Source organism: Mucilaginibacter sp., from assembly GCF_025362475.1.
Lineage (GTDB): Bacteria > Bacteroidota > Bacteroidia > Sphingobacteriales > Sphingobacteriaceae > Mucilaginibacter.
Window position 1 is genome coordinate 57,672 of sequence record NZ_JANYGH010000058.1, and the last position, 57,671, is coordinate 115,342.

Below are 57,671 nucleotides of genomic sequence, written 5' to 3' on the forward strand. Positions count from 1 at the left end.
CACAGCCCCCAATTTTGAAAAAATGCTAAGCCAGGTTTTATCAGAAGTTGATGCAGTGATCATATCTGATTACGCGAAGGGCGTTATCACCCAGTCTTTAATGGATTCGGTATTAAAAATTGCAAAAACACTTCCTGATTTACTGGTAGCTGTTGATCCAAAACCAGCCAGGCGTCTTTCATTCCGGGGAGTTGGGTTATTAACTCCAAACCGATCAGAAGCGCTGGAACTTGCCGAACTGCCAGAACCTTCGCCCGGTGAAAAATATCCGCTCGAAAAAATATGCAAACGCATACATGATATTTACAACCCCGAAATTTTGATAGTAACACTGGGAGCCGATGGCATGGCTATAAGCCATCGCGGCGAAGTAGTAGAACATTTACCTACAGTTGCCCGCCAGGTTTTTGATGTATCCGGAGCTGGTGATACCGTTATAGCAACATTAACAGCTGCATTGGCAAGCGGCGCAAATGCTGCGGAAGCCGCCCGTTTGGCAAACGCAGCCGCGGGTTGCGTGGTTGCTCATGTTGGTACCGCCCCCGTAATGTATAATGAGCTTGAAGATTGGCTTGAAAAAGCCGACATGGATTATCAGAGCATTTAGTCGGCTAAGTATCAGCCCCAGTTTTTAAAGCTTAAAGCATTAATAATAAAAACATTGTATGGGTATTTCAAAAAACAACAGGATACTTATTTACCGCCTTGGCAGCCTTGGTGATACCATCATGGCTTTACCCAGCTTCCATAAAATAAAGAATTCATTCCCCCTTGCCGATATTACTTTGCTGACCAATAAGCCGGTAATGACTAAAGCAGCAGCCATAGAAACTATTTTAGGAACTGAGTACTTTTTTAACCGTACTATAAATTACCCGGTTGGCACAAGAAGTATCATGGTACTGTTTAATCTTATCAGGCAAATACGGGCACTTAAAATTGATACTGTAGTAAGCATTACCCCTACCCGTTCAAAAAAAGCGCTATTTAGAGACAGCTTGTTTTTTAGGGCTGCCGGCATTACTAACCTTATTGGGTTTGATGGCTTAAAGGAAGACTTTGAGATCTGCATTGATCCCCAAACGGGAATAGACGAATGGGAAGCTAAAAGATTAGCCAGGAGAATAAAAGTATTAGGCGATGTTGATTTTAATGATCCTAATAATTGGGATCTCCATCTTAAAAAAACCGAAACTGATGCTGCAAACAAATATATTGATGTAATGGCCCAGGGAAAGCCGGTTTTTGCTATATCGTTAGGGACCAAAAACCAGGCAAATGACTGGGGTATTGATAACTGGCAAGCATTACTGGCGCAACTTTCAGGAGTAATATTAAATTGGACATTAATTATCCTGGGTGCCGAAGATGATGACCATGCGGCCGAAGAGTGCCTTAAAGCATGGGGTAGAGATGGAATTAACTTATGTGGCAAAATCACACCCCGAATATCTGCCGCATTACTAAAAAAAGCTGAATTATTTATCGGTCATGACAGCGGCCCGATACACCTGGCTGCCTGCGCCGGCATCCCTTGTGTTGGTATCTACTCCGCACGGAATATGCCCGGCCAGTGGTTTCCAAGAGGAAATAACAATAAAATACTTTACAAACTACCGGAATGTGCCGGTTGCGGATTGGAAATATGTACCGTTCAGCAAAAAAAATGCATCCTATCAATAACAGTAAACGAAGTTAAACAAGCGGTAATGGAAATTGTGGATATGAAAAAAACAAAAGTTAACACCGTTTTACCAATTAGTTTATAAATATGAAAGTACTTCATGTTATAAGCAGTATGGATCCTAAAACAGGAGGCGTTTGCGAAGCAGTAAGAATAATTGCCGGTGGTTTACAGGAATCGGGGATTGATAACGAAGTGGTTTGTTTGGACGAGGTTATTTTTAACAGTAATGGGCATTATATACAGCATGCATTAGGGCCAGCCAAAAACGCATGGTATTACAGCAAAAAATTACTCCCCTGGCTTATAGAAAACATTGCGCGTTTTGATGTAGTTATAGTTCACGGTCTTTGGCTCTATCACAGTTATGCGGTTACCAAAGCCTTTGGCAGGTTAAAAAAAACTGTGCCCGCGGTAAAACTACCAAGGTTGTTAACTATGCCACACGGGATGCTCGACCCCTATTTTCAACGTGCTAAAGGCCGTAAAATAAAAGCGTTACGAAATGTTATTTATTGGGGCTTAATTGAAAAAAACACTATCAATAAAGCCGATGAAATACTTTTTACCTGCGAAACTGAGCTTCATCTTGCACGTGAGCCTTTCTGGCCATATAAACCTAAAATGGAGACTGTTGTAGGGCTGGGGGTTGAAGCGCCCCCCGCTTACAACACCGCAATGACATTGGCTTATAACAGTAAATTTCCTAATATAAAAGACAGCCCTTATTTACTCTTCTTAGGTAGGATCAATGAAAAAAAGGGCGTTGATCTATTGATTAATTCCTATCAAAAAATGGTTGAGCATCAAATCGCTCTTACTGGCGAAGGCAAACCAAATACTATACCCAAACTTATCATTGCCGGCCCGGGACTGAATACTATATACGGAACACAATTACAGCAATTAGTATTGGCGTCGGCTTTACTAAATAAACTGGTGCATTTTCCAGGCATGTTAACAGGAGCGGCAAAATGGGGAGCATTTTATGGTTGTGAAGCCTTTATACTTCCAAGTCACCAGGAAAATTTTGGTATTGCCGTAGTTGAAGCGTTAACCTGTAATAAGCCTGTTTTAATATCCAACCAGGTAAACATCTGGCGCGAAATTGAAGAAACAGGTGGAGCTTTGGTTGCCGATAATACTCATGAGGGAACCTACAAATTGCTGCACGAGTGGAGTAAGCTATCTGCAACAGATAAGAAAAAAATGGGATATAACGCCCGCCGTTGTTATGAAAAGCATTTTGCGGTAAGCACGGTTATAAGCCGTTTTCAGGAGGTTTTTAAAACAAGCCTAAGCTACTAATCAAATAAAACAAAAATTTACTTATGCTTTCATACCACAGCACGGATAGTGAGGATGGATATCTACGTCCTGTATTTTCGTTCGGTAATAAATTAAAAAGGTTTGCCTGGAACATAACCTGGATTATATTATGCAGATGGACTCCCAACCCAATGCATAAATGGCGTGTTTTAGTAATAAGGGCATTCGGAGGTAAGCTGGGAGAAAAAAACTTTATCTATCCCTCCTGTAAAATATGGGCGCCCTGGCTGTTGGAAACCGAAGAAATAGTAACCATTGGCCCCGGTGTTGAGATCTATAATCCCGGAGGAGTTTATTTGGGTCATCACGCTATCCTATCGCAAAATTCATATTTATGCGGAGCAACTCATGATTATAATACGGCAGACTTTACCTATATCATGAAGAAAATAGTTATATCCCCCTATACATGGATCTGTTCAAAGGCAGTAGTGCTGCCTGGTGTATATTGTAAGGAGGGCAGTGTTTTAGGAGCCGCTTCCGTAACATCACGTGACCTGGAACCATGGACGGTTTATGGAGGTCACCCGGCAATACCACTTAAAAAGCGAACCAATTTTTTAGCCCCATTAAAAGAAGCATAGGTATGAACGCAAACAATCTTCTGCCAGATTATGATATCTGTATTTTAGGGAGCGGCCCCGCCGGTATAATTGTCGCGTTAGAGTACGCTCGCCTAAACCCACAAAAAAGTGTTCTATTAGTTGAATATGGCTCCCCACAACAATCTGGTGAAAACAATCTCGATAAATCAATACACGTTAAAAATCAGCAAAACCATCATATTCCATCCGAGTGCACAAACAAAGGCTTAGGAGGCACATCAGCCACCTGGGGCGGCAGGTGTGTTATGTATGATGACATTGATTTTATTGACCGGCCTATTTTAAACGGCAACTGCACCTGGGACGAAACCATATTTGAAGAAGTTAAGGTTCATGTACCTGTTGCCGCTAAATATTTTGAATGCGGCAAACCAGAGTTTACCTTTCCTGGCTCATCAAACCTAAATCATAAACCAATTGCCGATGGTTTTAAACAGGGTATAGTTACAGATGCTGTACTGGAACGTTACAGTATGCCAACCCGGTTTGGAAAACGTTATAGCGCCGATATTGAAGCGCAAAAAAACTTAACGGTTTTACAAGGCTTTGAAGCAAGGGACTTTGCCGAACCTGATGAAAACAATAACATCTCTTTTTTAATAATTAGGGAAGTTGAAACACAAAAACTAAAAAAGATAATTGCAGGCAGATTTATACTTGCAGCCGGAGCACAGGAAAGCACTCGTATACTATTACGTAACAGTCAATTATTTAAACAATTAGGAGCCCCGCCTTTTGCTTTGGGTAAATATTACCAGGGGCATATATCCGGAAAAATCGCTTCTGTACGCTTTTCGGGCGATCCTAAAAAAACCGATTATTCATTTTCAAGAGATACTGATGGTTCATATACCAGGCGTCGCTTTCAATTTGATACAGCGTTTCTAAAAGAAAACAATTTATTAAATACAGCTATCTGGCTTGATAACCCTTTATATTTTGACCCTAAACATAAAAGCGGGGCAATGTCATTCATGTACATGGCAATGATAACGCCGGTACTGGGCAAAAAATTAGCGCCTCCGGCTATCGCGCATTCCATCACCAAAGGCAAAGTAAACAAGGTACCTGCACATTTAGGTAATATAGTACGAGGATTGCCAAACTCACTTTTAAAACCGGCATCCATATTTTATAAAAGATATTGCCTTAAGCGAAAACTACCGGGGATATTTCTGTATAGTCCGCAAAACACATATGCACTTCATTTTCACGCAGAGCAGATCCCTTTTGCAGGCAACTATATGAAACTTGGATCAGATGGTGAAAGCTTAATTATAAACTACTCGCCTACAGATGCCGATGTTGACTCGGTAATAAAACTACACGAGGCACTTGATAAATGGTTAAAGGATTGCAATTGCGGCGAACTAAGTTATTGGTTTAGTAAAGAGGATTTACCTGGGGCCATTAAAAAAATGTCAAAAGATGGTCTTCACCAGTCCGGAACTACAAGAATTGCCGATTCGCCGGATATGGGTGTTGTTGACAAAAATTTAAAAGTATGGGGTACTAATAACATATATGTATGTAGCAGTTCTGTTTTTCCAACATCAGGCCAGGCTAATCCCACTTTTATTTTAGGGGCTTTTGCTGCACGACTGGCTCAGCACTTAACCAGTCTTCCTACAAATCTTAATATTCCTAAAAAAGAAAATTTTAAAATATCCTTTGATTCAATTTTATAAAAAATGGTATCAGTAATAATTCTAACAAAAAATGAGGAAACTGACCTTCCTATATGCTTAAAATCATTAACATGGACAGATGATATACATGTTCTTGATTCATTAAGCACAGACAAGACCTGTGAAATTGCAAAATCATACGGAGCAAAGTTGTCAGTTAACGCATTTGAGAGTTTTGGAAAACAGCGAAACTTTGCACTTGAAAATATTAAAATCAAATATGATTGGATACTTTTTTTAGATGCGGATGAAGTGGCCACCAGCGAATTTAAAAAAGCGGTCCTTACCGCTATCAACAACGCTGGTGATGATATTGCGGGCTTCTATTGCTGCTGGAAAATGATGCTTGAAGGGAAATGGCTTAAAAACTCAGATAACTTTCCTAAATGGCAATTAAGACTTATAAGAAAAGGCAGGGTAAACTATACCGATTTTGGTCATGGCCAAAAAGAAGATGAGGTAATTGGCAAAGTTGAATATTTAAAAGAGCCATATCTTCATTTTGGTTTTTCAAAAGGATGGTCGCATTGGATAGAACGTCACAATCGCTATTCAACACTGGAAGCTATTGCCCGTTTGGATAATCAGCCGCCATTTAAAAACATTTTCAGCAAGCATGGCAGTTCGCGTAACCCGGCACTTAAATCATGGCTCAGTAAAGTGCCCGGTTGGCCATTGCTAAGATTTATACAGGCTTATGTCTTCAACTTAGGTTTTATTGAAGGCTTACCCGGATTAATATATTGCGTAAACCTCTCTTTTTATGAACACATGATTACAATAAAAATGAGAGAGGTTTTATTGAAACGACAAGATAAGATAAAAGCTATCCCTCCAATTCAAAAAGAAGAAATTTCAATAAAGCTGGAACTTAAATAAGCCTCCTTTAAAGTAAAGCATAACCTATTTTTTTGCTGTTATCTATCCAAGTATTACACGTCATCCAGTTTTTTTAAAGCCATTTACACATCTAAGACTCGCCCCGGGATTTGTAAATAATCTACACCATTATACGCAACAGCTATAGAAAGAGTTACAAAAAATAAATTCAGTTTATAAACCTAATCCAATTAAAATTATGAAAGCGTACCAGGTTTTACCAATTACTTCTTTTTTAAAAGCAGGTGCAAATTATACACACCATGATAAATACATTGAATTTACTATTGATAAAATATCAGAGGCAATAAAAGCCAATGCATATTATTTTAATGAGCCTGAGTGGGCCGAAGAATATTTAACCTACTGCCACCGGAGCGATTCATTTAAAAGAAGATGGTTGGCCGCCATAGGGAGTTGGGATGATAAAATTGTTGTAGATATTGGTTGTGGACCGGGGAATATTTATGCAACATTAAAAGGTAAACCAAAGCTTTTAATCGGTATTGATGTTGCGCCAAAATCACTTGAATTAGCCAATGACCTGGGATACACCAGCGTTCTGGCTGATGCCACTTCCCTACCCTTTATATCCGGATTTGCTGATGTGGTTACCTTAAACGCCGCGCTGCACCATTGCGAAAACATGGGTGCTGTTTTGGCAGAGGCAGCACGTTTAGTAAAACCCGGTGGAATATTAATTACAGACCATGACCCGCAATTAAGTGCATGGGATTACCAGGGTATAGCTAAACTATTATGGAATAGCAGAAAATTAATATACAGGATCACCGGTCGAGGCTTTCATAAAACGCAGAGCCAGCAATTTTGGGGATTGGCCTGCGAAATTCATCACAAACCAGGGCATGGCGTTTCCAACGCTCTGTTTTCTGATACACTTGAACCGCTTGGTTTTCATGTAAGCGTTTTCCCGCATAACCATGAACTTGGTGAGGAAGTATTAGCTGGAAAAAAAGGTTTGCCTGAACTTAAATACCAATTAGGCAACTTACTTTCCGGAAGAAATCCATATGCCAATGCAAGCGCGCTCTCTTTGATGTGCCTCGCAAAAAAATCAGCGTGATTTCACCTGTTTTCCCAAACAAAATAAACAATATCATAATACCCAATAACACTTTTAAAATTATTAGACATGTTGGCCCCAGAAGAAAAAAGTGTGCTTATAATAGGAATTAATTTTTCACCAGAACTTACCGGCATAGGGAAATACACAGGTGAAATGGTTGATTGGCTTATTGAAAACAATTTTTATTGTACTACAGTGACCGCTTTTCCATATTATCCATACTGGAAAATACAAAAGCCCTATAAAAACCGATTTTATAAAAGAGAGACGTTAAAGAACGGTAAATTACATATTTACCGATGCCCCATGTACGTTCCCGAACAGCCAAGTGGCTTAAAACGACTTATTCAGGAATTTAGTTTCTTTCTATCGTCGTTGATAATGATTATTTACCTGTTATTTAAGCCAAAAAAAGATTATATTTTTTGCATTGCTCCCCCCTTTCATTTAGGTTTTCTGGCGCTGATATATCGTTTTTTTAAAGGAGGTGAAATAATTTATCATATCCAGGACTTACAGATAGAAGCAGCCCGCGATCTGGAAATACTTAAATCAAAGGCGGCATTCAAAGCTCTTTTTGCACTTGAAAAACAAATTATGCAAAGAGTAAATTTTGTAAGCACCATATCTGCCGGGATGTTAAAAAAAGTATCAAACAAAATAGATAAGGAAATACTATTTTTCCCTAATTGGGTTGATACAGCCACTTATTGTCCCTTATATGATAACGCCGAACTGAAAATACTGTGGGGCTTTAATCCAAAAGATAAGATAGTATTATACTCGGGCAGTATTGGTGAAAAACAGGGATTGGATGGTATACTTCAAGTTGCCAAACAACTTGAATCATCGGGCTTTATAAAGTTTGTAATTTGCGGTACCGGGCCTTATAAGGAAAAACTTATAGAAAGTGCCCGGGAAATGAAACTCCATAATGTACATTTTGTGCCTTTACAAGAACCCGATATGTTCAATAATTTTTTAAACATGGCTGATATACACCTGGTTCTTCAAAAAAAGAGCGCAAGCGATTTGGTTATGCCATCAAAATTAACAACCATATTAGCAGTAGGCGGGCTGGCTTTAGTTACAGCCGAACCGGGAACAAATTTATTTGAAATTATAAATGATAACAGGATGGGTGTAGTTATACCATCAGAAAATTTAAGATCACTTGAAAATGCAATTCTATCATGTTGTACACTTGATAACTCCCTTGTGAAATCAAATGGACGAATATATGCCGAGAACCATTTAAATAAAAATAGCATACTTAAAAAGATCCTCGGCATTTTAGAGGACCGACCAATAAAGGTCAATGAAAAAGATCGCCAATCGCTTGAGTACCTGGAATTAAAGTGATTTTATAAATTTTAGCTACGTGTTTTGTAAGCATATATAGAAATCAAAAAAAGCATCAGAAAAAAAATTAAAATATGTAATAAAAAGTATAACCATTGGCTGGATGGTACGTATACAGAAAAAAACAAAAAGTGGAACGGTATCCGTATTTTTCATTTAATGGTTCTTCTGTAATGACTTCACCCATCGATGGCAAAATCTATGTGACAGACATAGAGCGTGACCTTACTTTTTATGGTTCAGTAGTATCATTTACGGAAAGCAAGAATGTTATAACAGTATCCTTAACTGATGTTAAGATTTATGAATACTCTTCTTCAAACTACTTGTTTAGTGAGTCTGAAATTTCTTTTTCCAGACCAAAAAACCTCCTGCATATCGAGAAAGTCAGGTAATTCCCGGTTTAAACTACTCCATTATCACCATTATGGGGTTGAAAACTATAACTTAATTACGCCTTAATTTTAATACCACATTCGGTTGGTTGCATCTATTGTATTGGTATAACTTTATAAGTTACACCCTTACTCCCCGCTTAAATTTTATATTATTTAAAATCCCGGTACTAAACCAAATTTCATTTTGATAGGCAACCCGCTTCGTCAAAAACCTATAATTCATTAAATCTAAATCAAATCACTGTGAAAAAAAATTGCCCTAATTACAGGTACTACCGGCCAGGTATGATCAAAAAATGCTGGTCCATGATATAGTGCCATCTGATATTACCTTGTTCCAGAAGGAAAGAGTGTTAAAGGAATTAGGTTACGTAATTAAAAACCAATACCAATAGTTCAATAATTAAACCTAACTAACCTAAATTATGTGAATTTAATAATCATAGATGATGAACCGATTCAGCATTTTATCGTGAATAGAATGCTGAAACTATATATCTCTCTGGATCTTGATAAGATAAAACATAGTGATAATGGCTTTACGATCCTTGATTTTTTAGACAAAAATAAGGATAATGCCGATGAACTACCCGATATTATATTTCTTGACTTGCATATGCCGATCATGAATGGTTGGGATTTTTTAGAACATTTTGAAAAAGCACATAAAAAATTCAGCAAATCAATACTGGTATATGTCATCTCTTCATCAATTGACCCAAACGAAATATCACAATCCAGGAAATATACTTTTGTTAAAGATTATATAATTAAACCGATGACTACCATGGCCCTAAAAAAAATATTTGAAGGTTACCAACCAACTTCTGGCAAAAACAATATTTAGAATATGAAAATTGGCATTGAAAAAACATTACTTGATAAAATAAGCCAAATTACCCCGCTCAAAAAACAAATAAAATATTGGCAGGGCGAAGGTAAAAAAGTTGTCTTCACCAACGGTGTGTTTGATCTTCTACACATTGGCCACATCACTTACCTGGCTAAGTCTGCAGAATTAGGTCATAAATTGGTTATAGGGCTTAATGCAGATATATCAGTAAAACTTATTAAAGGAAATGACAGGCCAATAAATGATCAAAATAACCGTGCGGCTTTATTAGCCGCCCTATTTTTTGTGGATGCGGTGGTAATATTTGATGAAAGCACGCCTCTTAATTTAATCAGCACATTAATGCCCGATATATTGGTTAAAGGCGCTGATTATTCAATTGAAAATATAGTAGGCGCCGAAGTAGTAATTGCAAATGGCGGAGAGGTTAAAACAATTGATTTGGTAGAAGGATATTCATCAACCTCAATAATTGAAAAAATAAAAGAACAGACTTTATAAAAGATTAATGATAGATGCGCCCTAATAAGAACAAACCTGCTTAGCCAGGGTATCAATCTTTTTTAACAACAAATCCCAGATTACCCCTTTTTTTATAATTTCTTCCTTAAGCTATAAATGACTGAAGATACTTATGAGGAATTGAATACAGTCCCTTTAACCCTGCCGCGATTAATATGGCGTCGCAAGCTTAGCATACATAAAAACCTCAAATGCTGGTACTAACCAACATAATCTGTGAATACTAACAGCAAAGTTCAATAACGATAATTAATAGAACCTATTTCGTTTCAATTGTAATTGGCAGTTGCCCCCTCTACTTTTTTTAATATTAAAACTTAAACTAATTAAATAAAATGAAAACTTTGGCAAAATCTTTTAAAGCAGTTATCCTCGGTAACGCCGATACGATACAACTTAGAAATGTATTCTTCGTTGTAATTATACCAATTATGATTTTGATATTCATGTTTATACCGCATGGAAAAAATTAATCAAACATCGAAAGATAGCATCGAAGAGTTGTTCCGGGCTTAAAATTTATTGTTTTATTATGCCCCTTTTATTCCCGAAGCAATGGTATTTATGCTTTGGGCTTTAGTTTTATATCATTAATAATTTAGTCCCGGTTATTTATAATGATCGGGATTTTTTTGTAGTAACAGAGATCAGGAGCAAGGAGTTAAACAGGTTGTAGGCGATATGAAGAGTAAGTTTGGAGAGAAATATGCATAGACTTGGGGAGCTGGGCATCTCCCGAGTAACCGCAATGTATGCGCATATCTGAAAATTATTGAAAGTAGCTTTTTGAATGGTGATATGTGAAAAATGCGTTGATATATTATATATATTAGGTGTTTAGAATGCTCGATTTTAAATAAATACCTTTGCCTATAATATATCTAATATGTCGAGAATAGTAATTTACACTTTTGGTTCATTAGGGGATCTTAACCCCTACCTGTCCATTGGATTAGAATTAAAAGAACTCGGATTCGACGTAATAATTGCTACAAGCGATATTTATAAAGACACGGTTGAAAAAAACGGGTTATCTTTTCATTTAGTGAGGCCATTGTTTTCTAACTATATTAATAATGAAGAAATCGCAAAAAAAGCGATGGATTTAAAACGAGGCGGTGAATTTATAATCAAAGAAGTAATTTACGGGCATATTGAAGAAAGCTATGAAGATTTATTTTCCATAGCATCAACCGCAGATTTATTAATCACACATTCTATTTGCTATGCCGGGCCAATCGTGGCGGAAAAGTTAAAAATGCCGTGAATATCCTGTGCGCTATCGCCCAATATTTATTTATCATCATATGATCCACCCGTATTTCCGATTTCGCCCATTTTTCAATATTTACCTCAATTGGGCAGAGGAGCAAATAAATTGTTTATCAATATAACAAAGCAAGTAGTTAAATCCTGGGGCAAACCTGTTGATACCTTTAGAAAACAATTGAAACTTCCTAAAGGCCGAGATCCGGTTTTCGAACAATTGCACTCGCCTTATTTAACACTCTCCCTGTTTTCATCTGTTATTGCCAAAAAACAACCGGATTGGCCACAAAATAATATCATTACCGGCTTTTGTTTTTATGATAATTCTTCAGTTAATCCTGGCCTTGAGTCATTCCTTAACGAAGGTGAGCAGCCCATATTATTTACATTGGGAACGGCAGCAGTACAAACAGCAGAAGACTTTTACGAAATCTGCTTTGAAGCCCTAAAAAGTATAAATACCCGTGCAGTTATCTTAAAAGGGAATAATAATGTAAATATCCCTTCAGGTCTTGATTCAAACGTTTATGTTGGCGACTATATTCCATTTAATCAAGCGTTTGGCAAATGTTCTGTAATAGTCAATCAGGGTGGTATTGGAACAGTAGCTCAAGTTATGCGGGCAGGAAAACCAATGTTAGGAATACCCTTTAGCCATGATCAACCAGATAATGTATTCCGGATTAAAAGATTGGGCATGGGAGAAGTTATTTATAGGGAAAATCTAACCGTTAAAAATCTGCAACAACAACTCCTTCTACTCTTGAAAAACCCCAATTATACACTTACGGCAAAACAAATTGCCGGGGAAATAAATGGTGAAAATGGAACAGTAAAAGCATGCCATGAGATTTGCAGCTTTTTCCAAAAACTATAAATATCAAAGCCTCGCGAAACATCCGATCTGAGTAGTTATCGGCAATCCTGAAGTATGACCAGATGCGATTAAAACCAGAAACAAACTAAAGCTCTGATGAGTTAAGCATCCGGGCGCGAATCCAATCTATTGAAACTATTCAGATTAGTTTTCCATTATCTTTTTAGATAACATATCGGCAATTTTTTTATTTCCCTTATCAGACGGATGCAGACCATCGTAGGTATAATTAATCGCCTCAGGGGGATAAGGATATTCATCTGTCGACGGATTAAAAGTGATCCCTTTATAATCAGGATATTTGTAATTTTTATAATTTCCTGTCAAGGGATCTTTCAGCCTTTTAAATTCCACCACGTTACTTATTCTAATACCGCTTTTATTATAGAGGTCTACAACTTTAAAGTGCTCATAGCTGCCTATTTCCTTCATCGCCGCGGCAAATTGCGAAAGTTCCTGACCATTTTTGGGGTTATATGATCCGGTGGCGTTATTATGACTGTCGGCTATGTAAATAAAATCGCCTCGCTGCAATGGCGTAATGAGTATAACTTTGGCATCAGGATTTAACGACCTTATTTTATTGATGATGATACGATAAGCGCCGCATACGGTATTAAGTCCTGTATTATTTTTATAATCATCAAGATTACCTAATGGCAAGCCAGCCCACCAATCATTTGTGCCCAGTAAAACCGAATAAACATCTGTTTTTTTGAGCCCCAGGTTGTCAATTTCTTTAGCTATTCCAATGGCTGTCCAACCATTATGCCCCTGATTAATGTATTTGATATTTGGCAGTTGCTCTACTACCCCGGTCAAATACCCTTTGGTCACCCTGTTTCCAGTTTCGTCCAGGTGGTCATTGAGGTAAGTAATCGAATCACCAATGGCAGTCCATGTAGTTTCAACCGGTTTAAACGACGTAAAGCACAATAAAATGGATGCAAGTATTAGTTTTATTTTCATATTGGGTACTGTTATTTGATAGGGTGGTTATCGATCTACTTTTATTTACTAACTGTATAAATTAGCTGTAAAACCATTGTTCATGGGTCTCTAATTCAAAGCTATAAAGTTACTTTATATTTCTATGTTGAATCGTCACCGGCTCTGTAAATTCCGGTAACCGGATCCCAGAGTTCCGCTGCCCCGTTTGTCCGAAAACTAAGTCCGCCGGTGAATACTTACTTCCTTTCAATCATCCCCAAGAAATGAAAATAGAAATCACAGTAAGGGTTTGACACAATCCTGACCATAATCCTCTCTTAAACAGGTAAATTAGATTATGAAAAATAACACAACTTTCTGGTTCTTCACCGTCATGATCGCACTGATTGCGACAGTCGTGGTGTGCAAAATATAAGGATCACCGGCTTACCATACAACAACAAAGGGCAGACATTCAACATGCCCGCCCCTTGTAATCATTTTCATAATATTCTCAGCTCACGTCCTCTAAATAGGAAGCGTAACCCAAAAAGTACTACCTTTCCCAAGTTCACTTTCAGCCCATATTTTACCGTTGTGCCTGTCGACTATTTGGCTAGTTAAATATAGTCCTATGCCCAATCCTGATATACCAGGGTCATTACCTTCAATCCTGAAAAACCTGGAGAATATTTGCGAAAGTTTATCTGCGGCAATACCCAATCCGTAATCCTTTACACCAATTGTTACCTGATCTTTTGTATTGCTCAGAAATACTTCCACCTTATTTGCTTTTGGTGAGTATTTGATGGCATTGGTCAGCAGATTAATGAGTACCTGCTCAATCCGATGAGGATCTCCATTTATTTTTAAACCATGAACTTTACTTTCCAATATGATCTGGTAATTGATATTGGATTGTTGTATCAGCTCAATGGCATTCTCCACAACAGTTTTTATCTCAAATTTTTCTGTGGCCAGCTGCATTTTTCCTGCTTCAATTTTAGATACATCCAGCAGGTCATTTACCAGGGTTATAAGTTTCTTTACCTGGTGCATTGTCTTATCCACAAACCTCTTGCTGTTTTCATTGGTTTCTAAACGATGGAGAATTTGCAAATATGCGCTTATGCTTGTTAACGGCGTTTTTAATTCGTGGCTGGCTAAACCAATAAACTCATCTTTTTTATCATTCAAAACCTTAGCTTCCTCGTATAATTTGGCATTATCTATACCAATGGCAGCCTGCGCTGCGATAGACGATACAAGATTTTCATGTTCTTTTGTAAATTTCCCGGCCTCCGGATGTCCAAAAAACAAACCGCCTATAACAGCCCCTCCCCTGGAAATAACCGGCACCGCCAAATAACTAACAACGGGCAAATGCCCTTCAGGCATACCATGATAAGGGGTATTCTTCCCGTAACGGGGATCTTTGGTAATATCATCTGATCTTACAACACCATGCCCAGAGAAAGTTGGATTGAAAACGGCTGTATTGCGGGGCATGCTAAATTTTTCAAAAGCTTCCTTAGGCGCACCCGAAAGTGTGTATAACATCATTGATTCGCCTTTCGCATCAACGGTATTATAAAAGAACGCACCAAATTTCGCACCGGTTAACTCCGTTGTTGCGTCGGTTACTTTTTGTATGATCTTATTTAGGTCCAGTTCTTCCGAAATGGTTTCTATTATCGTATTAATGACCTCCAAACGTTTGGTATAGGTCCGCGTGGCCTCATGACCAGCCTGCTGTTCGCTGATGTCACGGGCAATTTTAGAAGCACCAATGATTTTTCCGGTGCTGTCTGTTATTGGAGATATTGATAGTGAAATGGGGACCTCATGGCCATCCTTTGCAATCCGGATGGTTTGGAAGTGATCAACTCTGTTTCCCTTGATAATTTCCCCGATAATAAATTCCTCTTCGCCCATGCGGACTGGCGGTATTATTAGGGATATATGTTTACCTAACACCTCAGCTTCTGTATAACCAAACATTTTTTCGGCCGCCCGGTTCCAGCTGGTGATGATCCCTCCCAATGTTTTACTCAAAATAGTATCATCAGAAGTATCAATAATTGAAGCCAGAATAGACTGTTTTTCTTCAGCTTTTTTTCTTTCCGTTATATCACGTGCAATTTTTGAGGCGCCAATAACCTTGCCGCGACTCCCTATTATCGGCGAGACCGTTATGGAGATTGGAATTTCATGGCCGTCCTTCGCTACACGAATAGTTTCAAAATGATCTAATTTATTTCCTTTGGTTATTTGTCCGATAATAAATTCTTCCTCTTTGATACGGGAAGGAGGAATGATCAGTGAAATATGCTTACCAACGGCTTCATTTGCCGTAAAACCAAACATTCTTTCCGCCGCCGGGTTCCAGCTGGTAATGATACCATCCAATGTTTTACTGATAATGGTATCATCAGAAGAGTTGACGATAGCGGCAAGCATAGCCTGTTTTTCTTCTCCTTCGGTTAATCGTGTTACATCAATCAGGGTATTTATAGCACCCGTTAAAATGCCCGCTTCATTAAAAACAGGGGCCGGGCATGGTTTTACTTTAACTCTTGTACCATCAGGCCGTTCTACTATGATCTCTTCGCCTTCAATGGCAACGCCCTCTTTAAGCGTCCGGGCCATCGGACACAAATGAAGCGGCATAGGCTTCCCGTTTAAATAATATATTTTCCAGGAACCACACCAAAGATCTTTACCAATTTCAGGCTTTCTGCCCCAAAGTTTTTCTGCGGCTATATTGTATGAGGTAATATAGCCCAAACTGTCGCAAGTATAAACAGCGACAGGCAATTCATTATATAAAATATTTGCCAAATAATTATTGGTATACTCCCCCTTGTTTCCTACCAAAGGGATGGGCAAAAATATCGGATGAGATTCTGACATGATAAACGCAACAAGCAATATTCCAATTTGTTGTATTGAGTAACTAAAAATTCAAAAAAACGGCCAATACATTTCCCCGGTAATTTAAAACTAAAATCCGGTAGTTTTATTCCGCAACTGCTTGTTCATTGATAAAACTTTCCGCAACTGGCGTTAATGCGACAACGTGGGTTTTCATTTTACAAGACCATATCTAAAAATCGATCTACCATTTTAACAAACTGTTAATCAGAAAGTTTTATTTAATGATGTTATTTTATTAAGCAAGGTATTGGGTGGATACCCAAAGTGCCTTTTAAACGCGTATGAAAAATGGGAAAGATTTTCAAAGCCTGCTTCAACATAAACATCAATGGGTTTGCGTTGCTTTTCTGCTATGTGGTAATGCGCCAGTTCCAGCCGCTTTTCTGTCAGCCATTTTTGTGGTGTTGTATTAAAAGCCTTTTTAAAATCCCTCCGGAAAGTTGCCAGGCTGCGGCCGGTAAGGTACCCGAATCTATCTAATGTCATGTTGAACATGTAATGGCGCTCCATAAAATCGGTGAGGTTTATTTTACCTGGTTCTTCGAAATTAGCGAGCAAACCGTCCACACTTTTATCAATTGTTCTTAATATGCTGATAGCTTCTTCAATTTTAATCGCGGCTATATCTGAAGGGAGGTTTTCGCCCAGGTCGAAATAAGGGATCAGCGATGCAAGGCAACTTTCCAACAATGGATGCTTTGAAAACCTATATACTTTTTTAAGCGGCTGTACCTTGCCAATCGCCTTATGCCTGGCGTAAAAGTCCGTTAACCTCTCTTTGGTAAGATGCATGGCAACAGCCTTGTGCGGGTGCCCATCTTTTGGATAATTGATAACAGTAGCCAATTGGTTACGGGGAATAAGAAAAACATCACCTGCATTGAAAATAAAGGTTGCATCAGCCTGTATAATCTTTGTTTCGCCCGAAATGAACCAAACCAGCATATGATGCTCAAACATCACCTCTGTTTTGAAGGCCTTGCCATTAAACTCCGAAAGCTTAATATCGGCAGTAATATATTTTGTTTCAAACTCCATTGATTCAACAGTAAATTTACAAAATAAAACGAGCCGAATAATGTATTCGGCTCGTTAAACAAATCTGCATGATCAGTGCATATCAATTCGCGGGAAATAACATAGCAGTCAATTCTTCGGATAATGACCATAGTTTTTTCGCGTTTTCGGCATCAACCGAATATGGCTTTACCCCTCTCAAGGATAAAGGATCATCATAATTATGTTCAATATTCCCTTCATCCAGTTCAGCTATATCTACGTTCTCGCAGTATACACCGCCAATGTCATTTAACTGTGCACTGGTAGCACACCAAACAGACGTGGCTGCCCCCTGCGCAACATTTTTGAGTTTAACTGCTACTTCAGGAAAGATATTTCCGTTGGCATCATGAGTGCCCATTTGCTGAAATAAAGCCATAGGAGCAACACGCCCAAGATCGGTACCAATTATCGATCCGGGATGTAAGGAAAAAGCCCGTACGCCAAAAGCTTTGCCACGATAGTCCAGTTCAACCGTGAAAAGATTATTGGCTGTTTTGGATTGTCCATAACCTTGTAATGTTTCGTACTCCCGGTTGGTGAAATTGGGGTCATCAAAATTGAAGGGCGCCATTTGGTGCCCGTATGAGGATACATTAATCACCCGGGCACCATTTGCTTTTTTTAACGCCGGCCAAAGTTTTGCCGTTAGTTGAAAATGCCCCAAATGGTTGGTAGAAAGCTGCGACTCATAACCCCGGCTATCACGTTGCAATGGCACCCACATAATGCCAGCATTATTAACAAGGATATGAAGGGCATCATTTGTAGAAAGAAACTTTTCTGCAAAAGCATTTATAGATTCCGGATCCATAAGGTCCATCTCCTCAATCGTCACATTATTCACGCCCTTTAAGTTGCCGGCAGCTTTATGGATATCCCGGGCCGGTACAACTACTTGAGCACCCGCAGCTACAAAAGCTTTCACTGTTTCCAATCCTATACCAGCATATCCGCCGGTTACGATAGCTGTTTTACCATTAAGATCAATTCCTTTTATAACATCATGCACGGTGGATGTTGCGCCAAACCCGGAATTAATAGGTTGCTGTAAAGCCCCGTTGTAATTGTCTGTTAATTTCATCCTTTAATTTTTTATAAGACAAAATTAACCATACCACCATGAAGTCACTTTGTTTAAAACGTCAATCTACTTTGTTTAAAACGTCAATTTTTGAGTGGAGGATGAAGTTGAAAATCTAATGCTTGATCCTTTTCACTCCAAACCTTTTAAATATGGTATCCAATTTTGACGAAGGCATGGTTGCACTATGCTCCAGAGCTTCAAGGGCGGCATTCGATATCTGCCATCCTAAGGGAAGCACGGGCCAGAATGGTTTTCCATTAAATTTATAGGCCGAAGGCTGAAAACTTACATACGTATATCCATTGTTTTTTGTTGGCAACCGGCAGTTGATTAACTCTGCCCTAACACTATTTGCACTTCCAACGTTAAGTGCGCCCAATGGCGGCCCGAGTGGTTCATAAAAATTTTTATCGTATACAGGAGATTCTATACCGGCGATACTGTTAGGTAGCGCCAAGATATTGATGCTTATATTTTTGAGTATAGGGTGATTGTCGGCTATCAATTTTGCCCGTACGCTCTCAAACACTTTTATCACTTGCAGGGAGGTTTCACCGCCTGAATTTTCAATAGTACCTCCATCTGTAAAGTGCCTGTTATTGTTCAATTTGGCTGTGGGGCTTACATAAGGAAACCTGGCACTTAAAAATCCTGCGGTACTTACGCGCATATCCCCCCTCCCTGGAATTTCCTGTTCCAGAAATATAGCCGACGGAAAGTCTTTTGAATTTAACAACACCGGGGCTATAATTCCTTTATTCCCGGATGGGATATCATAAGTATTTGAAAACAGTAAGGGAAGCTCCGTTTTACTATCATACCACATAGACATAAATGGTAGTTTTAAATCGATGTTACGATGTAAAGCATTTTGTTCCCAGTCCATTTCCATTAGCCTTGCCCTATCGGGTATGCCCGATAATCCAAAACTGGAATAAACCATATCGCGGCCCAACAAGGCAATAATATCTGATGTTAAATTATCTGTACCATATAAGGACCATGAATTGTGTGGATAAAAAAACTGGTCATTAGCAAGGTCTTTTAGGTGTGCATGTCTTGACGCATCCAACAACATTAACCCAACAGTGCCACCCGAAGCGCCGGAATAGGAAAATGCGTAATGCTGAAAACCCAATTTATTGAATTTCCCGGTATCGGCCCGCATCTCTTTATCCAGTGTGCCTATTACCATGGTTGTCCAAACCGCTGCGCGGACTCCCCCGCCATGCGCGTTCACAAAATAAACAGGATAACTCTTTTTATACTGTTTATAATAATTGTCTATTTCCTGTTCTCTTCCACGCAGCCACTTTTCGGCATAAGTATTTAAGGAGTCGGCTGTTTTCACGCAGGATGTATCAACTCCATTTTTAGTTTTGCAATGAGTTGTATCTGTTAAAACTGCTATACCATGGTAATTTGTTACAGAGCTTGAAGCACCAATAAAAGTGATAACCAATAAAATGGTTATCCAGGTAACGCCCGTTTTTTTTCCGATAAACAGCAAATAGGTAAAGAATAACAAGTAGCCGGCTACCGCAAAAAACACAAAGGGCATGGTATAAAACCTTGAGCTGTAAATAAATCTGGCCAGGAATGACGGAAAATTACAGGCGATAAAGAACGCCAGGCAAGCCAGGCCGGTTAAGGTGATAAAAGGTGCAATTGGCCATTTTTTAATAATACCACTGCAGGTGCGCAAGGTGGTTGTGATTAAAAAAAGAATTGATAATATGATTAAGTCTAAAGCGAGGTGAACAATGGCATAAGGTTGTGTATTGTTTTTATCCATCCCCCAAATAACCATCGGAATGAACAATACTATTATGGTTATACCATATTTTATCCAGTTAATCTCGCCGTTAATATTCTTATAAAAACCATCTATCCAATGATGCTCTAAAATAATCCTGTACACAATTAACATCAACAGGAATATAGCCAAAGGAGGTATACCCGAAAACCAATAGTCCATGTGGTAATTGTCCATAACTTTGAAAATCCCTACCGCCGGAATAAGAAAACCGGCTGCACCAAGCAGGCGGCTCAAATCTACTTCGGCCTTTGGCCTTTTGTGGGTTTGCGGATCTACCTTAAAATCGACTGATTTAAAAAAGAATTGAGCATAATTCATTACTCCGTCATACTCAAGAATTTTAGGTAAATACCAGCATAACAAAGCGATAATGGATGTAGAAAACAAGAACAGGTATACGCCCAATTTTTCGGCATTTAAAGAAAGTAACAGATCCTGTCCCTGATCGCTGATATAAAGCAATGCAAACACAATCAGTAAGGTAAAGAGCATCACCCTCCAACGCCAAAATAGTTGCGTGCCTTTTTTAAGAAAACCGGTGATCATTCCGAGCCACAACAAAGCGAGATCGAGAATAATAGACTGCCAAACAATAACTGCCACTACTGCTATAAGTAATATCCATTTTAAGCGGGATGGATACCCAACTATACTTGCATCAGGTAATGGATTTTTGGGGTTTGCCATATACAGATGGACTATTTTGGACGTTCCAAAATTCTCTATATAGTCAAGAATGCCACCTAAAACAGTAAAAAGCGCTAAAGCGATAAATAGCCAATTAAACCTGGGGCTGTAACCTTCTACCCGAATTAAACGGGAAATTAACAACAGTAAAAAGCCAACATAAAATATAATAAAGGCATAGTCGGCTTGATTTTGGGCAATCACCGTTTTAAGCCCGGTTACCTTCACTACCCTTGGTGTATCGGTATTTTTATATACGAGTAAGTTTTTGTAGGTTATACCCCATTCCTTCAACATTTTATCCCTGTCCGAATTGTTTAAATTGGTTTCCCAGGACAAGATCGCCTTTGGCGCATGCGCTGTAATTACCAGGTACTTATCCTTTTGAGTAAGTGTGGCGGTTATAAAAAGCCCGGCAGTAAAAAGCAAAAACAGCAACCTGAAATTTGGCGTAATCCAGTGAAGGAGCTTTGTGAAGAATGATTTCATGACAAGAGGTTTGGTTTAATAAAGCTATTGATAATGAATAAGATAAGCAAGAAAATCAATAATTAATTTCAAAAATCCACATTTAAAAAAAGAACGTTGTGTGGCTGTTACTGTTGATCTCAAGGGGGCCCTCGCTCCTGCTACTAAGGCCTTGTCCATTTTATTATTGTTTTTGTTACTTAGCACTATTAACTTACTTTAGGGTATAGGTAAGGCTGCAAGGTTGAAATACGATAAAAAGGCAATGCCAATTAAATACTAAAATAATGGAAATAGGAATAGACAGTTTTGCTTCCGCAATGTATGGCACAAACGAAAGCAACAGGTTGAGCAGTGTTGACGCTATGGAGCAATTGCTGCAAAGGATAACATTTGCGGACGAGGTTGGCTTGGATGTTTTTGGCATCGGCGAACATCATAAAAAAGAGTTTCTGGACTCGGCAACCGCCGTTATCCTCGCAGCAGCGGCAGCAAAAACCAGCAGGATAAAATTAACCAGCGCGGTGTCGGTTTTAAGCGCTGCTGATCCGGTAAGAGTATATCAAAGTTTTGCAACGCTGGATCTCATTTCTAAAGGCAGGGCAGAGTTGGTTGTTGGCCGCGGTTCTTCTATCGAAGCCTATCCCCTCTTTGGTTTTGACCTTGATGATTATGACGCGCTTTTTAAAGAAAAGCTGGACCTGCTATTAAAGATCCGCGACAATGAGTTTGTGACCTGGACGGGTAAGTTTCGGCCGGCACTTGATAACCTGCCCGTTTATCCGCGGTCGCTACAACCGCAATTGCCCGTATGGCTTGGCGTTGGTGGCACACCTGCATCTTTTGCCAGGGCGGGAACCCTGGGTTTACCATTAATGGTGGCTATTATCGGTGGCGAAACCCATCGTTTCCGCCCGCTGATAGATCTGTACAGGGAAGCCGGCGCGCGGGCCGGGTTTAAACCCGAGCAATTGAAAGTGGGTTTACACTCGCCGGGCTATGTAGGAGCCAGCACGGATCAAGCAATTGCCGAATATTACCCAGGCTACGCGGAACTTTGGACCAAACTGGGCAGGCAACGTGGCTGGCCACCGGTAACGAGGCCGCAGTTTGACGGATTGATTAGCCCGAAAGGTGTTTTGGTTGTAGGTGGCCAGGAACAGGTTGCGGAAAAAATATTGCGGCACAGCGAAGCGCTGGGTGGGATTTCGAGGTTTACATTCCAGATGGATAATGCCGGGCTATCTCATGAAAAGTTAATGAGTGCCATTGAGTTGATAGGAACCAAGGTGATTCCCTTAGTTAAAAGTGGAATGAAGGAATGATGTACCCATTATATCGATCTAAATTTTCAAAAATAATTTAGATCGATATAAAAAGTATAGCAAACCTATTTGCGTACAAGTGATGGCCGATGCCGACCATACCGCACGCCATTTTTCAGGAGCCATTTTCACCAGGCCGCCTAATAAATAGTTCGCTGTATGCTGAAAATCAACCATCCCCTCTGATGCCAGATAAATGAGTATGGAGTTTAGGCCAATAATTACAAACGGAAACGCCCATTTACGATACCCTGCAACATCAATCACCAAATAAAATACCGAAAGAAGAATAAGGCTCCATCCCCCTACATATAAAACAAAGGAACTTGTCCAAAGCCGCTTGTTGATCGGGAAAACTGTTTGCCATAATAAACCCAAAGCTATACAGGCCAATCCCATAAAAAAAAGAGCCACTCCCTTTTTCCACATTGGCCAGTCAGGAGATTCTTGTTCTAAAAACTGCCCCGTGAATATCCCCATTAGCGCCGTTCCAATGGCGGGGATAGTTGATAAAATTCCTTCGGGATCATGAACTTTATCATGAAGCCTGCCGGGTAGTAGTAAACGATCGATATATGACTCCAGGCTGCCATTCATCGTTAATACCCCTGCTCCATAACCAGGAACAGGAATGAGGGTCATAGCCGCCCAATAACCCAGTAATAAAACACCGAACCAAATAATCTGCCCCCTCAAATTAAAATTCAAATAGATCAAGCCGGCAAAAAACCAGGCAAGACCTATCCTGCCCAGTACGCTTGCAAAGCGAATATTTTCATATCCGTTAAATTTTAAAAGACCATTGACCACCATACCCAAAAAAATCAGAATTATAGTGCGTCTAAACATGGATTTATAAATCCCCCATTTTACTTTGGAGGGTAAAAGCAGGATATCATTGACCCCATGTTGGTTGATTTTATTTTTCATAGAATAAGGCATAGAAATGCCCGCTATGAATAAAAACAGGGGAAAAATCATGTCATAAAAAGTTATGCCATTCCACACCGTATGGTGCAACTGGCCAGACATCCATATAAACAGCGGCCATCCGGTTGCTTTTGCCAGGGCATGAACAATTCCTTCGCCGCTCATGATCCAAAACATATCAAAACCCCGTAAGGCATCAAGCGACATTAAGCGGGCCGGCTTCAATTTATTAACTATTTTACCAGGTTCAACGTTCCTGTTCATGATATTCTTATTTTAAATCTTCGGCCATTGCTTTCCGATACTTTTTATACAGCAATTCCGCCGTAACTACGCTATTCCCAGCAGTCTGAACAGGATAGCTTTTACTTGTATTAACCCAGCTCCATTCCCATTCACTTATCGCTTTATCAAACGCTTTAAGATCAGGTTCTTTTTTAGTACTTATTGATTTATTAAGCACTTCAAAAAATTTCTGCCACCTCACTTTGTAAAAATCATTCAGTAAACCACTCCATTGCCGGCAGGAATACTCATGCAATGGGCTATTTTTATCCCCCCAAAGCGTGATCAGGTTGCGGGCGTTACGTTCATAAAGCTTTTTTTCTTCGGGGTTTGTACCCCAGCTTCTGGCATCTGCTATCCATGGCCCTAACAAAAAATCTTTTCGGGTTGCTAATAGTTTATCCATATCAGTAATCAACTCCAAATAATCAGCAGCCGCTTTATTAAATGCGCCGATGTCTTTATCCTGGTATGCTTTAAGCCATTTAACCTGCAAGGGCCTGGCGTAATTTGCCAATACCTGGCGTGTCAGGTCTACCAGATCGTAATTAAAACCACTGCTATTTTGGCAAACCGGCGCGGCTGAAATCAATTTATCCCAGGCGGGAAGCAGATCTGCACGGCGGTAATTTAATTTTGTGCGGGTCCAAACTGCAGCAGAATCAAGCGTAGACCGACCGGTAATGATTGATTCCGCACCATCCCGAATATCCTTTCCATTAAACACCGTTCCTCTCAATACCTTCCAGGCCTCCAGCGCATCAGCGCTCTGCACACCATAACGATTATAAATATACCCGGGCAACCACTCGTCAAGATTAACGGGTACATCCTGCCAGGTATTTTGCATCATTAACTCGTATAAAACCGGCGTTTGCTCAATTGCTTCCATTGTTAAACCTATCCCCACCATTTTACCGGATTGCGGATCATGCAAGGCTGTAGCAGGTTGTTTTGCTACGGCATCCATCCTGCCAAATAAGCTGATATTACCACCGTAATTATGAAGCATATTCCAGATCCATGGTTTGCCATAGAAAGCATTGGTACGCTTCCATATCGGTTCAAAATCAGTATTCAAATCCAGGATGATCATGTGCTCATTGGGCACAGCACTCAGCAAAGCTTTTATCTGTTCATCATGCCAAAACTCCTTGTCGCTAAAAAACAACCAGCCCTGCATAACCCAAACGGCCTTAGGATCGGCGCCTTTCATCCCATCATAAACCCTCGCGCTTAATTCTGACAAGAAAGCAGGATCACTGGAAGGCGGCTCGTTTTCGTTAAACGTATCTGCAGAGTAAAGGTGATCTGTTCCATATATCCTGGTTTGTTCTTCAATAAACCGCTTACCAATTTCTGCAAAAAGGGAATCTTTAGCATCCAGTATATAGGTGTCCTCAAATCCGTTTTTCCAGTTAGTTTTTTTAAGCTTTGCCTGCGGAAACCTTGTTTTAAATGAGGCAGGTACATGCCCTGTAAATGCGGGCAATACCGGTTTTATACCCAATTCTCTTTCTCTTTTCAATATCTTTAACTGCAGGTCTTTATGGCTATTTATCCAACTTTGCGGTAACGGGCCTCCCCATTTATCTATATTGCCCATATAAAACCAGCCAAAGTAAGCCGGTCCGCTAAAAAAGTTCTGCATATCGGCTCCGCTAAAGCCCAAGTCTGTGTAAACCTTGTTCCAAACATATTCCTGGCCGGTAATAGCAAGTGGCATGTTGATACCGTGCATTGCCATCCAGTCTATCTCTTTCTCCCATCTTTTCCAGTCCCACCAACTCATGCTGTAGCTGTAGGTGCAATAGTTTAAATAGTAGCGATAATCATAAGGGCTGTTTCTTCTTGTTTTATGATCAGGAATGGGGAGTTGTTGAGGTAAATTCAGATTGGTACCATTCCAGGTTACCTGGCAATGGCCGTATTCGTTTAAATAGTAATATAATGCCGATGCTATGGCAACGCCATTATTACCCCGTAAAATTATTTTTCCTTTTGCTCCTTCAACCTCAAAAGCATCTTTTGAATTATTGTTATCCAATGCCTCAACCACAAACATTTTAGCATGTGCAGGAACCACTCTGCTGATGAGCGCATAAGATGAATTAACATTTAGCTGTGCTTTTGTTTTTGCTGAAATACAGCAAATAAAGGCAACAAGTAAATATTTAAGCTTGTATATTTTTTTCATGGTGGTAGGCGATTATTGGGGGCCAATGCATCATTATATAACCTTAAGCCAGGTTATTTTATAAGTGTATTTTTAGCCTCGGTCATAAACCGGTCGTTTAGTGAAGGGTGTTTTACGTTGTTTAAAATAATCACAGGAACCTCCTTTGAGTTGATCACATTTATTTTACTAAGATTTAGCTTATCTACATCATCAAAAATAAATGGGCTCCTGAAATCTTCGCCGACATGATTTATCCGCATATTTTTAAATGTGATACCTTCGGCATGCCTTACATAAAAGGCAGAAGCAGGCAGTTCTCCAAACATCGAAAACTCAGGGTAATCGCCGCTTTTCTCCGGTACTTTGATCAGGGAATCTGCATTGAAATAAGCTATACTCTTTTTTGCAATGCCTTTATAGCTGATATCAATATTTTCAAGGGTTACATTGGTTACATTATAACCTGGCAAACCCATAATAGAGGATGGAAATATATTGTGAGGAAACAACTCGGCCGGCCCTTCCATATGATATCCTGCATCCGGTTTTCCAGCAGGCACTTCAACTTTAACATTTGCTATAAATACATTACTAATTTTACCCGGAGGGCTTTTCTTGTTGCGTTTACCCAGGCGGATGAATATGGCATTCCCCGTATTTTTTGCGGTTACATTACGTATATCAATATCCTCAATTACAGCCCCATCTACAGATTCAATGGCGATGGCAGACCGGAAAGTATCATACACATAGATGCCACGAACGGTTATTTTCTTAAAGCCGCCAAATGATGCTGTACCCATCTTAAGAGCGCTCGCGCTTGAGCGAATTTTACAGTTGGCTATATATATATTTTCGCAGGCCCCAAGAGGATCTGACGATTTAAGGCAAATCCCATCATCTGCAACATTGAAAAAACTATTGGTAAGCTTTACATTTTTACAATCAACAAGATCAATTCCATCGTTATTTAAAAACGTGTTACTAACAACGCGGATGCTATCAACAACCATGTTGGTACAGCTTCTGTAATCCTGTATCCAGCACAATCCATTTTTAATAGTAATGTTCTTAATAGTTACCTTATTACATTTTTCGAAAAAGATTAACTTGGGCCGGTTATCTTCCTGAGGGCGCATCTGGTGCCAATCATTATAAGTTTGCCACTCGGAATCTTTTAAAGTGCCATTTTTTAGCATTTTATAGATATCCTTTAATAATTCATCACCATTGCCATCTATAATCCCTTTGCCGGTAATTGATACGTTTTGCTGTCCTTCGGCACAAATTAATGGAGAAGCCTTGCCAGGGCCGTATACTATTCGTTTTGCCGATGCCATCAATACTGCTCCCGGGGCTAAGCGCAGCTCGACATTTGATTTTAAATGAATAACTCCTGTAATAAAAGTACCTGCTGGTATCAATACTGTACCCCCGCCGGCCTTACCGGCCATATCAATCGCTTTTTGGATATAAACCGCATTATCTGTTTTACCATCCGCTACAGCACCAACCTTCTTAATATTGATAATGCCGCTTTTTGCTTCTGCCGAATTAACCAGCAGTACCGAAAAAATAATAAATAATATTGATCTCATCTTTTGAATAGTGGAATTTTCAAAGCTAATAATAAGATTAATCCCCCAATCTTTACAAGACTGGGGGATTAAAATATTGGCTGTTAGTACCCAGGGTTTTGTGTCAGCTTGGGGTTTAACTGCATTTCGGGTCTTGGTATTGGAAAAATCCGCTTGGCGGGGTTAGCATCTGTTTTAATGCCCCAGGATTTTTCAAACTGTCCAAAGCGTATCATATCATTACGGCGCCACATTTCCATAGCCAGTTCCCTGCCGCGCTCATCTAAAATATCCTGTAAGGTTACAGCAGCCAATGGCGATGCTTTGGCACGCGCCCTTACCTGGTTGACCAATGATAACGGCGAATCGCCGTTGGTTGCAGTGGCTCCTCTTAAAATGGCTTCAGCTTTCTCCAGCAGCACATCGGCATACCTGAACATCGGCACATCATTGCCCTGATTACGATCTGTGTTTAAGCTGTCTGGATAAAATTTGTTGTTCCTGTAACCTTCTTCGTTGGCAAGCTCATCATTACCAATATCAAAAGTTGCGTTATTTTTCCAAACAATATCAGGCGTAAACTCCAGTTGGTGTACAACAGTTGCATTTGGGTTAGGGCCGCTATAACTTGCATCAAGGCCAATATTTGTAGTAGTAATATTTATTGGCGTACCATCATTATTGTATTGTTTACCAACAAGGTATTGTTTTTTGCGAATGTCATTTGCATCGTTAAACAAAGCATAATACTCTTTGTAGGTATAAACCGGACCATCCGGAGTATAAGGCATTTTATACTTATTTTTCAAATTAGGGTTAATTGTCCAGCGGGCATAGTATTGTCCCTGCGCCTGAACGCCATCATAAGGTACGGCAAATATAAAATCCTTAATCTGCGGACCGTTGTTAGGTTTAAACATGCCCAAATAATCGGCGTCTAAAGAATACTGGCCACCTTTTATAATATTATCGCACATGGTAACCGCGTCCTGATATCTTGGCGTGCCAATGTAGTATTGTGCATTAAGATACATTTTTGCAAGGATTGCATACGCTAAACCTTTGGTTGGCCTGCCATACGTTGTAACTCCTGCAGTAGCACTCAGATCAGGAATTTGTGCAAGTAGTTCGCTTTCGATAAAAGCAAACACGGTTGCCCTTGGCTGGGTGCCCAGGTTGGTGGTATCACCAAACTTTTTGCTGATAGGCACATTTCCGAAAAGGTCCATCAGGTAAAAATAAGACAATGCCCGCATGGTTTTAATTTCGGCAAGGGTTTGTTTTTTGGCATCGCTTGCAGGTGTAGCATCAAATAATGATAATACCTGGTTACATAAACTTATTGTTCCGTAACCCCACTGCCAGCAGGTTTCTGTCATACCGTTATCAGGTGTTACTGTATGCAGGTTCACGGTTGAATAGGTACCACCGTCAAGCCAGTTACCGCCACGCGCTACCAGCACATTTTCATCGGTACTTAAATTTTGTAATAACCAGTACTGCCTGCCCGGCGCCCCCCGAAACGAGGTATAAATAGGCCCTGTAGCAGCTACGTACTGCGCAGGAGTAGTTGGAAAAATAGAGGGAGTAAGCGCCGATTTAGGAGTTATATCTAATTTTGTACAACCCGAAAGGTAAATTGCCGCCATAACCAAGGCAACAAGGCCCGGTTTTATATATCTTTTTAAATTGTTCATCTCTTGTTAGGTTAATGGTTATTATAAATCAACTTGGATACCGGCAAGGAAACTCCTTGTTTTTGGGTAAAAATTATTACTATCAACTCCAATAAACTGGCCGCTGGCCTGGTTGTCGATGTTCAAATTCAATTCAGGATCAACCCCTTTGTATTTGGTAATAATAAATAAGTTGGTACCGGTAACATACAAGCGGATGCCATGTACATAATTACCCGGAACATTTATTTTGTATGCAAGTGTGGCGTTACTTAACCTAATAAACGCGCCACTTTCCAAATAACGGGTTGAATACAAGTTGGCGTTAACATCGGTGCCCGGCTCACTTAACGTAAGGGTAGGCACGCCGTGTGCCGAAGCCTGAGTTGGCTGATTAAAGCTGGCCAATGATGCGTTCATGATTTTATTACCGCCCTGGCCTCTGAAAAAGAAATTTAGGCTAAAGTTTTTATAAGTAAAATCGTTACCTAAACCAAAGGTATAGGTTGGCTGCGCGTTACCTGCGTAAGTTTGATCGGCACTTGTAGGTGTTGTAGTTGGCTGACCATTGGCGCCTAAAAATGTTGATACGCCATTGGGGCGGCCAAGATATTTTAGGGTATAAAATTCGCCAAGCGGGTAACCGGCTTCAATGATGGATACGTTTATTCCGCTTTGACCCGGTCCCTCAGGGTCGCCTCTATATATTTTAGATAGATTTGGGGCAAGGGCTGTAATCTTATTTTTGTTGAATGAAATATTACCGTAGCTGCTCCACGTAAAGTCTTTTGATTTAATAGGCGTACCGTTAAGTGCTATCTCCACACCTTTATTGCTCATGCTACCTACGTTCATAACCTTGTAATTTACAAAGTTATTGATAAGCGGTACCGGAACACTGGTGATCATATCGGTTGTTTTTTTATTGTAGATATCAACCGAACCGCCCAAGCGTCCTTTTAATATAGAGAAATCAATACCGCCATTTAGTGTGCCGGTACTTTCCCACTTCAAATCCGGATTCGGGTTTTGGGTTACACCAATAGCACCTATATAAGCACCGTTGTAATAAAAACTGCCCGTGGTGCCATAAAGCGTTATAGGCGTATATGGCGAGAAGCCTAATGAGTTACCAGTTTTACCGTATCCTACCCTCAGTTTCAGATCATCAAAAAATGATTGCGATTTCATGAAACCTTCGTCGATCACGCGCCATGCAGCAGATACAGCAGGGAAATACCCCCAACGTTTGTTGGTACCAAAAGCGTTTGATCCATCGCGACGTACCGACGCCTGCAAAAGGTATTTACCTTCATAACTGTAATTAAGACGCGAATAAAATGATATCAGGCGTAAGGTTTCCTCGTTAACACCACCATAATCAACACGGTAGTTGGAAGCCGGTGTACCCAGCGCCAGGTTGCTATAGCCGGTAGCATCAGAAATAAAATTTTGATTGGTTGACTGAAAACCGTTTCCTTTAGTTGTCTGGTCTATTGAATAACCAAACAACGCTTTAAAACTGTGCTTATCATTCCAGTTATGAGCATAGGTTAAATAATTTTCAAATAACTTTTTTGTATCCTGGTAAGTTGAGCGGATGGCTTTACCATTAAGGCTTGGAGCAAGCTCAGATGCCGAATTGTAATAAGTATTGCTATTGGTATTTGTTTCCTGGTAGGCTAAGTTGAAATTGTAAAGCAAACCGGCAGGTAATATCAGTTCGCCGCGTACATTACCTAACAACAGGTTAATTTTTTGTTTATAAGTATCATTGGTAATAAGGCCAACCGGGTTATAACCTAATTTCAAAGTAGGGTCATTATAAAATGTTCCGTCGGCGTTATAAATGGTACGCGTAGGTAAATACTGAACTATTGATTTAAATAATCCCGGACTTTGGCCATTTGCACTTGACAACGGAATATCATTAACCAGCAGGTTGGAGTTCGTAACCGCATTGCTTAGGGAAAAATCCAATTTCAATTTATCATTCAGCGCTTTTTGGGTGATATTAAGCCTGCCTGTAACACGTTTTAAATCACTGGTTTTAACAATACCCTGGTTGTCCAGGTAATTTAAGCTTCCGTTATAGGTAGTTTTATCGGTACCGCCGCCAAAAGAAAGGTTGTGATTTTGCGAAAAACCGGTGTTGCGTTCAACCGCCTTTTGCCAGTCAGTATTTCCACCGTTATCATTTGCCGGTGTAAAACTTTGCCCGTTAGCTTTTACATAAGCCCTAAGCTGATCGGCGCTGGCCACATCAAACTGGTTAGATACTTTTTCAAAGGCTCCGTAACCATTGTAAGTCATCCTCATCTGGCCCGCTTTAGCCTTTTTAGTAGTTACTATAATCACACCATTGGTAGCCCTGGTTCCGTAGATTGCAGCGGCAGAAGCATCTTTTAATACATCTATTGAAGCAATATCCGAAGGAGCAATCAAATTAAAATCGGCTCCGGGTACGCCATCTATTACATAAAATGGTACAGAAGCTTCGCCTGTCCTTATTGATGATGGCCCACGCAGCGTAACAGAGGCTTTACTATTTGGGTTACCATCGCTGGTAATATTTAAACCGGCCACTTTACCTTCCAGCAAATCGGCTGGGCTTGATACTACCCCGGCGTTAAATTGCTCGGCCTTAACGGTTGAAATGGCGCTGGTCAGCTCTTTTTTGGTGCTGCTGCCATAACCTATAACTACCACTTCATTCAGTCCTCTTTTTTCTTCGGTCAGTGTAATTGTTAATGACGTTTGGTCTTCAATCAACACCTCTTTTGTTTCAAATCCAATAAAGCGAAATTGTATAGTGTTTCCCTTTTCGGCCATTATAGCAAACGTACCGTCAGTTGCTGTAGTGGTAATAGTTGCAGAACCCTTTACCTGTACGGTAACACCGGGTATAGCAAGCCCATCTTTATCCGTAACCTTTCCGGTAATACGGCGGGGAACCGCTTTACTGTTGTTATCAGCCGTCCCCTCCGGGCTCAGTTCCTTAATAATGATGGTATTATCATCCAACTCATAAGTAAGGGGCTGCGATTTAAAAATCTGGTTCAGGGCTTCGCCAAGCTCAATATTTGAGGCATGGATAGTTACCGGTTTAGCTTTTTTGAAAACCTGGCTGTTGTACATAAACAAAAAGCCCGTTTGTTTCTTTAATTGCTTTAAAACCGACTTTAAACCAGCTTTATCATTGGAAAGGCTGACCTTTTGCGCCAATGTATTTGCACTGATGTGAAGCGTTAATACAAATAAAAGGATACCCGTTATTTTCATAATCCTAAGTACCTGTTTTAAATAATTGTCATATTGACTAATTGGTTTTCGGTCCTGGCAAAAAGGCACAGGAATTTTAGAATGCAGAAGTTGTTTCATACATTTGAATGTTTGGGTTAAGTTATAATTGGTGCTGTAAACTGGTTATTAACAGGTTAATCTGATCACATTTGCCTTCCCGGCCGCAATCCGGGGAGGTATTAATTCAGATACCTTAACATTAATTGGTTTCGTAATTTATCTCTCCATAATTTTCTGATTAGGCTTTTAAAATTTATTTTTTGTGAACAATTATTTTGTTTCCATCGATGGTGAATTTTACCCCGCCTGTTGATTCCAGTATTTTAATTACCCTCGACAGGTTATTGTCTCTTTTTACTGCACCTGTAAAATTCAAAACAGGTTTAGGACCATCGTATTCTACTTCAACATTATACCATCTGGATAGTTGTAGCATAACCTGTTCCAGCTCTGTATTGTCAAACTGGAATAAGCCATTTTTCCATGCAATAACATCCTCTACATCAACCTCGTTAACTGCAAAGACTTGACTATCTGTTTTATAGATAGCCTGTTGCCCCGGCACCAGTAATTGATTTTCTTTCCCTCTTGAAATTCTGACAGAACCTTCCAGAAGGGTGGTTTTATAAACTGGCTGATCTTTGTATGCACTTATATTGAAGTGGGTTCCCAACACCTCAACCTGCTGATCGCCGAAGCTTACATGGAATGGCATTTTTTTGTTTTTAGCCACCTCAAAATACGCTTCGCCTGTAAGGGAAACATTTCTTACTTTACCCTTAAAAGCTATGGGAAAAGTAATTGATGATTCGGAGTTAAGCATTACTGTGGTACCATCGGGCAATTGTAATTTATACTGCCCTCCCCGCGGGGTCGACATGGTATTATAAACAGGTGCCCCTTCAGTAGCTCCATTTTGATTGTATTTAAGCTCTCCATTGGCAAGCTTTACAACAGATGCACTACCCTGAACTGCCAGCTTACCGTTTTTGGCATCATTTAACATAATCCTGGTGCCATTGGATAGGGTTAAAACAGCATTGTTTCCTCCAGGTTTGATATCGTTCGAGATTTTCGCCTGGGACGTATCGAAGTTGGTTTGTTTAGATTTTAAAAAATACAACCCGACCGTTAAAAGCAAAATTGCTGCAGCTGCATACTTTACCCATGAAATTCTCGCTATGCTTTTTACTGTAGCACCCCCACTTTCAGGTTTGCCAGGTTGAACTGCGAAAACAGCATCCAGCATTTTTTCTTTTTGGCCCTGCGCAAATACATCATTTTCCGTATTGGCGGATGTGTTTGACATAAACACGTCTTCCATCAAACTTTTAATCACTTCCTCCTGCAAAGGATCGTTGATGATTTGCATTAGTTCATCACGCTCCTTTTCTGTAGCAGTCTTGTCGAAATAATTTTGGAATAAATAATTTAGTCTTTCAGGCTTCATTTGAGACATATACACCTAAAGACACTTAAAAAGAAAAAAAGGGGTAGTTGAACTACAAAAAATATTATTTTTATTTAAAAATCAACTGAGCGAGCAAGATCACGACCAAAACGCCGTCATTTTCCACATTAACATTGCTTTTCAGAAACTTAATAGCCGATTTCATATGTTTCTTGACCGTTTCTGGCGAAATATTCAATTTCCGCGCTATTTCTTCATATTTTAAGCGCTCATTCCTACTTAATAAATAAACTTTTTTTTGTTGAGGCGGAAGCTTTTCAATGGCCTTTTCCAACAATGCCCGGTAGAATTCCCCGGATTTATCATCATCATTCAGAATAGAATTTTCTTCAAAATCTTTTTCCCATTCCAATTGGCGTACTTTTTCGTTCGCTTTTTTGCGTAGAAAATTATAGGTCTGATTGCGGCTGATTATAAAGAGGTAATTACTGAAGCTTTCTATTCCGCTTAAGTTTTCTCTTTTTGTCCATATTTTAATAAATACGTCCTGAACAATTTCCTCGGTTATTTCCAAAGACTCCGTTAATCTGTAAACATAATCACCAAGTGATTTATAATAGCCATCAAAAAGTTTGGAAAAAGCCCGCTCACTTCCTGAAATCACTTGTTTTATAAGTTCACTTTCATTAGGAATGGGTTTGATAGCCATTGTTACTTAATTAAACCGTTAAATTTATGTAAAATAAATGTTATTGTAGATTTATAATTGGTGCTGCAAAATAGTTAATAATTAATTTAATCTCCTCAATAAATGCTGAAATTTTGATTTTAGTAAAAAGCTAAAAAAAATCTTAAAACGGTTGAAATAATTGGAATGATCGGATGATAAATTGGGGCAAGAGGTCTGGAGGATCTTCTCATTTTTTTAACATTTGAAAAACAATATAGCCCTAAAAGAAGTAAAACCAGCAGACCCTCCCAAAGCAGATGCAAAAGCCGCAAACGTTGTTTCTGACAACAAACCAAATCCGCAGGTAAAAAATTAACAAATGCAGTATTATTGGGATCTGTCGCTATTGCATCGAGCCCTCTACGCAAAACAAAGAAGCCTTAAGTCCACTTTGAACCTAAGGCTTCTTTGTTATTTACTTAGCTGCTAAATAGCCAGACAAGGCTGTTAGATCACAACCTAAAATTAAATGAAATATAAGGATACCATCCCTCATCAGAGTGCCCGGCCATCAACTGCACTACGGTTAATGAGGCTGGCGCAAAGTACAATCCGCCGCCTGTTCCAGAGTGCCATTTATCAGAATGCTCGCCATTAACCCAAACGCGGCCGGTATCATAAAAGCCGATCAGCCCTAATTGGCCGGGTATTATATAACTGGCAATGTCAGCTATCTTTACCCTGGCCTGCAGATTGTTAAAAACCATATGCTGCCCCGCGAAGCGGTTTTGCAGATAGCCCAACAGGTTACCCTGCCCGCCCAGGAACATGGATTGATAAAACCCTGGTTTACCAAAACTTACACCACCGCCAACACGATCTGACAGCACAATAGAACCTGTTGAATTTATTTTTTGATAATAGGTAAACTCCGGCCTTATTTGTACAAATGATTTCGAATAATTATTAAGGCCGGTATATCCCTGCAGGTTTACAAACAAGTAATAACCTTTTTTTGGTAAAATACCATTATCCCGGTGGTTGCTCTCCAAATTTATCTGTGCGCCCAAATGCGCTTTGTCTTTATTTATTGTTAAACTATCATAAGCATTAACCTTGGATGACTGGGTGATAAAACGCCCTGCATTGTCGGCCAGGTCAAGACGATAGAACTGGAAAGACGGACCTACGCTTATTGAAGTTCCACGGGCTAATCGCCAACGCAAGGCGGGATCAACCTGGTATATATCATACCGGGTACGGTAAAACCGGCGATAATTACCGGTTTTATCCAGTACAGTTTCGTTACCGCGGCCAAAAAAGTTTACAGTATTATCCGGTGCTTGTGCAAATGCCTGCAGGGTGAAATCAGCTTTTCCAAATGCCTGAATCCATTCCCCATTATATTTTATCCTGAATGCATCGGTAGCAAAAGAATGTGTGATCATCAGTTGCTGTACGGTGGAGTAAGGCAGCTTTCTAAAACCATCCACACCCGTATATTTAAACCCCAAACCTAACAGGAAGCCATCATCTTTATTTAACCCGGCTGTAGCCAAAGGCATCCAGATATTGTACGTGCTGGCTGGCACAAACCTGTTATTTGCGGTATCATTAGATAAATGCTTGCTCAATCGTCCAACATCACCGGTAAATTCTATGTTATCAGTTGGCCCGTAAACTTTTACTTTACGATTAGCCTGCTTTACATCAATCAATTTTGTACCGGCACTATCAATCACCCTCAGATTGATGAGCGTATTGCTGGTATTGATTACTATTTTATCATCACCACCAGATACATATAACCTCAATTCTTTAGTAACATCCGGATGGTAAGTCATATTCATTACCGTATCCTTAACCTGTCCGTTTTTATTTATTTTATTGATGGCAACCCTCATGCCGTTGTTCTCGCCATCTGTAATAGTCACCAGTTCATCCTTATCGGTTGTACGAACATCAACAATACGGTTAACAAACTTAAAGTATTCATCCATCGCGACAGGAATATTATCCCTGCGCTGCTTCAGTTTGCTAAACAATACATTGTGACGAATGCGGTAAGTTTCAACCGGCAAAAGCTTAAGTGCTTCCTCCAATACCGCGTCCGTTTCGGCTTTTACAAATTCATTGGCAATCCTCATCCACTCTGCATGACTGAACTGTGCATCAGGAAACGCTTTTATAAAACGGGTTTTAAACAGAGAATACTTTACATGGGGAATTTTGCCATCAAAATGATCAAGCAGCGGATCTATCCACGGCAATGCAGCAATAGAAGGAAATAAACCTTCGGATAGATGGAATACCTGGTCGCGGTCGCGGGGTACACCTACATAAAGTTTTTCTTTTCCGTTTTTGGTAGTAGCCCATCGCCACTGGTCTTCATGCCGGTCCCAGTCTCCTATCAGTAAATCCAGCATACGGGCACGCAAAAACTTCTCTCCATCAATGCGGTTATCATAACTTTTAACCACTTCACGTGTCATCTTAATCGTATTGTCTGATGGGCCAATGGGTTCCCGTTCTTCCAGCAAGCATACTACACCTGTAAATATCTTGCTGTATTCGCCCAGTGCATCATCGGCCACTACCAGGCCTATAATGGGATTAGCATGAGGCACCCCGGCCGCTTCAGCAAGCGGGGGCACTATTAATGCGGAAAAGGGGTGTTGCCCGCTCATGGCATCATCAACCCAATCAACTGCAAATGTGCCCTGCAAGTTATCTGGCAATAATTTCTCAGGTGTTTTCTCAACCGTACGCAACACCCATTCATGACCGTTTTTATCCTTTAGTCGCAGCGATTTGGATTGCATTCCTCCACCCTCGCGAATTGGAATAAGGCCCCCATGAATTTGAGATAATCTAATCACCGGTAGTTTTACCGGTTCCGCCCATTCTCTCCTATAATTTTCGCCAAACAGCCAACGATGAATGCCGGTAACCTTATTATAGGATGGATGCACTTTTACAATTGCACTATCTGCATTTTTTTTTACAGATGCATTTTCCTGTCCTTTTACAAAGGATGCATTAATTGCCAGGAAGGAAAAAAATATGAGTAATTTATTATTCATGCTAATAGGGAATTAATAGACAAGTTAAATAAAAGCTTGACAATTTCACCAAATACCAATACAAGTATTGCCATAGTAGCCCCTAAAGGCTTTTTGAAAGTACTTTTTCTTATTAAAAATATCTATCAGACGGTTTTATTGCATAAACTAACGTTAAATACAAATTACTGGGCGTTTTTTTTGAACTATCATCATTAAAATCAATTTTATGTGATTTAATAATGATAGATCATACTAATAAAGTCTCGGCCATGATCAATTTTCTTACCTGATCAATCATAAGTTATATCACTAAATTCAAATTCAATAATATGAAGTCAAAATTCGATATAAATCTATTATAAATCAAACCTATAAATTATTCCCTAAGCCTTCATTTCAATATCAATAAATTGTATAATCTTTTGCTTTTAAACAACTAACCCAGCAACATCATTAAGGTTGCAGCAGGTAAATGTGGTAATAATGTTATTAGTTGATTGCTTTAGGTAGTTAACAATTATAGCTTCCTCGCTATCCGTTTGGTATTGCTTGTTAAAGGAAATTTCCGTTTCCTGAATGTTTTCAAAATCCGGATGATTGTTTTTTTGCTTAACGAGGATATTTTTGAGCGCTACGGCTTGCCTGTTTTTTACACTTACAGTATTACTTACACCAAACAATACTTCGGGCTTTGTTTCCAGGCCCAGGTTAAATATATACTGCTCCATTTCTTCAAAATCAAGGTTCTGGCAATTGATGTACAGGCAACCATCCCGTATGCCCACAACTTTGCCACTATACCTGTGCCCTTCCGAAACCGATTTTACAACTACCTGCCCACTTTCGTTTTCTTTTAAAACAAAGGGCGTTTTAATTACATTTTTACTTCCATCGGTTTTTTGATAATACAAAAAATAATTACCCAAAAAATAGCTTTTAATAACCAATATGGATGATTTGCTTAAGCCCGCTCCTACTACCGGCGCCTTTGCCAGGTTATGGCGGTATGGGCTGGTACTTTTACCGGTTTCCTTTTGCCAGGCATCCCAATTATTAAAGGGCACCTGCAAAAATACAAGCAAGGCGTTTACCTTAATATATTTTGCTTCGCCACCGTTCCAATAGCTTTGCAGGGTTTTACCGCTTACCCAGTTATAAACCCGGTATTCGCCCATATTGCCCAGGTACTTTATAAAATCATAAATATTTTGGCAGCGCAATGCTTCCAGTTGATTGCTGATCTGTTGGCGGCCGATGATCAGCCCCATTTCAACAAGGTCGGGATTGGCCTGCACTTCTTTGCTTATTTGTTTATTTATTACACGCGCAACCAGGTTAAACTGGGTTCGTGTAAAGTTTTCCCAATCATTTTGCTTGCCTTTTATCTTTAATACTGCTAAAACTTGCGGATGTTCAACTATTGCCTTTTGTATTTTTCGGGATAGATGCATAAAACAGATACTTTTTAATAAAGTAAACCTACTATAAAGACACTTTTTTTAGTGTTTTTGATAAATCAATAATCAATATCGGCTACACTAAGTATTAAAATTAATTAATAACGATATGGAATTTTGCCTCAAATACCGGTTGTATTTATGACTTAAAATTAGACTTAATTTTGACCAAATACAAACTACTGTAAATCAATAATTAAAATTTATCTGAAAAAAATATTTTGACTTATATTTTTCCTCATTTGACTTGATGATATTTATAGAACGAACGGGCAATTGCCCATTTTTTTAATTATTTATTCAATAATCTCCTAAAACCACACTATGAAACAACCCATACGCTTATTATTTGCTGTTTTAACCTTGTGGCTTTGCTTAACGGCCCCACCTTTTGCATTGGCACAGGACCATACCGTTAAAGGTATTGTAAAAGATGGACTGGGACAAACCATTGTAGGCGCATCTGTTTTTATAAAGGGTACCAAACAGGGAACTGTTACCAATGCCGAAGGCATGTTTTCTATCCAGGTTGATGGCAGCAATAAACAATTAATAATATCCTATATAGGTTTTAAAACCTATACCGCGGATGTTGGTAGTAAAACCCTGCTTAACATAGTGATGGAAGAAACCAAAAGCCAGCTAAACGACGTAATTGTGGTTGGTTACGGTACGCAAAAAAAATCCAGCCTTACATCGGCTATCAGTTCCATCAGCAATAAAGATTTTAAAGACCAGCCTGTATCAAATCTTGCTCAGAGCATTGAGGGTAAAGTACCCGGAATTTTGGTAACTACCCCTTCTGGTACGCCGGGTGCAGGTTTATTGGTAAGCGTTCGCGGTGCCAGCAACCCCTTATATGTAGTTGATGGTATCCCTATGATCAGTGAAAGCAATTCTTCACTTTCAACATCCTATACCACAGACGGCACGGTAGTGGGCCAGGGCCAAAACGTTAGCTCCATAGCTGATATTAACCCCGATGATATCGAATCTATTCAAATATTAAAAGATGCTTCGGCAGCGGCCATTTATGGAGCCAGGGCGGCTAACGGCGTTGTGCTGATAACCACCAAACATGGTAAAAACGGCAAAACCGAATTTAGCTTTGATAGTTACACCGGAGTTCAGCATGTGGCGCATACCATCCCGTTTTTAGATAGCAAAGGCTTTGTTGCACTGGAAGAAGATGCCCGCAAACAGGATTTAAAACTTTACCAGGCAGATCCCTCCCAGTTTCCTGATGGATTTAACTCCGCTGTTTTAACTAACCCGCTGCCCGATAACTGGAAAACCAAAGTAAATACCAACTGGCTCGATCAGATCCTGAGAACAGCTCCTATAAATTCTATTCAACTATCGGCTCGCGGTGGCAGCGAAAAAACAAAGTTCTTCATCTCTGGTAACTACTTTGATCAGCAGGGCATTGTGATCGAAAATTATTATAAAAGGGCATCTTTCCGTTTCAACCTTGATAATAAAGTAAGTGATAGGGTTACCATCGGTACAAATTCATCCTTTACCTATGGTAAAAACAGGCGTAGTTTCAATGATGATACCTATACAGGTATTGTAACCAATGCCTTAGGCGCTTCGCCCTTAATGCCGGTTTATAATGCCGATGGCAGCTATGCTGATTATACCCAGTATGAAGCCAGTTGGTTAAGTGATAACCCGGTAAAATCAGCAAAAGAAATCCAGGCATTCACTACCAACTATCGTTTTCTGGGGAGTGTTTTTACTGACATCGAAGTGCTTAAAAACCTCAAATTCCGTGCATCGTTCAGCACCGATTATACCAGCCTTAATGACGACCAGTTTTTTGATGCCATTACTTCAGATGCCTCGGCAGTGGGCGGTAAAGCGATAAAAGGTAATTATTCAAACACCACATTGGTTAACGAGAATACTTTAACCTATCAAAACACTTTTGCCGAAAAGCATAGCCTGAACCTTTTAGGCGGCTTTACAGCACAATCAACCCGAACCGAAAGTTCATCCATCAACGCGCAAGGTTTTCCCGAAGGTACAGGGCTTACCAACATCTCCAGTGCATCAACCGTTACCGGGGCAACTGATTTGCATTCGGGCTGGGGATTGCTTTCGTTCCTGTTCAGGGCCAATTATGCTTATGATGAAAAATACCTGTTTTCGGCAAGCGCCCGCTATGATGGTTCATCAAGGTTTGATCCTAATAAACGCTGGGGGTTGTTCCCGGCAGTTTCTGCAGGTTGGGTAATTAGCAAAGAAAAATTCCTGAGCGACTCCAAATGGCTTACCAACCTTAAGCTAAGGTTTAGCTACGGACTGAGCGGCGACCAGGAGATAGGCGATTTTCAATACCAGAGTTATTACCAGCCATCGCGCTATGATGGTGTATCCGGCTTAAAACCACGCAACATAGGCAACCCCGATTTAACCTGGCAACGCAACAAAATGATCAACGCCGGTTTGGATTTTGAATTATTTGGCGGTAAAATAGGCGGCTCATTAGAAGCTTACAAAGGCAACCGTACCGAACTGTTAAGCGAGGCTCCCCTCCCGGCTACATCCGGCTTTGCCACCCGGACCATAAACGCGGGTAATATTCAAAATAGTGGTATTGAATTTTCTGTGAATGCTTACTCCGTAAAAACCGCAAACTTTACCTGGACAACGGCCTTTAACGTAAGCTTTATAAAAAGTAAGATTATTGCCTTATCCTCAGATAACCAATTACTTTCTGCTTACAGCGATTTATTCCCAACGCATATCTTAAAAGTTGGCGAGGCTGTAGGCTCATTTTATGGCTATAAATATTTAGGCGTCGATCCGCAAACAGGTAGTCCTAAATTCAGCGATGACCAGCAGGTATTGGGTAAGGCCACGCCTGATTATTTTGGCGGCTGGAGCAACAGTTTTAGGTACAATGATTTTGATCTTAATATTTCAACCCAATTTAGTGTTGGCAACAAAGTATATAACTTAATCCGGTCAACCTATCAAACCCTTGGCTGGAGCGATGGCGGTTATGACGACCAAAACCTTTACCAGGTATACGCCAACAACGCCACTATTGTAAACAAACGCTGGGAAAAACCGGGCGACATAACCGATATCCCAAGAGCATCTATGGTATTCCAGAATTACGTACAAAACTCATCGCAGTTTATTGAAAATGCCTCTTTTTTAAGAATAAGAACGGTAAACCTTGGGTACACTATCAAACCTAAAAACAGCAAAGTATTTTCATCCTTACGGGTATATGTTGAAGCGCAAAACCTTTACACATTTACCAAATATTATGGTTTTGATCCCGAAGTTAGCTCAAATGGAGGCAGTTCGCCAAGTACTGCCGGGGTTGATTATGCCGCCTATCCGCAGGCACGTACAGTATTATTGGGTGTAAACTTTAAATTTTAAATCTACTATTATGCGAAAATATATAACACTTGTACTTCTCCTGGTTACCATCATCCAAACTTCGTGCAAAAAAGTATTGGATGTTACTTCGCCAAATGAAGTAGCCGATGGTACCGTATTTAAAAATGTAGCAGGTTTGCGCAGTGCCCGTATTGGCATGTACAGTACATTGCAAAGCAAAAATTACTATGGAGGCTATTACCCGCTGCTGGCAGAATGCTATTCAGACAACGGCACAACCGGCGGTTATGATGTAATTGACCTTACAGATATCGCTAATAAAGCGGTTTCGCCAAGTAATATTTATACATCAGCCATTTATATCCAGATATATAATTCCATTTACGCGGCCAACAAGATCATCGAAAACGCCGACAAAGCTCCCGGCACAGATGCTACAGAGCTATCAAACATCAAAGGCGAAGCTTACTTTGTTCGCAGCCTGGCGTCATTTGATCTTTTGCGCATGTTTGGCGAGCACTGGGATAATACATCAGCCTATGGCATTTCAATTGTTACATCAACAGCCAACCCCGCTACTCCTGTTAAACGCAGCAGCGTTGCCGATTCATACAAGCAAATAATAGCCGATGCGCAGCAGGCGGTTAAATTATTAAACACCGATAACGGGAGCAAATATGCATCACAAGCCGCTGCAAATGCATTATTGGCAAGGATTTACTTATACCAGGGGAATAAAGCCAGCGCAGCTATAACCGCTTCGCTGGTGATTAATAACAGTGCTTATGCCTTGCTCCCATCCGCAGATCTCAGCAAGATCTATACGCAAAAGAACACATCTGAAAGTGTATTTGAACTGGTTTTCGATCAGCAAAATAATAGCGCCTACAACGGTTTGACCTATGTACGTGACGACGCCTTGAGAACGGATGTGACATTTTTGGCCGCCGAAGATTTGAATACCTTTTTCACCGCCCGCCCAACCGACGATCGTGCCAGCCTGGTTGATTATGTAAACGTTGATCAAAGTATTCAACCCGACGGACGTACCGAAAAATACCGGGGCGAAACCACCAAAGACAATTCGGCCTACATTATCCGCCTGGCCGAGGTTTTCCTCATCAGGGCAGAGGCTTTGGGCAGGGTTAACGGACTGGCCGACCTGAACAACCTTCGCCAGCACCGGGGCATGGCAAATTTAACCGCCGCCAATGTACCCAACGATGCAACCTATTTAAATGCTGTTTTGGATGAACGCCGCGCCGAACTCAATTTTGAAGGCCATCGCCTTTTTGACCTCGCACGCACTAAAAAAGTAGCCGAAGTTTTAGGCGCATCAGTGAACCCTGTACTACCAATCCCCCAAAGCGAAATCAGTGCAACCGGCGGCGTGGTGGTACAAAACAAAGGATACTAATTTTAATTAGCGAGTTGGTGAATTAGTGATTTAGTGAATGAAGAATTTTTAATGTACTATGTAATTTTTGCTTAATTAAACCACAAAGCCACTAAAAAAACAAATTACCAAATTATCAACTCGCTAATCCAAAAATCAAATCACTAATTCGCCAACTCACTAATTCACTAATTAAACATGCATAGTCCATTTATTCACCTGTTAAGAAAAGCCTTTTTCTCTTCCCTTAAGGAGGATGAAATCAGCCATGAACAAATGGGTGATAGTCGCCGAAAATTTTTGCGCGATGCCGGTTTGATGGCAGGCGGGATGGCGTTGCTTCCTAATATTGCAGATGCTTTTAATTGGGGAGAGACGCCTCAGGTCAGTATAGCTATTGTTGGTGCCGGCATGGCAGGTTTAAATGCGGCTTACCAGTTAAAAAAGCGGGGTTTAAAAAGTACGGTATATGAAGCATCTGCACGTGCAGGTGGACGCATGTTTACCATTAAAGATAAATTTGGCAAAGGCATTACTACAGATCTGGGTGGCGAATTTGTAGACTCGGATCATACCGAAATCTTTCAATTGGCTAAGGAGTTAAACGTTGATTTTTATAACCTTAAGCTTGATAAGCTCGATCCTAAAACATTTTATTTTGATGGAAGGCACCTCAACGGCGAGGACCTCAAAAGGGCAATACATCCATTTGCTCGACTGATAGAAAAAGATGTAAGATCATTACCCAAACAAATTGACTACACCAAAGCTCCATCGTTTCAGCATTTGGATAATCTTTCTATATCGGAGTATATAAACAGCATTGGGATAAAGGGCTGGTTAAATAAATTATTAAACGTAGTGCTCACCATGGAGTATGGTATGGATACTTCGGAGCAATCTGCTATTAACTTTCTCATCATGTTTACCGAACCCGTAACCGGAGAAAAAGATTATGAGCTGTTTGGCGATGAGCATGAGGTATTTAAAATAAAAGGTGGCAGCCAGCATTTAAGCGATAAACTATACCAGCAGGTAAAGGAACAGGTTTTACTAACCCATAAGCTTACCGGCATAAGTGTTACTAAAACAAAAAAGTATGAGCTGAGCTTTGATCAGAAAGGCATCATAAAAAAAGTGACTGCCGATTATGTGATCATGGCCTTACCGTTCACCATGCTGCGAAAAATTAAATTTGACGTACCCATGCCTTCTGAAAAGCGAAAGAGCATCAACGAGTTGGGTTATGGTAACAGTGGTAAGTTCATCATGGGTTTAAACAACAAGCCCTGGCGCAAAGCAGGTAAAGCCGGCTATACTTTTACCGACCTTGAATTTGGCTGCGGATGGGACAGCAGCCAGATGCAATCAGATACAGAAGGCAGTTTTACGCTTTTTGGCGGCGGCCATATTATTGATACCCTTTGCAATGAAAAAAATGAGTTACTGGCAGCCCTGATAGTGCCACAATTAGATAAAGTTTACCCCGGCGCACTAAAAGACTACAACGGTAAAACCATTAAGTTTTGCTGGAGCCAATATCCATATATCATGGGCGGGTACAGCACTTTTAAAAAAGGCCAATGGAGCACTATTGCCGGTTGGGAAGCGGTGCCGGTGGGCAATATTTATTTTGCAGGCGAGCATGTAAGTCTTACCTGCCAGGGCTATATGAACGGGGCGGCCCAAACCGGCAGGATAGCTGCTGAAATGGTAGCTAAAGCCAGCAAAAGAAGCTTCAGGAATAAGCTGATAATGAAAGAAGTATAAAATTACAAACATGGACAATTCGCAGGAATTATTAGAGAGAAGAAAAAAGTGGGTACCTAATGCCATAGGGATCTTTAATCCATCAACGGCTGTAAGCGCAACCGGCGCTATTATTACCGATGCCAATGGTAATGAAATGATTGATTTTGCAGGCGGCATTGGCGTGGTAAATGCAGGCCATTGCCCCCCTCCCGTTGTTGCTGCCATTGCAGAACAGTCTGCAAAAATGATTCATTGCAGCTTTAACGTGGCCACCTATGATCTTTATCTGCAACTGGCCGAAAAGCTGGCCACCCTTTTGCCTCATGGTGAAAACACTAAGGTAATGCTTACCAATTCAGGTGCCGAGAGTGTGGAAAACGCTATAAAAATTGCCCGGCAGGCAACCGGCAGACCAGCCATTATCAGTTATGAATGCGGCTTTCACGGGCGTACCATGATGGCGATGACGCTTACATCAAAAGTGGGCTATAAATTGGGTTGTGGCCCCTTTGCCCCAGAAGTTTACCGAATCCCATTCCCTGATCATTACCGCTATGGTAACGGTTTAAATCTTGATGAGTTTTCTGATGTACACCTGCGCGAGCTGGAAATATTTTTCCATACCAACGTACCTGCAGAGCAGGTTGCTGCCATTATTATTGAACCCGTGCAAGGCGAAGGTGGCTTTAATGTTGTGCCAAAAAAATACCTACAGGGCTTACGTGAGGTTTGTGACAAGTATGGCATTATGCTGATTTTGGATGAGGTACAAAGCGGTTTCGGCCGTACCGGTAAATGGGCAGCTTATGAGCATTATGGTGTAACGCCCGATATATCAACCTGGGCAAAATCAATGGGGAGTGGCATGCCTATAGGTTGTGTAATTGGCAAGGCGCACATCATGGATAGTTGCAAACCATCAACTATTGGGGGTACCTATCCAGGCAATCCTGTTTGCTGCGCTGCCTCCTTAGCTACGCTGAAATACATGGAGGAGATAGATATCAATACGCTTGGCACAAAAGTAGGCGAAATTGTGCGCGGCCGTTTTAACAACATGAAATCAAAATTTAGCGCCATTGGCGATGTTCGCGGCCTGGGCGCTATGATGGCTTTTGAACTGGTAAAGGATAATGACCCTTTTAAACCCGATGATGTATTATGCAAAAAACTGATCAGCTATTGTGCCGATCATGGCTTGATCGTGATTAACGCTGGAATAAACGGAAACGTGGTCAGGGTGCTTAGTCCGCTTGTTATTGATGAAGCGTTATTGAACAAGGGCCTCGATATTATAGAGAATGGCTTAGCTGAGTTATCAGCTTAAGAAGAATTATGAACCAATTATAAATTGCTATATAAAATGACCGGCAAAAGGCCTGTCATCCTGAGCTTGTCGAAGGAGTGCGCAGAGGCCCTTTCTCCATGCTTCAACAGATTCAGCATAACATCCAATTATTAAACAGATCAAACATGAAACAACAATTCATCAACGGGGAATGGGTAGCGGCAATTGATAAACAGGAGATGGATTTAATTGATCCTGCTACCGAAAAGGTTATTGATAAGCTAAGTGCCGGCAATGCCGGTGATTGCCGGGCGGCTATTGATGCAGCACATAAAGCCTTTGCTTCATGGAGTAAAACAACACCCTATCAGCGGGCCGAGATCTTAAAAAAAGCCGCTAACTATCTGCGGGAGAACCTGGAGATCATAGCACGCGATATGGTAATGGAAAGCGGCAAACCCTTACCCGAAGCTAAAGGTGAATGGACTGTTGCAGCCAACTTGTTTGAGTGGTATGCGGAAGAAGGCAAGCGCAGTTACGGCCGTATCATCCCCACCAACAGGCCGGATAAACGCAGTTCGGTAATTTACCAGCCGATTGGGGTTGTAGGTATTATTACCGCCTGGAACTTCCCTGCCTATAATCCCGCAAGGGCCTGGGCAGCAGCCCTGGCGGCCGGGTGTACCGTTGTAGCCAAACCGTCGGAAGAAACACCGCTATCTGCCTTTAACCTGGTTGATGCTTTGGTAAAGGCTGGTTTACCAAACGGCGTACTCAATGTTGTTATAGGCGATGCCGCCGCCATAGGCGACGAAATGCTGAGCAATTGCCTGCTTAAAAAAATAAGCTTTACGGGTAGCACCCGGGTGGGTAAAATATTAATGGACGGTGCATCGCGCACGCATACCAAACTATCACTTGAACTTGGCGGCAATGCCCCGGTACTGATATTTGATGATGTAGATGTTGATGCTTTAGCTAAGGTGACAGCTATAGCGCGTTTCCGCAACAACGGGCAGGTTTGTACGTCGCCGCAGCGTTTTTATGTACATAAAAACATTTATGAGCAGTTTGCAGAAGCAGCTACCGCATACGTTAGCCAATTAAAAATCGGCAACGGGTTTACCGAAGGCGTGAATTTGGGCCCTCTCATCACCAAAAAACAAAGGGAAAGCGTGCTTGACCTGGTCAGCAAAGCCCAGGCAGAAAACGCGGAGATAATGACAGGCGGAAATATACCGCCTCATCTTCAACAGGGGTATTTTTTACAACCCGCCGTTATAGGCAATTTACAGCAAACATCGGTTCTGGCGCAGAATGAGATTTTTGGCCCGGTATTGCCGCTATTTGTTTTTGACGACCTGGATGATGCCATTGCCAAAGCCAACGATACCGAATATGGGCTTGCCTCCTACATATTTACCAATAATTTAAAAACATCCATTTACGCGTCTGAGCGATTGGAGTTTGGGATAGTCGGCATAAATGAATGGGCGCCCCACGGAACAGAATCACCTTTTGGCGGATGGAAATCCAGCGGCCAGGGACATGAAAGCGGCAGCGAAGGATTATATGAATATATGGAGAAGAAGTTGATAAGTACCGGAGGATTATAGCTTAACTATGATCACCTGTGAGGACACAGGCGATGATAAAATTAACAATGTCATTGCGAGGAGGAACGACGAAGCAATCGCGAACTATGCAGAGCGGACTTGCACTGTTCGCGGTTGCCACGCTGCGCTCGCAATGACACGGGGAGGCAACTAACAACAAATAAAATTATAACAAACTAAACACATGGGTTACGGGGCACTTGCATTAATTCCGCCACTGGTAGTAATTGTACTGGCTATCGCTTTAAGGGCATCCTTTGAAGCATTGCTGATAGGATGTATTGTCGGGTTTATCATTATTGGCTTTCATAACCATACCAACTTCTTTACTGATTTTATAGCCAGCTTTTACAAGGTAATGGAGGATGAAAGTACTGTATGGGTGATACTGGTGTGCGGTTTATACGGATCGCTCATTGGCCTTATGGTTAAAAGCGGGGGCGCGCTGAAATTTGGTGAGGATGCCCTAAAATATATCAAAACAAAAAAGACTGCCCTATTTGGCACATGGGCATTAGGGCTGTTTATTTTCCTGGATGATTATTTAAGCGCGCTTACCGTAGGCGTCACCATGAAAAAAATAACCGATCATTTTAAAATATCGCGCGAGTACCTGGCTTATATTGTTAACACCACATCTGCTCCCTGGTGCGTTATTGTTCCACTTTCCACATGGACAGTGTTCATTGGGTCGATATTGGAAAAATGCAAGTTTGCCGCCCAGGGACAAGGCAACCATGTATACTTGTCAATTATCCCTTATGTTACTTACGGCTGGGTATCTGTATTGCTTATTCCACTGGTAATTGTAGGAGTAATACCCATGATAGGGCGCATGAAAAAAGCCGAAATGCTATCAGCTAACCACATTATAGCGCTGCCGGTAGAGCCCGAGGAGATTACTATACAGTCATCAGGGTTTGAAACAGATAAAAAGCCGAGTTCGTTGTTTTTCATCCTGCCACTGGCGGTTACATTGGTTTGTACTTTTTTAATGAATTACGATGCCCTTAAAGGCATTATGGTTGGTGTTACATTCACCTTTGTTTATTACCTCATTATAAAGCTTGGCACCTTTCAGCAATTGAGCGAAACTGTTTTCTCGGGTTTCAACAGCATGATATATGCACTGGCATTGGTGGTCATGAGCTACATTTTGAAAGATGTAGGCGATAAAATGGGACTAACCGATTATGTGATCAACGGCGTAAAACCTTATATCAATAAAGAGCTGTTACCGGTTATAATTTTTGTATCCATATCACTTATCACCTACTCCACAGGCTCATCATGGGGAGTTTACGCGGTGGTTATACCTATAGTGATCCCGCTGGCGCATACTTTGGGTGCCAACGTTTTAATGAGCATTGGAGCCGTGGTAAGTACAGGCGTATTTGGATCAAACGCCTGCCTGTATAGCGATGCCACCATATTAACATCGCAAAGTACAGATGTAAGCAACCTCAAACATTCATTTTCGCAATTACCATACGCATTGATCGCATTTATATTTTCATCGGTTATTTATATAGTAATGGGCTACACCGTTGCTTAGTTTTTAAAGATCATGACAACAGAAAAACCCGCATATTACCAGTTAATTCCCGACGGATTGGTTGTTCAGAACACACGGGCTGAGCATGTAGAACAACTGGAAGAACTTCAAAAAATTATTTTCCCTACGCTATCAAGCGAGGAACATATCAGGGCCGTACATTATTTACGCCACCTGGAAGTTTTTCCTGAGGGACAATTTGTTATAACTGATAAAGACCATGTTATAGGTATGACCACCACCATGCGCACTAATTTTGATTTTGCCAACTATGAACATACGTTTGCCGAAACCATAGCGGGCGGCTGGCTCACCAACCACAACCCCAATGGCGACTGGCTTTATGGCCTTGATATGGGCATATTACCCGCCTACCGCGGCCGCGGCCTGGCAAGAATACTTTACCGGGCAAGACATGAAATGGCCAAATTACTGGGCTTAAAAGGGCAGCTGACCGTTGGGATGATGAGTGGCTATGGTGCCGTAAGCAGCCAAATGAGCGGAGAAACTTATTACCAGGAATTGCTTACCGGTAAACGCAAAGACCCAACACTTTCCAAACAAATGAAAATAGGCTTTGAACCCATAGCCTTAATGCCCGAACATGTGAACGACCCGGTTTGCGGCAACTATGGAGTACTGATAAAATTAGATATAAGTAAGGATGTATGAACGAAAATTTCTGAATCAGAATATCTGAACCGGATTTTTTTGAATTTGAAGAATTTCTCGAATTTGATTTGCAATTCTGTTAATTCATTAATTCTGTAAATTCTGGTTCAGACATCCCAATAAAACCAATGAAATCGTAAGACAATGAAATATATTCAATTAAAAACCGCGTTACCCGGCCCTAAAAGCCAGGAAATATTAGAGAGAAGAAAAAACGCGCTGCCAGCCGGTTTAGCCAAATCAACGGATGTAGTTGTTGAACGTGCCTCGGGCGCGTTGGTTTGGGATGTGGATGGCAACCAACTTATTGACCTGGCCGGTGGCATAGGTATGATCAACGTGGGCCATAGCGATCAAAACGTGGTAGATGCAATTAAAAAACAGGTTGATAAATATATCCATACTTGTTCGCTGGTTACCACCATGGAGCCTTATATTGAACTGGCCGAATTGTTAAATGAAGTTACCCCCGGCAATTTTAAAAAGAAAACCTTACTGGCCAATTCAGGTTCAGAAGCGGTGGAAAATGCCATCAACGTAGCCAAATATTATACCAAACGCAATTCTATTTTATGTTTTGAGGGGGCTTATCATGGTCGCACCTTGTTAACCCTTAGCCTTACCAGTAAGTATTCGTTGTTTAAAAAAGGGATGGGACCATTTGTATCTGATATATACCGCATCCCTGCTCCTAACCTGTATCGTAAAATACAAGGCATGAGCGATGAGGAATACATCCAGTATTTTATTAAACAACTGGATATCGCCTTTATATCACAGGTTGACCCGGAATCATTAGCCGCCATTATTATTGAACCTGTAATGGGCGAAGGCGGCTTTATCCCCATGCCAAAGGCTTATCTTCAAAAAATCCGTGAAGTGTGTGATCAATATGGCATCGTGATGATTGCCGATGAGATCCAATGCGGGGCAGGCCGTACAGGAAAATTCTTTGCCGTTGATCATTTTGATATAGTACCCGATGTAGTGGTTAGTGCCAAATCAATAGGTGCGGGCATGCCCATAAGCGCAACAACCGGGAGGGCCGAGATCATGGATGCGCCGCATCCGGGTGGTGTTGGTGGTACTTATGGCGGTAGTCCGGTGGCCTGTGCTGCGGCGATTGAAGCCATTAAAATCATAAAAAGTGAAAGCTTCCTGACCCGTGTAAACGAGGTTGGCGAACTGATGCTCACCACCCTCGAAAGCTGGAAGGAGAAATACCAGATCATTGGCGATGTACGCGGTTTAGGAGCCATGCGATTGGTGGAGTTTGTGAAGGATCGCGACAGTAAAGACCCAGACATGGATGTTACATTAGAGATCATCAGGGATGCGGTAAGCCATGGCTTGATCATGATCCGCGCCGGAATGTTTAGCAATTGCCTGCGTTTATTGCCGCCTATTGTAATAACTGATGAGCAATTAACAGAAGCGCTGAGCGTTTTGGAAGAGGCGATTCAAAGAGCGGATAACAAAAGAAAATAGATGAGCATCAGGCATATGAACGATGATGGATCAACAGGATTCCCCCCTTTTAAAAACGGGACTGGCAGCTTGTTGATCCATAATGCCCGGATCCTTTCATTTCACGATGGTTTTGATAACAATAGTTTCAATACTATTACTATTGAAGGCAACCGCATAAAAGCTGTAGGCAGGTTTGATGAATTGCAGCCTCTCATCCAGCCCGGCACGCAGGTAATTGACGCATTGGGCAAAACATTAATGCCGGGTTTAAATGATAGCCATATCCACCTATGGAAGGTTGGTAACCTTAAAACCTATATGCTTGATGTAAGGGGAGCCGAAAGCCTGGATCATATGCTGCAAATGCTTGATACCTATGCTCATCAGTACCCGGAAGCGGCCTGGATAACCGCCCGCGGATTTAACGAAGCGGCCTGGCCCAACGGGCAGATCCCCACCAGGGCTGATTTGGATAAGGTATTGAAAGACCGGCCCGTTTATGTAATACGTACCTGTGCGCATATTGCTGTTTGCAATTCAAAAGCGCTGGAAGTTTGTAACATTACCTCAAACACAATTGTACCCGATGGCGGTGTGGTTTATATCGGCGATGATGGTAAGCCAAACGGCATTTTCACCGAAACTGCCCTGGGCTTAATCACCAAAAACATTCCTTCTTATACAAAAGACCAACTGAAGGTGATGGTACTATCAGCACGGGAGGAGCTTTATAAATACGGTATCACCGCAGCAACAGATCCGGCGGTCGATCCACTTTTACTGGAAGCATATTACGAAATGCACCAACAGGATCAGCTGGGTTTCAGATTGAACGCTATTCCGATAATCCTCCCCGATGGAGGCGACGCCCCCTATCCTATTCCTGAACATTTTAAGTCGGACGCTTTTAACGTAAACACAGTTAAATTCTTTTCGGATGGTGGCTTAAGCGGTAAAACAGCCGCCCTTAAAAGGCATTATAAAAACTCATCAGAGCAAGGCGTGCTGCGATTAAAAAGGGATCAATACACATCACTTTCCTTACAAGCATTACAAAAAGGTTTAGGCATAGCTACACATGCCATTGGTGATGCCGCTATTGAATTTGTAATTGATGTTTATAAACATCTTCATCATAAGTTCCCGGGTATCGTTAACAGAATTGAGCACCTGGGATTACCCGAAGAGAAACATTTTCGGGATATGCAGCAATATAACATTGCCACATCCATGCAAACCATTTTTATCAGCGAATTGGGCAAAAACTTTATCAAATATCTTGATGACGATTATCTTAACCAATGTTATCCCGTAAATTCAGTTTTAAAACATAACATATTGCTGGCTCTTTCATCAGATGCGCCGGTAGTAAAAGATTTAAATCCCTTTAAAGGTATGCAAGCCTCCGTTACCCGTACAGATAATGAAGGTAACGTGATAGCCGCGCAGGAGGGCATTAGCATAGCGTCAGCGCTTAAGGCTTATACCTATAGTGCCGCTGTTGTTAGCAAAACCGATCAGATTGGTTCGTTGGAAGCAGGTAAGCTGGCCGATTTTATTATCGCTGATAAAAATCCATTAACAACGGCACCGCATGAGCTTAGCATGCTCAAGATCGAGCAAACTTTTGTTGACGGCAAATGCGTTTATAGTAACCGATCTTAAGCTTTTGGAAAGTTGTGCGGGGTTATTTTACAACAGTAACTGTAATTCCTTTTTCCTGTAATACTTTCAACATTCCCGCACTTATTCCACTATCGGTAATAATATGCTGAACCTGGTCTAAAGGGCAAATTTTCCCTAAGCCCCGTTTCCCAAACTTTGTACTATCTGCCAATACCACTACAGTTTGCGCGGCATTAATCATTTTTTGATTTAGCCTTGCCTCCATTAAATTAGTCGTGGTTAATCCAATTTCTGGGTCAATTCCATCAACACCTAAAAAAAGCATACTACATGCCATGTCCTGCAACATCACCTCGGGGTATGATCCCGTTACCGATGACGATGAAGTACGCAGTTGCCCACCCAACTGAACTACCTCCACATTGGGATGCTGCGATAACTCCATGGCTACATTTAGGGCCGAAGTAATTACTGTAAGGTGTTTGCCCGGGTTAATAGACCGTGCCAGGGCAAGCATCGTGGTGCCCGATGCAATAATGATAGAATCGTTTTGCCCTATCAATGCAGCGGCGGCTATACCTATTTGTTGCTTTTCGGGCGCGTTTAGTTTTTCTTTCTCGGCTACAGGTCTGTCATTGGTATATGGGTTGCTTTTGGTAGCGCCGCCATGTGTTCTGAATAATAATTTTTTATCCTCCAAAAGTTTCAGGTCCTTGCGGATAGTAACTTCCGAAACATTCAATTCCTTTCCCAGCTCCTGTACATTTACAAAGCCATCATTATCCAGTTTTTGAAGTATAATTTTATGCCTGTCGGTATTTTTATTCATAAACGATCAAAAGTAAATAAAAAACAAACAACAGCCAATTGAAACAAAAAATAAGTTTCATTTCATTACTTTATATTTCGATATTGTATATTTGAAACATAAACGAAATACAAAACAACAAAATGAGTATTTTCAAAAGAGATTCAATTTTAACATCTATAAAAGATAAGGATAAGTGCTGGGACGTAATTATAATAGGCGGTGGCGCAACCGGCCTTGGTGCAGCTGTTGATGCAGCCTCAAGGGGATTTTCGACATTACTCTTTGAACAGGCCGATTTTGCCAAAGGCACATCAAGCAGGGCAACCAAACTGGTACATGGCGGTGTGCGTTACCTGGCACAAGGTGATATAGGTTTAGTACGCGAAGCCCTGCATGAACGGGGTTTACTGTTGAAGAACGCCCCCCACCTGGTAAAAAACGAAAGTTTCATTATCCCTAATTACAGTTGGTTTGATGGTGTATTTTACACAATTGGCTTAACCATATATGATCTGCTGGCCGGCAAGCTTGGTTTTGGCAGGGCAAAGCATATCTCCAAAAAAGAAACACTAAACAGGCTACCCGGAATTGAAGGTAAAGGGCTGCATGGTGGTGTAGCATACCATGATGGTCAGTTTGATGATTCCCGTTTGGCTATCAACCTGGCACAAACAGCTTTAGAACAAGGCGCTACCGTTTTAAATTATTTTAAGGTTACCGGGCTGATTAAAGATGCCCATCATAAAATTGCAGGTGTTGCAGTCGCCGATACAGAAACCGGCATTGCTTACCAGTTAAAAGCCAAAACCGTTATTAATGCAACCGGAGTTTTTGTTGATGATGTACTTAAAATGGATAGGCCCGATTGTAAGCCTTTAGTAAGACCAAGCCAGGGGGTACACCTTGTTTTAGACAAATCATTTATGCCGGGAGAAGACGCGATCATGATCCCTAAAACCGAGGACGGGCGCGTGCTGTTTGTTGTTCCCTGGCATAATAAACTATTGGTTGGCACCACTGATACACCTATTGATAAACATAGCCTGGAACCGATAGCCCTTGAAGCCGAAGTTGATTTCATTATGCGCACTGCGGCTAAGTATCTTACAAAAACACCAACCCGAAAGGACGTATTGAGTGTTTTTGCCGGTTTGCGACCGCTGGCAGCCCCCCAGGATGATTCATCAAAAACAAAAGAAATCTCGCGCAGCCATAAACTTATTGTTTCCAAATCCGGCCTCATCACCATAACCGGCGGCAAGTGGACTACCTATCGTAAAATGGGCGAGGACACTATAGATAAAGCGATTGAAGTGGGTAAGTTAAAAAACAACATCTGCCACACTGCAGGCCTGCCCATTCATGGCAGCAGGCCAAACCCTGATAGGAGTAATCATTTATATGTATATGGTGCTGATATAGAGAAGGTATTGGCACTGGCAAATGAAGATACCGACTGGAAAAACCCGGTCCACCCGGATAATGAATACACTAAAGGCGAAGTTATCTGGTCTATAAGGTACGAGATGGCGCGTACCGTTGAGGATATACTGGCCCGCCGTACCCGCGTATTATTTTTAGATGCCCGCTTAGCTATGGCCATGGCCCCCGAGGTAGCACGCCTTATGGCAAGCGAACTAAACAAGGATAATAAATGGCAAGCCGAACAGGTAAGCGCCTTTAATAAAGTTGCCAAAAACTATATATTAGCCTAACCAATAAACCACCAATTTATAAAACCTAAGTAATGGAAGAATACATTTTAGCCCTTGACCAGGGGACAACCAGCTCGAGGGCAATTATATTTGATCATGCGGGTCAAATCAAATCACTTTCGCAAAAAGAATTTAAACAATACTTCCCAAAACCGGGCTGGGTTGAACATGATCCCAACGAAATTTGGTCGAGTCAGGCGGGTGTTGCGGCCGAAGCTACGGTTAAAGCCGGGCTTAACGGTAAAAACATAAAAGCCATTGGTATCACCAATCAACGCGAAACTACCATTGTTTGGAACCGGGAAACCGGCGAAGCCATTTACAACGCCATTGTTTGGCAGGACAGGCGCACCGCTGCTTATTGCGATAAATTAAAGCAGGACGGCCACAGCGATATGATCCGCTCAAAAACAGGGTTGGTGATAGACGCCTATTTTTCGGGCTCAAAAATAAAATGGATCCTCGATAATGTAGAAGGCGCACGCGCCCAGGCCGAGGCCGGGAAACTGGCATTTGGAACTGTTGACAGCTGGCTTGTATGGAAGTTTACCCGTGGCCACGTCCATGTAACCGATGTTACCAACGCAAGCCGCACCATGTTATTCAATATCCGCACCCAACAATGGGATGATGAATTATTGCAGCTGCTTGATATCCCCAAAAGCATGCTGCCCGAAGTAAAACAATCCAGCGAAATTTATGGCGAAACCGCTACAACCATATTTGCCAGCAAAATACCAATTGCAGGCATAGCCGGCGATCAGCATGCAGCGCTGTTTGGGCAGATGTGTATTGATAAGGCCATGGTTAAAAACACTTATGGCACAGGTTGTTTTATGCTGATGAATATTGGTAGTGAGTTTATTGAATCAAAAAACAATTTGCTAACCACCATTGCCTGGAAAATTAACGGCGAAATTCAATATGCCTTTGAAGGCAGTATATTTATTGGCGGGGCTGTGGTACAGTGGCTAAGAGACGGGCTTGGT

The 57,671-nt window shown here is 40.9% G+C and carries 39 protein-coding genes (2 of these 39 cut by a window edge); 24 read left to right on the plus strand and 15 right to left on the minus strand.

What is annotated here, in order from left to right; translation table 11 throughout:
* From Q0R88_RS19030 to Q0R88_RS19085, 12 genes are all read left to right on the plus strand, one after another.
* On the plus strand, positions 1-607 hold the 3' portion of the coding sequence (locus Q0R88_RS19030) for a bifunctional ADP-heptose synthase (RefSeq protein ID WP_295719197.1). Its footprint begins 401 nt before the window's first position; only the last 607 of its 1,008 coding nucleotides appear in the window; its start codon lies beyond the left edge, outside the window; the stop codon is at positions 605-607.
* 58 nt (positions 608-665) lie between these two features.
* A complete protein-coding gene (locus tag Q0R88_RS19035) occupies positions 666-1,769 on the plus strand; it encodes a glycosyltransferase family 9 protein (protein ID WP_295719199.1) in 1,104 nt (367 codons plus the stop codon).
* A 2-nt stretch (positions 1,770-1,771) separates the two neighbouring features.
* Positions 1,772-2,992 (plus strand): glycosyltransferase, encoded by a 1,221-nt coding sequence (locus Q0R88_RS19040; protein WP_295719201.1) that lies wholly within the window; start codon positions 1,772-1,774, stop codon positions 2,990-2,992.
* 23 nt (positions 2,993-3,015) lie between these two features.
* A complete protein-coding gene (locus Q0R88_RS19045; protein WP_295719204.1) occupies positions 3,016-3,597 on the plus strand; it encodes a putative colanic acid biosynthesis acetyltransferase in 582 nt (193 codons plus the stop codon).
* A gap of 2 nt (positions 3,598-3,599) precedes the next feature.
* The gene (locus Q0R88_RS19050) at positions 3,600-5,306 is read left to right on the plus strand and encodes a GMC oxidoreductase (protein ID WP_295719205.1); all 1,707 of its coding nucleotides are present in this window, start codon (positions 3,600-3,602) and stop codon (positions 5,304-5,306) included.
* A gap of 3 nt (positions 5,307-5,309) precedes the next feature.
* Positions 5,310-6,185 (plus strand): glycosyltransferase family 2 protein, encoded by an 876-nt coding sequence (locus tag Q0R88_RS19055; protein ID WP_295719207.1) that lies wholly within the window; start codon positions 5,310-5,312, stop codon positions 6,183-6,185.
* A gap of 199 nt (positions 6,186-6,384) precedes the next feature.
* Positions 6,385-7,269, plus strand: coding sequence for a class I SAM-dependent methyltransferase (locus tag Q0R88_RS19060; protein WP_295719209.1), 885 nt, complete (start codon positions 6,385-6,387; stop codon positions 7,267-7,269).
* 69 nt (positions 7,270-7,338) lie between these two features.
* Complete coding sequence (locus Q0R88_RS19065; protein ID WP_295719210.1) at positions 7,339-8,634, plus strand: WcaI family glycosyltransferase; 1,296 nt, start codon at positions 7,339-7,341, stop codon at positions 8,632-8,634.
* 825 nt (positions 8,635-9,459) lie between these two features.
* Positions 9,460-9,879: a response regulator gene (locus Q0R88_RS19070; RefSeq protein WP_295719213.1), complete on the plus strand. Its 420-nt coding sequence runs from the start codon at positions 9,460-9,462 to the stop codon at positions 9,877-9,879.
* Positions 9,880-9,882: 3 nt separating this feature from the next.
* A complete protein-coding gene (gene rfaE2, locus Q0R88_RS19075; RefSeq protein WP_295719214.1) occupies positions 9,883-10,386 on the plus strand; it encodes a D-glycero-beta-D-manno-heptose 1-phosphate adenylyltransferase in 504 nt (167 codons plus the stop codon).
* A gap of 907 nt (positions 10,387-11,293) precedes the next feature.
* The gene (locus Q0R88_RS19080) at positions 11,294-11,674 is read left to right on the plus strand and encodes a glycosyltransferase (protein ID WP_295719216.1); all 381 of its coding nucleotides are present in this window, start codon (positions 11,294-11,296) and stop codon (positions 11,672-11,674) included.
* 90 nt (positions 11,675-11,764) lie between these two features.
* A complete protein-coding gene (locus Q0R88_RS19085) occupies positions 11,765-12,553 on the plus strand; it encodes a glycosyltransferase (protein WP_295719218.1) in 789 nt (262 codons plus the stop codon).
* A gap of 144 nt (positions 12,554-12,697) precedes the next feature.
* On the opposite strand, the gene Q0R88_RS19090 is transcribed toward Q0R88_RS19085, so the two are convergent.
* The 5 genes from Q0R88_RS19090 to Q0R88_RS19110 form a co-directional block, all read right to left on the minus strand.
* The gene (locus Q0R88_RS19090) at positions 12,698-13,522 is read right to left on the minus strand and encodes an SGNH/GDSL hydrolase family protein (protein WP_295719221.1); all 825 of its coding nucleotides are present in this window, start codon (positions 13,520-13,522) and stop codon (positions 12,698-12,700) included.
* Between the two features lie 489 nt (positions 13,523-14,011).
* On the minus strand, positions 14,012-16,396 hold the full coding sequence (locus Q0R88_RS19095) for a PAS domain S-box protein (RefSeq protein WP_295719223.1): 2,385 nt from the start codon (positions 16,394-16,396) through the stop codon (positions 14,012-14,014).
* A gap of 228 nt (positions 16,397-16,624) precedes the next feature.
* A complete protein-coding gene (locus Q0R88_RS19100) occupies positions 16,625-17,458 on the minus strand; it encodes an AraC family transcriptional regulator (RefSeq protein ID WP_295719224.1) in 834 nt (277 codons plus the stop codon).
* An 82-nt stretch (positions 17,459-17,540) separates the two neighbouring features.
* Positions 17,541-18,563, minus strand: a complete 1,023-nt coding sequence (locus tag Q0R88_RS19105; protein WP_295719225.1) for an SDR family NAD(P)-dependent oxidoreductase — start codon at positions 18,561-18,563, stop codon at positions 17,541-17,543.
* A gap of 115 nt (positions 18,564-18,678) precedes the next feature.
* Entirely contained in the window at positions 18,679-21,561 is a 2,883-nt protein-coding gene (locus tag Q0R88_RS19110) for a hypothetical protein (protein ID WP_295719227.1), read from the minus strand.
* A gap of 266 nt (positions 21,562-21,827) precedes the next feature.
* Between Q0R88_RS19110 and Q0R88_RS19115 the strand changes: the two genes are divergently transcribed.
* Complete coding sequence (locus Q0R88_RS19115; RefSeq protein ID WP_295719229.1) at positions 21,828-22,865, plus strand: LLM class flavin-dependent oxidoreductase; 1,038 nt, start codon at positions 21,828-21,830, stop codon at positions 22,863-22,865.
* Positions 22,866-22,883: 18 nt separating this feature from the next.
* Here the strand turns inward: Q0R88_RS19115 and Q0R88_RS19120 are convergent, their stop codons facing one another.
* The 9 genes from Q0R88_RS19120 to Q0R88_RS19160 all read right to left on the minus strand — a co-directional run bounded on the left by Q0R88_RS19120 (position 22,884) and on the right by Q0R88_RS19160 (position 39,412).
* Positions 22,884-24,059, minus strand: coding sequence for a DUF5009 domain-containing protein (locus Q0R88_RS19120; protein WP_295719232.1), 1,176 nt, complete (start codon positions 24,057-24,059; stop codon positions 22,884-22,886).
* 7 nt (positions 24,060-24,066) lie between these two features.
* A complete protein-coding gene (locus tag Q0R88_RS19125) occupies positions 24,067-26,277 on the minus strand; it encodes an alpha-N-acetylglucosaminidase (RefSeq protein ID WP_295719233.1) in 2,211 nt (736 codons plus the stop codon).
* 53 nt (positions 26,278-26,330) lie between these two features.
* On the minus strand, positions 26,331-27,857 hold the full coding sequence (locus tag Q0R88_RS19130) for a glycosyl hydrolase family 28 protein (protein ID WP_295719235.1): 1,527 nt from the start codon (positions 27,855-27,857) through the stop codon (positions 26,331-26,333).
* An 83-nt stretch (positions 27,858-27,940) separates the two neighbouring features.
* A complete protein-coding gene (locus tag Q0R88_RS19135; protein WP_295719236.1) occupies positions 27,941-29,533 on the minus strand; it encodes a RagB/SusD family nutrient uptake outer membrane protein in 1,593 nt (530 codons plus the stop codon).
* 21 nt (positions 29,534-29,554) lie between these two features.
* On the minus strand, positions 29,555-32,893 hold the full coding sequence (locus Q0R88_RS19140; RefSeq protein WP_295719237.1) for a TonB-dependent receptor: 3,339 nt from the start codon (positions 32,891-32,893) through the stop codon (positions 29,555-29,557).
* A 175-nt stretch (positions 32,894-33,068) separates the two neighbouring features.
* Positions 33,069-34,265 (minus strand): FecR family protein, encoded by a 1,197-nt coding sequence (locus Q0R88_RS19145; protein ID WP_295719239.1) that lies wholly within the window; start codon positions 34,263-34,265, stop codon positions 33,069-33,071.
* Between the two features lie 70 nt (positions 34,266-34,335).
* Positions 34,336-34,935: an RNA polymerase sigma-70 factor gene (locus Q0R88_RS19150; protein ID WP_295719241.1), complete on the minus strand. Its 600-nt coding sequence runs from the start codon at positions 34,933-34,935 to the stop codon at positions 34,336-34,338.
* A 473-nt stretch (positions 34,936-35,408) separates the two neighbouring features.
* Positions 35,409-37,979, minus strand: coding sequence for a BamA/TamA family outer membrane protein (locus Q0R88_RS19155; RefSeq protein WP_295719244.1), 2,571 nt, complete (start codon positions 37,977-37,979; stop codon positions 35,409-35,411).
* Positions 37,980-38,389: 410 nt separating this feature from the next.
* Positions 38,390-39,412, minus strand: a complete 1,023-nt coding sequence (locus tag Q0R88_RS19160; protein WP_295719246.1) for a hypothetical protein — start codon at positions 39,410-39,412, stop codon at positions 38,390-38,392.
* A 330-nt stretch (positions 39,413-39,742) separates the two neighbouring features.
* On the opposite strand from Q0R88_RS19160, the gene Q0R88_RS19165 reads away from it, so the two are divergent.
* The 9 genes from Q0R88_RS19165 to Q0R88_RS19205 all read left to right on the plus strand — a co-directional run bounded on the left by Q0R88_RS19165 (position 39,743) and on the right by Q0R88_RS19205 (position 54,195).
* Positions 39,743-42,820: a TonB-dependent receptor gene (locus tag Q0R88_RS19165; RefSeq protein ID WP_295719248.1), complete on the plus strand. Its 3,078-nt coding sequence runs from the start codon at positions 39,743-39,745 to the stop codon at positions 42,818-42,820.
* A 10-nt stretch (positions 42,821-42,830) separates the two neighbouring features.
* Entirely contained in the window at positions 42,831-44,198 is a 1,368-nt protein-coding gene (locus Q0R88_RS19170; RefSeq protein ID WP_295719250.1) for a RagB/SusD family nutrient uptake outer membrane protein, read from the plus strand.
* Positions 44,199-44,375: 177 nt separating this feature from the next.
* Positions 44,376-45,947: an NAD(P)/FAD-dependent oxidoreductase gene (locus tag Q0R88_RS19175; RefSeq protein WP_295719251.1), complete on the plus strand. Its 1,572-nt coding sequence runs from the start codon at positions 44,376-44,378 to the stop codon at positions 45,945-45,947.
* 10 nt (positions 45,948-45,957) lie between these two features.
* Positions 45,958-47,256 carry an aspartate aminotransferase family protein gene (locus Q0R88_RS19180; protein ID WP_295719252.1) on the plus strand — a complete coding sequence of 433 codons (1,299 nt, stop codon included), beginning with the start codon at positions 45,958-45,960 and terminating at the stop codon, positions 47,254-47,256.
* Between the two features lie 146 nt (positions 47,257-47,402).
* Positions 47,403-48,833, plus strand: a complete 1,431-nt coding sequence (locus Q0R88_RS19185; protein ID WP_295719253.1) for an NAD-dependent succinate-semialdehyde dehydrogenase — start codon at positions 47,403-47,405, stop codon at positions 48,831-48,833.
* 184 nt (positions 48,834-49,017) lie between these two features.
* Entirely contained in the window at positions 49,018-50,388 is a 1,371-nt protein-coding gene (locus tag Q0R88_RS19190; protein ID WP_295719254.1) for a Na+/H+ antiporter NhaC family protein, read from the plus strand.
* A 12-nt stretch (positions 50,389-50,400) separates the two neighbouring features.
* On the plus strand, positions 50,401-51,060 hold the full coding sequence (locus Q0R88_RS19195) for a GNAT family N-acetyltransferase (protein WP_295719256.1): 660 nt from the start codon (positions 50,401-50,403) through the stop codon (positions 51,058-51,060).
* Positions 51,061-51,204: 144 nt separating this feature from the next.
* Positions 51,205-52,548, plus strand: a complete 1,344-nt coding sequence (locus tag Q0R88_RS19200) for an aspartate aminotransferase family protein (protein WP_295719257.1) — start codon at positions 51,205-51,207, stop codon at positions 52,546-52,548.
* Entirely contained in the window at positions 52,549-54,195 is a 1,647-nt protein-coding gene (locus Q0R88_RS19205) for an amidohydrolase (protein WP_295719259.1), read from the plus strand.
* Positions 54,196-54,217: 22 nt separating this feature from the next.
* Here Q0R88_RS19205 and Q0R88_RS19210 read toward each other — a convergent pair whose 3' ends face one another.
* On the minus strand, positions 54,218-54,985 hold the full coding sequence (locus tag Q0R88_RS19210; protein WP_295719261.1) for a DeoR/GlpR family DNA-binding transcription regulator: 768 nt from the start codon (positions 54,983-54,985) through the stop codon (positions 54,218-54,220).
* Between the two features lie 122 nt (positions 54,986-55,107).
* On the opposite strand from Q0R88_RS19210, the gene Q0R88_RS19215 reads away from it, so the two are divergent.
* Together Q0R88_RS19215 and glpK are read left to right on the plus strand one after the other, a co-directional pair.
* On the plus strand, positions 55,108-56,682 hold the full coding sequence (locus Q0R88_RS19215; protein WP_295719263.1) for a glycerol-3-phosphate dehydrogenase/oxidase: 1,575 nt from the start codon (positions 55,108-55,110) through the stop codon (positions 56,680-56,682).
* 32 nt (positions 56,683-56,714) lie between these two features.
* On the plus strand, positions 56,715-57,671 hold the 5' portion of the coding sequence (gene glpK / locus Q0R88_RS19220) for a glycerol kinase GlpK (protein WP_295719265.1). It continues 558 nt past the right edge of the window; the window shows 957 of its 1,515 coding nt (coding positions 1-957); it begins with the start codon at positions 56,715-56,717; the stop codon falls past the right edge of the window.

Coding starts and splice junctions, on each gene's coding strand:
- Q0R88_RS19035 (WP_295719199.1), top strand. CDS start 666: ATGGGTATTTCAAAAAACAACAGGATACTTATTTACCGCCTTGGCAGC.
- Q0R88_RS19040 (WP_295719201.1), top strand. CDS start 1,772: ATGAAAGTACTTCATGTTATAAGCAGTATGGATCCTAAAACAGGAGGC.
- Q0R88_RS19045 (WP_295719204.1), top strand. CDS start 3,016: ATGCTTTCATACCACAGCACGGATAGTGAGGATGGATATCTACGTCCT.
- Q0R88_RS19050 (WP_295719205.1), top strand. CDS start 3,600: ATGAACGCAAACAATCTTCTGCCAGATTATGATATCTGTATTTTAGGG.
- Q0R88_RS19055 (WP_295719207.1), top strand. CDS start 5,310: ATGGTATCAGTAATAATTCTAACAAAAAATGAGGAAACTGACCTTCCT.
- Q0R88_RS19060 (WP_295719209.1), top strand. CDS start 6,385: ATGAAAGCGTACCAGGTTTTACCAATTACTTCTTTTTTAAAAGCAGGT.
- Q0R88_RS19065 (WP_295719210.1), top strand. CDS start 7,339: ATGTTGGCCCCAGAAGAAAAAAGTGTGCTTATAATAGGAATTAATTTT.
- rfaE2 (WP_295719214.1), top strand. CDS start 9,883: ATGAAAATTGGCATTGAAAAAACATTACTTGATAAAATAAGCCAAATT.
- Q0R88_RS19080 (WP_295719216.1), top strand. CDS start 11,294: ATGTCGAGAATAGTAATTTACACTTTTGGTTCATTAGGGGATCTTAAC.
- Q0R88_RS19090 (WP_295719221.1), bottom strand. CDS start 13,522: ATGAAAATAAAACTAATACTTGCATCCATTTTATTGTGCTTTACGTCG.
- Q0R88_RS19095 (WP_295719223.1), bottom strand. CDS start 16,396: ATGTCAGAATCTCATCCGATATTTTTGCCCATCCCTTTGGTAGGAAAC.
- Q0R88_RS19100 (WP_295719224.1), bottom strand. CDS start 17,458: ATGGAGTTTGAAACAAAATATATTACTGCCGATATTAAGCTTTCGGAG.
- Q0R88_RS19105 (WP_295719225.1), bottom strand. CDS start 18,563: ATGAAATTAACAGACAATTACAACGGGGCTTTACAGCAACCTATTAAT.
- Q0R88_RS19110 (WP_295719227.1), bottom strand. CDS start 21,561: ATGAAATCATTCTTCACAAAGCTCCTTCACTGGATTACGCCAAATTTC.
- Q0R88_RS19115 (WP_295719229.1), top strand. CDS start 21,828: ATGGAAATAGGAATAGACAGTTTTGCTTCCGCAATGTATGGCACAAAC.
- Q0R88_RS19120 (WP_295719232.1), bottom strand. CDS start 24,059: ATGAACAGGAACGTTGAACCTGGTAAAATAGTTAATAAATTGAAGCCG.
- Q0R88_RS19125 (WP_295719233.1), bottom strand. CDS start 26,277: ATGAAAAAAATATACAAGCTTAAATATTTACTTGTTGCCTTTATTTGC.
- Q0R88_RS19130 (WP_295719235.1), bottom strand. CDS start 27,857: ATGAGATCAATATTATTTATTATTTTTTCGGTACTGCTGGTTAATTCG.
- Q0R88_RS19135 (WP_295719236.1), bottom strand. CDS start 29,533: ATGAACAATTTAAAAAGATATATAAAACCGGGCCTTGTTGCCTTGGTT.
- Q0R88_RS19140 (WP_295719237.1), bottom strand. CDS start 32,893: ATGAAACAACTTCTGCATTCTAAAATTCCTGTGCCTTTTTGCCAGGAC.
- Q0R88_RS19145 (WP_295719239.1), bottom strand. CDS start 34,265: ATGAAGCCTGAAAGACTAAATTATTTATTCCAAAATTATTTCGACAAG.
- Q0R88_RS19150 (WP_295719241.1), bottom strand. CDS start 34,935: ATGGCTATCAAACCCATTCCTAATGAAAGTGAACTTATAAAACAAGTG.
- Q0R88_RS19155 (WP_295719244.1), bottom strand. CDS start 37,979: ATGAATAATAAATTACTCATATTTTTTTCCTTCCTGGCAATTAATGCA.
- Q0R88_RS19160 (WP_295719246.1), bottom strand. CDS start 39,412: ATGCATCTATCCCGAAAAATACAAAAGGCAATAGTTGAACATCCGCAA.
- Q0R88_RS19165 (WP_295719248.1), top strand. CDS start 39,743: ATGAAACAACCCATACGCTTATTATTTGCTGTTTTAACCTTGTGGCTT.
- Q0R88_RS19170 (WP_295719250.1), top strand. CDS start 42,831: ATGCGAAAATATATAACACTTGTACTTCTCCTGGTTACCATCATCCAA.
- Q0R88_RS19175 (WP_295719251.1), top strand. CDS start 44,376: ATGCATAGTCCATTTATTCACCTGTTAAGAAAAGCCTTTTTCTCTTCC.
- Q0R88_RS19180 (WP_295719252.1), top strand. CDS start 45,958: ATGGACAATTCGCAGGAATTATTAGAGAGAAGAAAAAAGTGGGTACCT.
- Q0R88_RS19185 (WP_295719253.1), top strand. CDS start 47,403: ATGAAACAACAATTCATCAACGGGGAATGGGTAGCGGCAATTGATAAA.
- Q0R88_RS19190 (WP_295719254.1), top strand. CDS start 49,018: ATGGGTTACGGGGCACTTGCATTAATTCCGCCACTGGTAGTAATTGTA.
- Q0R88_RS19195 (WP_295719256.1), top strand. CDS start 50,401: ATGACAACAGAAAAACCCGCATATTACCAGTTAATTCCCGACGGATTG.
- Q0R88_RS19200 (WP_295719257.1), top strand. CDS start 51,205: ATGAAATATATTCAATTAAAAACCGCGTTACCCGGCCCTAAAAGCCAG.
- Q0R88_RS19205 (WP_295719259.1), top strand. CDS start 52,549: ATGAGCATCAGGCATATGAACGATGATGGATCAACAGGATTCCCCCCT.
- Q0R88_RS19210 (WP_295719261.1), bottom strand. CDS start 54,985: ATGAATAAAAATACCGACAGGCATAAAATTATACTTCAAAAACTGGAT.
- Q0R88_RS19215 (WP_295719263.1), top strand. CDS start 55,108: ATGAGTATTTTCAAAAGAGATTCAATTTTAACATCTATAAAAGATAAG.